Annotated in this window: 50 protein-coding genes and 2 pseudogenes (1 of these 52 only partly in view); 15 read left to right on the top strand and 37 right to left on the bottom strand. The window is 39.5% G+C overall.

Annotation, left to right across the window (positions count from 1 at the left end; all coding sequences use genetic code 11):
- A protein-coding gene (locus AM231_RS00980; RefSeq protein ID WP_054400909.1) for an N-acetylmuramoyl-L-alanine amidase family protein crosses the window boundary here: on the bottom strand, positions 1 to 1,397 show its 5' portion. It extends 7 nt beyond the left edge of the window; 1,397 of the gene's 1,404 nt are visible here — the first part of the coding sequence; its start codon is at positions 1,395 to 1,397; the stop codon falls past the left edge of the window.
- Between the two features lie 386 nt (positions 1,398 to 1,783).
- On the opposite strand from AM231_RS00980, the gene AM231_RS00975 reads away from it, so the two are divergent.
- Positions 1,784 to 2,410 (top strand): hypothetical protein, encoded by a 627-nt coding sequence (locus AM231_RS00975; RefSeq protein ID WP_242615037.1) that lies wholly within the window; start codon positions 1,784 to 1,786, stop codon positions 2,408 to 2,410.
- 149 nt (positions 2,411 to 2,559) lie between these two features.
- Here the strand turns inward: AM231_RS00975 and AM231_RS00970 are convergent, their stop codons facing one another.
- The 7 genes from AM231_RS00970 to AM231_RS00940 all read right to left on the bottom strand — a co-directional run bounded on the left by AM231_RS00970 (position 2,560) and on the right by AM231_RS00940 (position 7,448).
- Positions 2,560 to 3,057, bottom strand: coding sequence for a hypothetical protein (locus tag AM231_RS00970; protein ID WP_054400907.1), 498 nt, complete (start codon positions 3,055 to 3,057; stop codon positions 2,560 to 2,562).
- A 355-nt stretch (positions 3,058 to 3,412) separates the two neighbouring features.
- On the bottom strand, positions 3,413 to 3,748 hold the full coding sequence (locus tag AM231_RS00965; RefSeq protein WP_054400906.1) for a hypothetical protein: 336 nt from the start codon (positions 3,746 to 3,748) through the stop codon (positions 3,413 to 3,415).
- Positions 3,749 to 4,003: 255 nt separating this feature from the next.
- Positions 4,004 to 4,492 (bottom strand): hypothetical protein, encoded by a 489-nt coding sequence (locus tag AM231_RS00960; RefSeq protein ID WP_054400905.1) that lies wholly within the window; start codon positions 4,490 to 4,492, stop codon positions 4,004 to 4,006.
- 61 nt (positions 4,493 to 4,553) lie between these two features.
- On the bottom strand, positions 4,554 to 4,982 hold the full coding sequence (locus AM231_RS00955) for a hypothetical protein (protein WP_054400904.1): 429 nt from the start codon (positions 4,980 to 4,982) through the stop codon (positions 4,554 to 4,556).
- Between the two features lie 196 nt (positions 4,983 to 5,178).
- Positions 5,179 to 5,430, bottom strand: a complete 252-nt coding sequence (locus AM231_RS00950) for a hypothetical protein (RefSeq protein ID WP_054400903.1) — start codon at positions 5,428 to 5,430, stop codon at positions 5,179 to 5,181.
- 11 nt (positions 5,431 to 5,441) lie between these two features.
- Complete coding sequence (locus tag AM231_RS00945) at positions 5,442 to 6,476, bottom strand: WXG100 family type VII secretion target (RefSeq protein WP_423212898.1); 1,035 nt, start codon at positions 6,474 to 6,476, stop codon at positions 5,442 to 5,444.
- Between the two features lie 231 nt (positions 6,477 to 6,707).
- Positions 6,708 to 7,448, bottom strand: a complete 741-nt coding sequence (locus AM231_RS00940) for an SMI1/KNR4 family protein (RefSeq protein WP_054400901.1) — start codon at positions 7,446 to 7,448, stop codon at positions 6,708 to 6,710.
- A gap of 322 nt (positions 7,449 to 7,770) precedes the next feature.
- On the opposite strand from AM231_RS00940, the gene AM231_RS00935 reads away from it, so the two are divergent.
- The 3 genes from AM231_RS00935 to AM231_RS00925 are packed head-to-tail and all read left to right on the top strand — an operon-like array spanning position 7,771 to position 10,387.
- Complete coding sequence (locus AM231_RS00935) at positions 7,771 to 8,550, top strand: ABC transporter permease subunit (protein ID WP_054400900.1); 780 nt, start codon at positions 7,771 to 7,773, stop codon at positions 8,548 to 8,550.
- 15 nt (positions 8,551 to 8,565) lie between these two features.
- Complete coding sequence (locus tag AM231_RS00930) at positions 8,566 to 9,363, top strand: ATP-binding cassette domain-containing protein (RefSeq protein WP_082341519.1); 798 nt, start codon at positions 8,566 to 8,568, stop codon at positions 9,361 to 9,363.
- Between the two features lie 37 nt (positions 9,364 to 9,400).
- Positions 9,401 to 10,387 (top strand): ABC transporter substrate-binding protein, encoded by a 987-nt coding sequence (locus AM231_RS00925; protein WP_054400899.1) that lies wholly within the window; start codon positions 9,401 to 9,403, stop codon positions 10,385 to 10,387.
- 129 nt (positions 10,388 to 10,516) lie between these two features.
- Here the strand turns inward: AM231_RS00925 and AM231_RS00920 are convergent, their stop codons facing one another.
- The 5 genes from AM231_RS00920 to AM231_RS00900 form a co-directional block, all read right to left on the bottom strand.
- Positions 10,517 to 10,768, bottom strand: coding sequence for a hypothetical protein (locus AM231_RS00920; protein WP_054400898.1), 252 nt, complete (start codon positions 10,766 to 10,768; stop codon positions 10,517 to 10,519).
- A gap of 119 nt (positions 10,769 to 10,887) precedes the next feature.
- Positions 10,888 to 11,103 carry a hypothetical protein gene (locus tag AM231_RS00915; protein WP_054400897.1) on the bottom strand — a complete coding sequence of 72 codons (216 nt, stop codon included), beginning with the start codon at positions 11,101 to 11,103 and terminating at the stop codon, positions 10,888 to 10,890.
- Positions 11,103 to 11,699 (bottom strand): hypothetical protein, encoded by a 597-nt coding sequence (locus AM231_RS00910; protein WP_242615036.1) that lies wholly within the window; start codon positions 11,697 to 11,699, stop codon positions 11,103 to 11,105. Before AM231_RS00910 ends, AM231_RS00915 begins: the two co-directional genes overlap by 1 nt.
- Positions 11,657 to 12,841, bottom strand: a complete 1,185-nt coding sequence (locus AM231_RS00905) for a WXG100 family type VII secretion target (RefSeq protein WP_054400895.1) — start codon at positions 12,839 to 12,841, stop codon at positions 11,657 to 11,659. Before AM231_RS00905 ends, AM231_RS00910 begins: the two co-directional genes overlap by 43 nt.
- 170 nt (positions 12,842 to 13,011) lie before the next feature.
- Positions 13,012 to 13,449 (bottom strand): hypothetical protein, encoded by a 438-nt coding sequence (locus tag AM231_RS00900; RefSeq protein WP_054400894.1) that lies wholly within the window; start codon positions 13,447 to 13,449, stop codon positions 13,012 to 13,014.
- 225 nt (positions 13,450 to 13,674) lie between these two features.
- Between AM231_RS00900 and scfA the strand changes: the two genes are divergently transcribed.
- The gene (gene scfA, locus AM231_RS27950) at positions 13,675 to 13,824 is read left to right on the top strand and encodes a six-cysteine ranthipeptide SCIFF (protein WP_082341518.1); all 150 of its coding nucleotides are present in this window, start codon (positions 13,675 to 13,677) and stop codon (positions 13,822 to 13,824) included.
- A 95-nt stretch (positions 13,825 to 13,919) separates the two neighbouring features.
- Positions 13,920 to 15,317, top strand: a complete 1,398-nt coding sequence (gene scfB, locus AM231_RS00895; RefSeq protein WP_054400893.1) for a thioether cross-link-forming SCIFF peptide maturase — start codon at positions 13,920 to 13,922, stop codon at positions 15,315 to 15,317.
- An 84-nt stretch (positions 15,318 to 15,401) separates the two neighbouring features.
- Here the strand turns inward: scfB and AM231_RS28740 are convergent.
- From AM231_RS28740 to AM231_RS00865, 6 genes and pseudogenes are all read right to left on the bottom strand, one after another.
- Positions 15,402 to 15,608, bottom strand: a pseudogene (locus AM231_RS28740) (hypothetical protein); the annotation flags it as partial.
- Between the two features lie 27 nt (positions 15,609 to 15,635).
- On the bottom strand, positions 15,636 to 16,178 hold the full coding sequence (locus AM231_RS00890; protein WP_341271596.1) for a hypothetical protein: 543 nt from the start codon (positions 16,176 to 16,178) through the stop codon (positions 15,636 to 15,638).
- 2,058 nt (positions 16,179 to 18,236) lie between these two features.
- Positions 18,237 to 18,662 carry an Imm7 family immunity protein gene (locus AM231_RS00880; protein ID WP_242615035.1) on the bottom strand — a complete coding sequence of 142 codons (426 nt, stop codon included), beginning with the start codon at positions 18,660 to 18,662 and terminating at the stop codon, positions 18,237 to 18,239.
- A 25-nt stretch (positions 18,663 to 18,687) separates the two neighbouring features.
- On the bottom strand, positions 18,688 to 19,812 hold the full coding sequence (locus AM231_RS00875) for a WXG100 family type VII secretion target (RefSeq protein WP_054400890.1): 1,125 nt from the start codon (positions 19,810 to 19,812) through the stop codon (positions 18,688 to 18,690).
- Between the two features lie 188 nt (positions 19,813 to 20,000).
- Positions 20,001 to 20,465, bottom strand: coding sequence for a hypothetical protein (locus AM231_RS00870; protein ID WP_054400889.1), 465 nt, complete (start codon positions 20,463 to 20,465; stop codon positions 20,001 to 20,003).
- A 108-nt stretch (positions 20,466 to 20,573) separates the two neighbouring features.
- On the bottom strand, positions 20,574 to 21,137 hold the full coding sequence (locus tag AM231_RS00865; protein ID WP_054400888.1) for a hypothetical protein: 564 nt from the start codon (positions 21,135 to 21,137) through the stop codon (positions 20,574 to 20,576).
- Between the two features lie 389 nt (positions 21,138 to 21,526).
- Between AM231_RS00865 and AM231_RS00860 the strand changes: the two genes are divergently transcribed.
- Both AM231_RS00860 and AM231_RS00855 read left to right on the top strand, forming a co-directional pair.
- On the top strand, positions 21,527 to 22,927 hold the full coding sequence (locus tag AM231_RS00860) for a helix-turn-helix domain-containing protein (protein WP_242615034.1): 1,401 nt from the start codon (positions 21,527 to 21,529) through the stop codon (positions 22,925 to 22,927).
- Between the two features lie 471 nt (positions 22,928 to 23,398).
- A partial coding sequence (locus AM231_RS00855; protein WP_242615033.1) for an XRE family transcriptional regulator occupies positions 23,399 to 24,685 on the top strand: 1,287 nt, incomplete at its 5' end.
- Between the two features lie 93 nt (positions 24,686 to 24,778).
- Here the strand turns inward: AM231_RS00855 and AM231_RS00850 are convergent.
- Positions 24,779 to 25,252: a hypothetical protein gene (locus tag AM231_RS00850; RefSeq protein WP_054400886.1), complete on the bottom strand. Its 474-nt coding sequence runs from the start codon at positions 25,250 to 25,252 to the stop codon at positions 24,779 to 24,781.
- Positions 25,253 to 25,416: 164 nt separating this feature from the next.
- Here AM231_RS00850 and AM231_RS00845 point away from each other — a divergent pair, with 164 nt between their 5' ends.
- Positions 25,417 to 25,662, top strand: coding sequence for a helix-turn-helix domain-containing protein (locus AM231_RS00845; RefSeq protein WP_054400885.1), 246 nt, complete (start codon positions 25,417 to 25,419; stop codon positions 25,660 to 25,662).
- 193 nt (positions 25,663 to 25,855) lie between these two features.
- On the opposite strand, the gene AM231_RS00840 is transcribed toward AM231_RS00845, so the two are convergent.
- The 11 genes and pseudogenes from AM231_RS00840 to AM231_RS00795 form a co-directional block, all read right to left on the bottom strand.
- Complete coding sequence (locus tag AM231_RS00840; RefSeq protein WP_054400884.1) at positions 25,856 to 27,535, bottom strand: DNA adenine methylase; 1,680 nt, start codon at positions 27,533 to 27,535, stop codon at positions 25,856 to 25,858.
- A 144-nt stretch (positions 27,536 to 27,679) separates the two neighbouring features.
- Positions 27,680 to 27,949, bottom strand: coding sequence for a hypothetical protein (locus AM231_RS00835; protein ID WP_054400883.1), 270 nt, complete (start codon positions 27,947 to 27,949; stop codon positions 27,680 to 27,682).
- Between the two features lie 92 nt (positions 27,950 to 28,041).
- The gene (locus tag AM231_RS00830) at positions 28,042 to 30,387 is read right to left on the bottom strand and encodes a hypothetical protein (RefSeq protein WP_054400882.1); all 2,346 of its coding nucleotides are present in this window, start codon (positions 30,385 to 30,387) and stop codon (positions 28,042 to 28,044) included.
- Entirely contained in the window at positions 30,384 to 32,963 is a 2,580-nt protein-coding gene (locus AM231_RS00825; RefSeq protein WP_207383520.1) for a sensor histidine kinase, read from the bottom strand. The genes AM231_RS00830 and AM231_RS00825 overlap by 4 nt, the downstream gene beginning before the upstream one ends.
- A 79-nt stretch (positions 32,964 to 33,042) precedes the next feature.
- Positions 33,043 to 33,330: a hypothetical protein gene (locus AM231_RS29390; protein ID WP_054400880.1), complete on the bottom strand. Its 288-nt coding sequence runs from the start codon at positions 33,328 to 33,330 to the stop codon at positions 33,043 to 33,045.
- A gap of 613 nt (positions 33,331 to 33,943) precedes the next feature.
- Positions 33,944 to 34,820 (bottom strand): annotated as a pseudogene (locus AM231_RS00815) (transposase).
- 244 nt (positions 34,821 to 35,064) lie between these two features.
- A complete protein-coding gene (locus AM231_RS00810) occupies positions 35,065 to 37,674 on the bottom strand; it encodes a DEAD/DEAH box helicase (RefSeq protein WP_054400879.1) in 2,610 nt (869 codons plus the stop codon).
- Between the two features lie 546 nt (positions 37,675 to 38,220).
- Entirely contained in the window at positions 38,221 to 38,622 is a 402-nt protein-coding gene (gene mutT, locus AM231_RS00805; protein WP_054400878.1) for an 8-oxo-dGTP diphosphatase MutT, read from the bottom strand.
- An 11-nt stretch (positions 38,623 to 38,633) separates the two neighbouring features.
- Positions 38,634 to 41,786 carry a DEAD/DEAH box helicase gene (locus AM231_RS00800; RefSeq protein WP_054400877.1) on the bottom strand — a complete coding sequence of 1,051 codons (3,153 nt, stop codon included), beginning with the start codon at positions 41,784 to 41,786 and terminating at the stop codon, positions 38,634 to 38,636.
- 57 nt (positions 41,787 to 41,843) lie between these two features.
- Entirely contained in the window at positions 41,844 to 42,038 is a 195-nt protein-coding gene (locus tag AM231_RS29800) for a phospholipase D-like domain-containing protein (RefSeq protein ID WP_242615032.1), read from the bottom strand.
- An 89-nt stretch (positions 42,039 to 42,127) separates the two neighbouring features.
- Complete coding sequence (locus AM231_RS00795) at positions 42,128 to 42,457, bottom strand: nucleoside triphosphate pyrophosphohydrolase (protein WP_054400876.1); 330 nt, start codon at positions 42,455 to 42,457, stop codon at positions 42,128 to 42,130.
- Between the two features lie 382 nt (positions 42,458 to 42,839).
- On the opposite strand from AM231_RS00795, the gene AM231_RS00790 reads away from it, so the two are divergent.
- A complete protein-coding gene (locus AM231_RS00790; protein WP_242615031.1) occupies positions 42,840 to 44,519 on the top strand; it encodes a methyl-accepting chemotaxis protein in 1,680 nt (559 codons plus the stop codon).
- A 339-nt stretch (positions 44,520 to 44,858) separates the two neighbouring features.
- On the opposite strand, the gene AM231_RS00785 is transcribed toward AM231_RS00790, so the two are convergent.
- The 6 genes from AM231_RS00785 to AM231_RS00760 all read right to left on the bottom strand — a co-directional run bounded on the left by AM231_RS00785 (position 44,859) and on the right by AM231_RS00760 (position 51,823).
- Positions 44,859 to 45,869, bottom strand: a complete 1,011-nt coding sequence (locus AM231_RS00785; RefSeq protein ID WP_054400875.1) for a Gfo/Idh/MocA family protein — start codon at positions 45,867 to 45,869, stop codon at positions 44,859 to 44,861.
- A gap of 319 nt (positions 45,870 to 46,188) precedes the next feature.
- Positions 46,189 to 48,516: an ABC transporter permease gene (locus AM231_RS00780; RefSeq protein WP_054400874.1), complete on the bottom strand. Its 2,328-nt coding sequence runs from the start codon at positions 48,514 to 48,516 to the stop codon at positions 46,189 to 46,191.
- The gene (locus tag AM231_RS00775) at positions 48,516 to 49,220 is read right to left on the bottom strand and encodes an ABC transporter ATP-binding protein (protein ID WP_106406077.1); all 705 of its coding nucleotides are present in this window, start codon (positions 49,218 to 49,220) and stop codon (positions 48,516 to 48,518) included. Before AM231_RS00775 ends, AM231_RS00780 begins: the two co-directional genes overlap by 1 nt.
- Before the next feature lie 307 nt (positions 49,221 to 49,527).
- Entirely contained in the window at positions 49,528 to 50,295 is a 768-nt protein-coding gene (locus tag AM231_RS00770; RefSeq protein WP_054400873.1) for a superoxide dismutase family protein, read from the bottom strand.
- A gap of 201 nt (positions 50,296 to 50,496) precedes the next feature.
- A complete protein-coding gene (locus AM231_RS00765; protein WP_054400872.1) occupies positions 50,497 to 50,943 on the bottom strand; it encodes a YhfM domain-containing protein in 447 nt (148 codons plus the stop codon).
- 25 nt (positions 50,944 to 50,968) lie between these two features.
- Positions 50,969 to 51,823 carry a P-loop NTPase family protein gene (locus AM231_RS00760; protein ID WP_054400871.1) on the bottom strand — a complete coding sequence of 285 codons (855 nt, stop codon included), beginning with the start codon at positions 51,821 to 51,823 and terminating at the stop codon, positions 50,969 to 50,971.
- 214 nt (positions 51,824 to 52,037) lie between these two features.
- Here AM231_RS00760 and AM231_RS28935 point away from each other — a divergent pair, with 214 nt between their 5' ends.
- From AM231_RS28935 to AM231_RS27945, 5 genes are all read left to right on the top strand, one after another.
- Positions 52,038 to 52,190, top strand: coding sequence for a hypothetical protein (locus tag AM231_RS28935; RefSeq protein WP_165593359.1), 153 nt, complete (start codon positions 52,038 to 52,040; stop codon positions 52,188 to 52,190).
- Between the two features lie 293 nt (positions 52,191 to 52,483).
- Positions 52,484 to 53,323: a PRD domain-containing protein gene (locus AM231_RS00755; RefSeq protein WP_054400870.1), complete on the top strand. Its 840-nt coding sequence runs from the start codon at positions 52,484 to 52,486 to the stop codon at positions 53,321 to 53,323.
- 121 nt (positions 53,324 to 53,444) lie between these two features.
- Complete coding sequence (locus AM231_RS00750; RefSeq protein ID WP_207383519.1) at positions 53,445 to 54,896, top strand: glycoside hydrolase family 1 protein; 1,452 nt, start codon at positions 53,445 to 53,447, stop codon at positions 54,894 to 54,896.
- Between the two features lie 21 nt (positions 54,897 to 54,917).
- Positions 54,918 to 56,840, top strand: a complete 1,923-nt coding sequence (locus AM231_RS00745; RefSeq protein WP_054400869.1) for a beta-glucoside-specific PTS transporter subunit IIABC — start codon at positions 54,918 to 54,920, stop codon at positions 56,838 to 56,840.
- A 206-nt stretch (positions 56,841 to 57,046) separates the two neighbouring features.
- Complete coding sequence (locus tag AM231_RS27945) at positions 57,047 to 57,283, top strand: MFS transporter (RefSeq protein ID WP_207383621.1); 237 nt, start codon at positions 57,047 to 57,049, stop codon at positions 57,281 to 57,283.
- The last annotated feature ends 388 nt before the right edge of the window (positions 57,284 to 57,671 follow it).

The following is a 57,671-nucleotide window of genomic DNA, read 5'->3' as shown; positions in this document are numbered from 1 at the left end:
CTGTCCTCTAACTTCAGATATTCTTTTATTCCATCAACAATGGCTTGTGCCGCTTTAATTTGATTGGTTTCTGACATCATAGCCTCTTCATCCGACTTGTTACTTAAGAATCCAACTTCTAAGAGAGCCGCAGCCATTTCGGTTTCTCGGATGACCTGGTAGTTACCGTTCTTAACCCCACGATCTGCAAGCCCCATGGCCTTGATCAATCTTTTATGAATGAGGTTTGCTAGTTCTTTACTACTTTCACGTTGATAATAATACGTTTCAGTTCCCGTTATTTGGGGGGCAGCGGTTACGCTGTTACCGTGTATAGATACAAACACATCTGCCTTTAGATCATTAGCAAGTTTCACTCGTTCCGATCGTGTAGGGTAGATATCCGTTTCACGAGTCATAATCACTTCTATACCAGATTCTTTTTGCAAGAGAGCCTGTACTTTAAGACCTAAAGCAAGAGCAAAAATCTTCTCAGGTTTTTTGGTGAAACTTATTGTACCTGGATCACTTCCTCCATGTCCCGGATCAATAACGACTATTTTTTTGCCACTGCTGACAGGAGTTGCAGGTGTAGGATCGTTTACCATACTCAGATCAAGGATGAAATTGCCGGCGATGGTCTGTTGCTCATAATTAACCGAACTAACATTATTTAATTCAATCACGATTCGAACTTGAGCAGGGTCATTTTTGAAAAGAGAATAGCGTATATCGGTAATATTGGGAGAGCCACTAGTATCCAACCTTCCCATGGTTCCGCCAGAGAGTGCTTGTCCCATATTTCCCAAGTTGGTAGATGGGAAATCCACGACGATTCGTTCAGGGTTTTGAAGTGTTGTTATGACAGGAGTAACTTCATGGTCTAATGAAACGATAAGCTGGTTATTCGCATAGTTTATATCATGAACTATATTAGTGGTTGCTTCTATCTCACTCCCATTAGAGGGCTCTGATGGAAGGGATGTATTGCTAGATAAAGTAACAATCTTGTCTTTGTTATTCCAGCCAACGCTCAGACCCATTTCTTCACTAACAAAACGTAAGGGGACGACAACCGTATTCTTAATCATTTGAGGAGCAATGTTAAGCATCACGGTGTTGTTTTCAACTAGTGCCTCTTCTTTACCAACGGTCAATGATATTGCATTAGAACCTTGTTGAATATGCACATTTTGTGTTTTTTGGTCCCAGTTCACATTGAACTCTAAATTCTCAGCGACTACTCGAATTGGAATCATAATGTTGTTTCGTACATTAACGACTTCTACAGAATTAGGTAACACTAGCTCCTGGCCATCTAAAATAATTTTTGTTTGATTTGTAGCTGCTTGAGTATGCATGGGAATTAGAAAGAGTAACAATGCACTAAACAGTAGCATAATTATAAATTTCTTCATTTTACACCTCGGTATTAATTTATGTATTACTAAACTTCTAACTGAAAGACAAGGTTACAATACGATTTTCATCTATGAAAAGGTTTCACAGGAAAATACCCTATTACTTGAACTAATCAAATCAAATGACAATTGAACTGATGCTATGAGATTAAAAGGTATCAAGTTAATGGGGAACCTCCTGTGACCCGCAAAGTCAGTCCCAAAAGTTGGAATCCCTCCATTCACCATTAAAAACGCTATAACTTACGCAAAAGTTGCAAAGGAATTAATTTTCATACTAATATATTCTAAAAATACGACAACATATCGCCAAGCTTTAATATGAATCACCTTTAATTCATTGCTTGATGCACAAAAATAACAGATTTCTCATAGCCATATTCATGGCCTTCGCCACCCTATTAGCGGGCTGCAGCCCCTTCGTCAAACAAACGGTCCCGCAGGATACGAACCCCGAGTCTATTATAAGCGCAATCTATGATTTGGAAGGTATCAAATTTGTTGGATCAGTGAACACGGAACCTTTGACAGAAATCTCTGAGATCGAAGAAAATATCAGTATCCACCACCAATACGCTTTCTTGGTGAAAGGAGCCGTTAATCGGGATAATCAAACCGTTCCGGATCGGCTGTATGTCGTTTCTGCGGTCGAGAATACTAGAAAAGATCAGGAAATCAGCATCCAGTACATCGACGGCTCCATCAATGGAGAAATCGCCAAGAACAATCCGCGGCATCTTCCCATTAACGTGAAAGTATGCCCAGATGACTCCAAGTCTCCTTGCGGAGCTGATGATTCGAAGACTTATAAAGCTGATGCGGTTGTTTTTTCGTTGGACCATTTCCCCGCATTTCAGTCGGATGGCAATGTCGTTGATATTAGCGTTAAATATGCATTAGGTAAGAATAAAAAAGAGCTGCGCGAGCAGTATCTAAGTGATTCGGGGCTACAGCAGTATACTGATAAGGCTAACGTTTCTTTGAAGCTTCCGGACACATTCGTAAAATGACAAGAAACATTAGCGTTAGCTGATGGCTGAACATCATTTCATACAGCAACGGGAAATAACAATCAAAGCCGCGAAATATCGCGGCTTTTCATTATGTATCAGGCATATAAATGATGGATTCATTCTACACTGGGTAGCTCCACCGTACGCTACATAATACTTAGTTTTTCTTCAAAAGATTCTTTGAACCATTCGTAATTATCATGGATACGTTTCTTGTCGGCATCGCTTAATTCCAAATATCTTTCTAAAATCGCATTGAGAAATTCAGAAGAAAGTGACTCTCCGAATGGTTGTAAACTATCGGTTGATAAATTATCCATTATGGCCCCTATCAATGCTGTAGATGCATTTGTTAATTTCTTGGTAATAATCTCTTTTGCTACTTCATGGTCACCTTCATAAAGCAAATTAAACGCAACAGCTTGAAGAAATTCATCTCCTAAGTCTTCTTCAAGTATTTTAAGGCAATAAGGTACTGCGGCTTCCTTTTCTCTTATTGAAAGTTCTGTTAATGCAGTAGTTACTTCATCTAAATTATCTAATTTAGTTATGATTGTAATAAGTTCAGCATTATTCATACTTGCAATATATGTCTCGTAATTTTCCGATCTATCCAACGCATTTGCTAATTCCTTATTGTCCATATTTCACCTCATACTATTAATTTTTGATTGGAATTAACTTAATAGTTGATAAGTAAGGTTTGCCATCAACTATACTCCATGTTGTTAGAACTTTGACCCTTCCATTTGGACCTTCTAATACGCTCGGGAAATCCAATCTATTTTCTGGCGTAATATTCTTTCCAATATCTAAGAGATGTTTTGCAATGGACTGGTTATTATCGGGTGTAGTCCTGTTAAACTAATTACCAGCCGCCTTGACTTTGGTTGTTTGTGGTAATCGGTATAGTAGTAGGCCAACCCGCAACACCTGTAACCACATGAAATTGTTGTTATACTCCCATGTGGAGTATTAGTTCTATTCGATTTACAATTATTAAGATTCTTTTTCTAGAACATGTTTGAATTTCATAATTTCTATAACAATCTCATTATTTACATTCTGAAGAGAAAGATCTAATATTTCCTCGAAATCTGTTTTCCTTTCTGAATTAACTAACCATTCATCTAAATCGACATCTTTTAATCCAGGAGGCAACTCTTCGAAATCACCCCACCATTTATTCATAGCATTTAGTAACCAACCATATTTGCTGGGATTCTCCGATACTTTATTATTAATCGCGATAAAAATGGATCTTAAAGCCCCTCCTAATAGTGCATCTTGAATATACTGCGTTTTGTTTTGATAGCGTATTGCACTATGAGCCATTGTTAATCACCCTGAGTTTCATTCATAATTTGTTCGTATGCTGCCCGAGCTTGTTTAATAGACCGCATTTGGTTGTTTTCATTTATCTGGTCTACTGCCTGTTCCCGTTTTGTCATTCATATCGTCCTCCTTAGATATTAGGCATATAAAAAAGCTCATTTCTACTAGTTAAAGTTAAAAGAGCTTTTGAAAGTTTATAAGTTTGTTCGTTAAGTATTATAGTGTTTTGTTTTCAAATTGGATCTGTAACCATCATTAGTTAGCTTTAGGATCCTTATAGCACCAATCTGGATCATACGGCAATGATTTTAACTTTTCCATATCCACCCAGTTATAAACCCAATCAAAGTCTGTAACCCAAAAGTAATCATCAGGATTCAATCTAAGGTATTCATATATAAAATTTAAAACTAACTTTTGAACACCATAAATGTCTTCAATATGACCAACTTGGCATAATGATAGATTGGAATCTAGTTCTAAATCTTCGTGGTAGTAAAACTCAATATTGGGGTTGTTAATTGCGTGAACAGAAAAAATAAATGATTGCTCGCTTTTCTCTGCAAATGAATTGTTACTAATATTCAATGTAGTATAAGAAAATCCCCCCATATCTGAATAGTTCTTATTATTATGAAAATAAAGAGAAGCATTAGCATGAAAGGCTGAGACTATTGTATCGGCTAACAATTTCTCAGGTGAATATTTCCCCTTTTGAGTCAAAATGACTGCCGTGGTGCCCATTTTATTTTAACTGCCTCCTTAAAAATCAATCATGGTCGTATCTTGACTCCATTGCGTATAACTAATTCAAGAAATCTTCATCTATATTATCAAGAAAGTCATGAAATATTCCTCTTGATACTACTCCAGTTTTAGGTATAACTTCCTTTACTTTATCTATAATGAAACGGTTTTCACGTATTATTCGTTTATTTTCTTCACTGGTAAAACTCCTTAAAGAGTCAATACAGACTTCAAATAAATCAGCATCCTCAACACTCGCTAAAGTTAGTAAAATTTTTAACTCTACCAAATTGGAGCCATCACCTAAACAATAAGCCAATCTTTTTTGCCAACCTAGAGATTTTGTCAATAGGTCATCTGAAAACTTATTCCAATCTTCTTGTTTAAACATTTTAATTAATTTTTCAGCCGTTAAACAACCTACGTCATACCAGTAATTATCTGCATCTTGAAAATCTGTTAAAAGTGTATCCAGTTCCTTATACATTTTAATACCTCCTTCTTTTATTTAATACCTGGAGTCGGCTTTGTTCCTGCTGGGTATTATCCAAGAACTGAGAGAAGGTATTACGTGGTTAGATGTGTTTTGGATTGAAGGATGGATTCATTGTGGAACTGGGTAGTTCCACAAGAAGTAAGCCTTGAAAGGCAAATAGCTACCAATCAAGGCTAGGGAGTAATGATTATGACTCAAATGTAGCTTTATCTGGAAAAACTCCCCCTTCTTTATACAAACATCTAGCCAATCTTTGAGCCGCCCTGTCAAAATAAAATTTTGAATCGTGGGTTGAGTTTAAAACAGGTTCAATTTCACTAATAGTTTCGTTCTTTTTGTTGAGTTCAATCTTCCCCATAATTTGCTCGTTCGGTCCAAAGTGATAAACAACTTTCTCATCATCCTCAAGATCTTTCAGCAATAGTACAAATGACGCCATAACGTTACCTCCTAAGGTTTCCATACTCTCCCTGATTTTTCGGCAGCAGAATGTGCTTTTTCGTAGTCTGTCTTAAAAATACCTTCAAATTTCGATTCAAAAATTTCGTGATTAAGTAGGTCAACATCCTTCTGGGTATGTGAGCCATTCTGTAATCTTTGCCATGCTTGAGCAATTTCATAATCAGGGTCGAATGTTCCATACCCACTTGATTTTTCATGTTCTTTTATAAATATATGTTCCTTAATCCGTTGAATACGCCACTCCGGTATGCCAGTATTCTTTGCAATGGTACTAACATCTAACGTAGAACTTCTAATTGAGTCATACATTTTAATAGCTTCTTCTTCTTGATGAAGCCATTCTTTCAGTGATAATTCTCTGCCGCCAGTCTGAACAGCATCTCCCGCCCCATCAGCTTTCGGCGTTCCCCCTCCATCTCCACCATGCTTCAATCCATCATTACCTTTTCTAACTTCATACTTAACCCTTGGACTCAATATATCTTTCGGTTTCATAAGAGGTACTGTTGCACTCGTTGCAATTCCTGCTGCTCCTATAATACTAGCTACATGTTCTGTAGACCAAGCCTTTGTAGGAAAAATGGCTTCTCTAATAGTTCCATGCACTCCAAAGGTCATGCCATCGGCGAAGTCATTCGGGGAATCAAACAGCTTATCAGCTCGTTCCACATAACCTTGGTAAGCGCCTTTGGGTATACCAGCTGTCCAGTAATCCAAAAAGCCCCACACCGAAGAATACCGTTTATCATATCTCTCATTGGAAGCATCCATTATTCCGTTTCCTATTTCTTTCAAGCTACCCCAGGCCTTTTCAAGCCAAGTCTTTGGCTCCTCTGTTCTGCCTACCAGAGCAAGAGGCAATAGCTCTTCATCTACTAATATAAATCGATAAGCAATTCGTTTTAATTCATCACTAATTGAATTCATATATTCAATCGTCAAGTTCATTTCGCTGCGGGCTCTATGAAAGTCTTCAAAAAAACGCTGCCGCGTCGTTCCCTCCCACATCAGCATGGTATTCATCTGATGGTCAAGAGAGCTTATCATCCATCCCATTTGTATGGACTGTAAACGGAACTTCTCAGCGACTTGAATCAGCAACTCGGGTGGAACCTGGATTTTGGGCATGTATATCACTCCATTATTTGCTAAACAGATTATACCCAAATACAAATAACTGGAAAACATTCCAAGGTCCTGAATTTGTTGATCTTAGTCATAATTGATGTAGACAAACAACCACAGCGACTATCCTTATACTCCCAAATTCGTTCGAAAGGCAGGCAAGTTTCTCGTCTTTTTCATCTCGCTCAGCATCTGTTCCATACTTCCCAGCTGAAAAGACGTCAAATATACTGCCAACAGGTCATCTGTTTCCTCTTCGTATACGCTGAGCACGCTGAGCTCGAACACGATCAGCACATCGTCCTTTACATAGATCTTCCATGCATTCAGCTCTGACCCTTCTTCTATCTCATGCTCCCGCTCCAAATGCATACTGCTGCAGTAATCGGACAAGTCCCACATGCTTTCATCGAAAATGGCCCAATACGGCAGCCGATCCTCGACGCCTAACTGAACGAGTGCCTTACCAGCGAGAAATCGCTCAAGTGACCGATTTTCCAGTTGCCAGTCGGGTGAGCTCCACGCGCAGAGATTAACCGGTGGATCCTCCTTCTCCAGATCCTGAAGGCGAATCCCGCAATAGATTACAGATTCCTCCACTTGATAGAAGACCAGGAACGCTTTGTCTCTCGTAAAAAACGTTTCATCGGGAATGAACACGTCCTCTAGCAGGAGCGGTTCATATTGGTTATTGCACCCCTGCGTAATATACGGGGAACGTCCTAGATTCTTATAATACTGTCGCAGTGGAGCCGGCAACGGAAATCCTAGATTGTATTCCTTCGCCTGGATGTCCACCTCCGGAATGCTATGGGCTTCTTTATGATACTCCCCTAATATACGGAGAAGTCCTTCAATATTCGCTTCCATTTATGTAAGTCAACCTCCTCGGAATGCGTCTTCGATTCAAATCTATTTCTCTAAATATACTGCAGATGCGGGGATGGTGCCCAGGAACAAGGCATATCGGCAGCTCATTTAAGAGCAGTATCGAGAACCTTCGTTAATACCGGTTGACGAAACGATAGTCGAGAAGTATAATCTTATCCGTCTTAACTTATAGGAATTATTTTACATTAAAGGATGTCGGTCCTTCATATGGAGGTCACAACCACAGCAGATGATCTACTGGAGGAGTTGTGGCCTTTTCTCGTTGATTATTCTATCTATGAAAGCGAGGTGAGTTAATGTCATGAGAAAGCTTCTCTCCACCCCGATAATTGAAAAATGCATGCCCTGGGTTCTCCCCGTCCTATTAATCCTGGGGTGGTCCATATTATCCAACACAAACGTCATATCCAGGAAAATCCTGCCCCTCCCTCAAGACGTCTTATTATCATTCAGGGATCTGCTGTTATCAGGAGAGTTAATCGAACATATTTCCATCAGCTTTCAAAGAGCGTTCACCGGTTTCTTAATCGGCGGGGGAATCGGTTTTATACTGGGCTTTATCAACGGCTTATCCTCTATCGCTGAGAAATTCCTGGATACAACAATTCAGATGGTACGCAATGTTCCTCATCTAGCGATGATTCCCTTAGTCGTTCTATGGTTTGGCATCGGTGAAGAGTCAAAAATATTTCTAGTTGCAATCGGCGTACTATTTCCCGTCTACATCAACACCCTGCACGGCATCCGCTCCGTGGACAGCGGCTTGATTGAGATGGGGAAGGTATACGGGCTTCGCCCCGCTTCACTCTTATGGAGAGTCATTCTGCCTGGCGCACTTCCTTCTATTTTAGTCGGGTTGCGATACGCGTTAGGCATCATGTGGTTGACGTTAATCGTTTCCGAAACGATTGCTACGAATTCGGGCATCGGCTTTCTGGCCATGAACGCAAGAGAATACATGCAAACCGATATCATCCTGCTTACCATTGTCCTTTATGCCTTATTGGGAAAGCTGGCCGATTCTATCGCTAAGTTCCTGGAGAAGCGGTTACTGCAATGGAACCCGATTTATCACAAATAAGCTCTCTGAAAGGATGTGCCAACCCTGAATCCCTCTACCCATGGTGTTCATCTTCGTATAACCAAATTACATAAAAGCTTTGGCGACCAGCAAGTACTTCAAGGCATTGAGCTAGAAGCAAGGCCAGGAGAGTTTATTGCCATCATCGGGCGAAGCGGCTGCGGAAAAAGCACGCTTTTGCGCATGATCGCCGGATTGGAAGCTCCTACGTCGGGAGACATATGGATCAATGACCTTCAGGTCCATCATATCCATTCTGAAGCTCGGATCATGTTTCAAGACGCCAGACTGCTGCCCTGGAGTAAGGTCATCGATAATGTAGCAATCGGTCTTGGTAAAGAAGATCGTTATAAAGCCGAAGCCGCTTTAGAGCAAGTCGGGCTGGGCGCCCGGGCCAATGAATGGCCATCTGTGCTGTCCGGGGGTCAGAAACAACGGGTCTCCTTAGCCAGAGCGCTAGCCAGCCATCCAAAATTATTGCTGCTCGATGAACCTTTAGGAGCACTCGACGCATTGACCCGCATTGAAATGCAGCAATTAATCGAATCCCTGTGGCAGCAGCAGCAATTTACAACCGTGTTAATAACCCACGATGTCGAAGAGGCCGTCATCCTTGCCGATCGCGTGATACTCATTGAAGAAGGCCGGATCGCTATGGATGCAGCTGTCCCTTTCTCGCGCCCCCGCCAACGGGGAAATGCCGAAGTGGCAGCATTCATCGATAACATCCTAAAAAGAGTCATGGGCATAACCGAGATGGAAAGCCGAGTTGTAAGCAAGGATCTCCCCTCCCCCTTAAAGAAAGGATCCTAGGCTTCTTACATAAAATCCGAGCAAAAGGAAGTGTCTTATGCGAAAGATAAGCTTACATGTACTATTAGTAATTTTGGTAGTTACGTTGTCCGCTTGTGGTAAAGAAGGCAAAGCGAAACAAGCCAATACTGAGGATGAGACCGTAACCGTTCGTCTTGGCATACTGCGCAGTGCCCAACCCTTAAGTTTATCCGAAGAAGGCGGGCCTCTCTATACAAGGCTGGAATCAGCCGGAGCGACCATTGAAAAAACCGGTGGTTTTGCAGCCACATCTCCCGCGGTCGAAGCGTTAAACGCCAATTCGATCGATATTACGGTCGGATCGATTACGGCAGCCATCAGCGCCCTTGTGGGAGGCACCTCGGAGTTTAGCATTTTTACCAAGCAGGAAGGCGATCATCGTAATCAAGGTATTGTCGCCAAGCCAGAAGCTGGCATATCGGGTCCTTCGGATCTTCGAGGCAAAAAGATTGCCGTCAACCGCGGCGGTACGGGCGAATACCTGCTATATAAAGCGCTGGAGAAAGGTGGACTAGACGCGAGTGAGGTCGACATTGTCTATCTTCCGCCAACGGAAGCGGGACCAGCTTTTGAAAGTGGACAAGTTGACGCGTGGGCGACATGGGGTTCATTTACAGCCAATGCGATCATCGATTTCGGCGCAGAGCTGGTCATTTCCGCTAATGACGTGGAATCCGGTAATGATACAGTATTCATTGTGCGAAATGGCTTTCTGAAGGAACATCCTGAACTCGTGTATGAAGTTTTCGAAGGCTTGAATGAAGAGTCGGTGCTCCTATCGAAAGACCTTGATCACACCGTCCAACTAATTCAAGATATTCAAGGCGTCCCCGAACCCATTGCTCGTGAACAATTAGAGAGCTCCTTCTTCCCGCTGGACCCGATTAACGAAACCGTACGCCAACGTTGGCAAGAAATCGCCGATTTTATGTTTGAGAAAGGAATCATTCCGAACGAAGTTGATGTCCTATCCAACACGGTGGATGTGAGGACGTTGAAGTGAAACTGCGAGGGTGAGCTAAGTGGATTCAAGAGCGTGGACGAACAGTAAAATTGCAGTCATGCAGCAATTCGAGGACGCGAGGTCTATTGGGGACTTGGTGTCCTTTTTTTTTAGCTATAATAGTACCTGCTAAGATTCAATAGTTGTCCTTTCAACGAAGTTACTATTTTCTCTTATGACCATTCTAGCAAGTCTTGTACCCGCTCTTCTGAAAAAGAAATCATCAGGATAACGATTAGAGTCAATGGGAGAGAGTTGATGTATAACATTATTTATCTTATCGTATTCAATTTTCCCCATTGTTTCTTCATTCGGCCCATAACAGTATACAACTCTATTCTCGTCCTCATAATCCTTCAGCATTATTATAAAAACTGCCATTAAATATCACTCCGTCTTTTCACTCGGCACTAGGTAGCCTCACCAAAAAAACCTTGATAGGCCACGAAGCCAATCAAGGTTTCATAATATGGGTCGCAGTCCCATAAATAAGCAGCGTTCTACCTTTTGTGCTTTTCAACAAATTGATTTATGCCAGCAAATACTATATCTCTAATTACCTCTGTATAATTATTGTATCCGCCCTCTTTTTCAATGATTATATCTAACATGGTTTTTAATTTGCCATCTATCATAATCGTTATTCCTTCGACTTGTTCACCAGTTTTATCATTCTCGAACTTTTCAGACAGTATGCTTATTTTATTATCACTCATTACTTTCCTCCATTATTCTCAAAATTTAATAGATCTAGTCCATTTTCATCGTACCAGTATTTTTCTTTCCAATCTATCTTGGACAAAAAATCCTCATATCTTCCGATCCAATTTTCGGGTAAAAAATCTTCATAGGAAGCTGATTCTGGATACAATGAGTATAATTCTCTTTTATCGACATTCACATATAATGACGGCAAAAAACTATAATATGCTTCCTCTTTTGATTTAGTGAGAAGATTTAATTTAAGTAACTTTCTAAGTTCGTCGGTTGAAACAGAATACTTATTTATTCTTCTAGTAAATTCTCTAAATGAATACTCATCTAAAACTTCTATACCTTTCCTTTCATCAACTTCCTCTATATTGTTTCCAATATTTTTTAGTCCAATTTCTTTAAATTTCTTAATATACGTATCTGTTAGCTTTTTCCTATCCAGAAACCATAAATCTTTCGGAGAAACATACCATTTGAAGAAATTGTCGATTAATAATCCTACGATAATATTGTTTAACGATTTAGGTTCTAATAACATATTGCCCAATTCCTTTTTTATTTTTTTATTCGTGCATTTGTAGCATGTTCTTCTATCCATTCAACCCAAGGTGCTGGAACTTCAAATGAATTACCTGGTTTTGTTGGGTCTACTAGTTTTGGGGCTGTTCCACCTTGGTTTAATGGATTTGTTTGGTAGTCAAGTTGAGGTATTGTGTTTTCTTTTAAGAAATCATCAAACCACATTGGTACGTCAAATTCTACAATATCAGCATTTCCGCCTCTTCGCATATTATTAAAATAGTTTGAATGCTCGCCATTATCTATACTTATATTTAGATCAGTGTCCTTGTCAGGTATTGTTACTGTGCCATCTTCATTTACTTGTACACGTGGTTGGCTTGACTTAGTACCCTCTCCGCCTTGAACTCGTCTATATGTTACTACATCTCCACCCGTTCCCCCAGCCTCTAACTTACCACCATCCGCACCCAAATCATGTTTGAGAAATGGCGGCTTCTTCACCCCTATCCGATTAAGAGCCACGCCGCCAAAGATCATAGCCGCTTGCTGACCCAGATAGTTCGAGGCTCCCATCTCATTCATTCGCTCTTTTTCAGCCTGAACCCTCTCGTCAAACTTATCGCGGGTATCACCGACGTCGAAGGCCATTCTGGCACCCCAGATCGTCGTATCCACCACTTCCTCAGCTGTACCTATCGTAGCATCATATGCTATTTGCTTGCTCGTTCCGATCGGGTCTTCGACCAAAGAACTGGCCGTATCTTTAATCGCCCCCCACATCTCGGAAGCCCCGACTTGAATCCCCTTACCGAAAGCTTTTCCTTCTTCACCAAGCTCTCTAATCTGATCTCCAAAGGTCTTCATTTCGATAGCTCTACCAACGTGGACTTCACTCATCCCACTGAAACTTGTAATCTGGGGAGCTGCGCATCTGGGATCTAAATTCCCCTGTTCATTGTCTACCTGCATAAATTTATAGGCGATTCTCTTTAATTCCTGACTGGTCACCTGCATATGCTCGATCGTTAATTTCATATCGCGGTACGCCTGCTGGAAATCATAATAAAACCGCGAGCATGTAGTTCCGTCCCAACACGAAGCCAGCATCTGGATCTGTTGGTTCAACGTACTTTGATTCGCTTCCAATTGCTCAGAAGCCTTGTCGAATTGATCTGACACTGCCAGCAGCACCTCAGGGGGTACAAGGATCTTAGACATAAGTCAACCTCTTCGTCATTTTGATAGCAGCTATTTTACTACAATTCAAATAAATGGAAAAGTATCCAGAGTCCTTCTTTATAAGCAGCTTGGCTCAGTCTAAAGTACCTATTGGGTATACAAAATAAGCCCCTTCCTGCTCTTGGTCATCGAAAGGAGCATTTGACAGCTTATGAATTATTTTTAGCCCAATATCCTTCAATTTCATTTATTGCGTTTATTGCATCTGCTCTAACACTCCTATTCTCATGATCCAAATACTTGGTCAGATAGCATAAGTAATCCTTTTTAAATGTGAAACCTAATATTGTTAATGCAGAATGCAAACATTCTTCAGGCAGGCTATCTAGATTGTAAGCTAAAATATCAAAGTTAATCCCATCAATATTTTTATAGGTTGCTGCGGTAAGTATTGTGTTGAATATTTCCTCCTTTACATCTAATTTGTCTTCTTTAAAACCGCAATCAAGCAAAGCTATAATTAATTCTCTAAAATCATCCATTGAATTGTTATATGATTCAAACACATCGCGAAGATAGCTTAAAACTTCTATTTTCCCCTCAATATCTGAACCAGAGAGTATAGCCCTTAATTCTTCTACCTTCAAATTATTAACCTCACTTTTTTAAGGAGTAAATGGGGGTTTCACTGGCAATTAACTCATCATAATATAAAGAGAATGCTCTTATGAAATATGTATCGTTTATACTGAACTTTGAACAAAGTTGCCCTTGTAACTAATCTAGTGTGATCTATTTGATTGAAGTACTTCCGAAGTTATTGCTACCATGTTCATTGTTGAACTAATGAAATGGCAGAGGAGTTATTCATGATGAAAAGAATCGTAACACTGAGTACCCGCAAACTGATCGATACCGCAAAATACGGTGGGTGCGGCGCATGCCAGACATCTTGTCAGTCTGCTTGTAAGACTTCATGCGGTGTTGCAAACCAACGCTGCGAGAACCCAATGAACAAATAGGATTCGTAAATTCTCACCGCCCACTGCGTTAGTAGATGGGCGTTTATTTTTTAACCGTTTCTACTTGCACGTTAAAAGGAGCTTGATTAACAAGGATGATTCATCAATATCAACTGAATGGATATAACATCGTACTCGACACCTACAGCGGTTCGGTGCATGTTGTTGACGACCTAGCATACAAAATCATTGAACTTTATGAACATATTTCTCCGAAAGAGATCTTGACACTCATGCAGGAGCAACATAAACACGATTCGGACATTACCGAGCATGACATTCGAGAAACCATCGCTGCTATTATGGAGCTTGTAGAGGATGGACAGCTCTTTACCAAGGATGAATATGAGAACCTCTCCATGGATTTAAAGAATCGAAAAACGTATGTCAAAGCGCTTTGCCTCAATGTCGCGCATACCTGCAACCTCTCCTGCGACTATTGCTTTGCCAGTCAGGGAAAATATAACGGCGATCGGGCCATCATGAGCTTTGAGGTTGGACAACGGGCGATCGATTTCCTTCTCGAAAATTCGGGCCATCACCGGAACCTTGACATTGACTTTTTCGGCGGCGAACCGCTGATGGCTTGGAAAACCGTCAAGCAGATTGTAGCTTATGCTAGAAGCAAGGAACAGGAACATAAGAAGAATTTTCGCTTCACCTTCACAACGAATGGTATGCTGCTAAGCGACGAGATCACTGAGTTTTTAAACAAGGAAATGTACAACGTCGTATTAAGTCTGGATGGAAGAAAAGAAGTTCATGATCGGCTCCGTACAACCGCTAACGGAAAAGGCAGCTATGAGCATATTGTACCGAAATTTCAGGAATTCGTTCAAAAGCGTGGAGACCAGGAATATTATGTGCGAGGGACCTACACTGGTAACAACGTGGATTTCACGAACGATATTTTTCATATCGCAGACCTTGGCTTTGATAAAATTTCGATGGAACCGGTTATCTGTGATCCACGAGAGACTTATGCATTAACCGATGATGATCTCCCGGAAATTTATAACCAGTACGAAATCCTTGCCACAGAAATGATTAAACGCGGGGAACAAGACAAAGGTTTTACCTTCTATCATTACATGCTGGACCTCTCTGAAGGCCCTTGCATTCAGAAAAGAATTACCGGCTGTGGTTCAGGAACGGAATATCTTGCTGTCACGCCTTGGGGAGAGCTCTTCCCTTGCCACCAGTTCGTCGGAGATGAAGAGTACAGCATGGGGAACATCTGGGATGGTATCACAAAACCTGAGCTGCAATGCCAACTTAAGCAGAGTAACTGCTACTCGAAGCCGGAATGCAAGGATTGCTGGGCCAAGCTCTACTGCAGCGGCGGCTGCCCTGCTAATTCCCTGCACGCGACAGGTTCCATTAACGGCACCTACGACTTCAGCTGTGATGTGTTCCGCAAGAGAGTGGAATGCTCCATGATGGTGAAGGTTGCTGAGTCAATGAGAGAGATGGAAAGTGATGCTCAAAGTTAGAATCATTATAGGGGTTTAACATCTACTAAATACGATAGATTGCAAACTGAACTGAAAAAGCATAGTGACAACGATCATATAGACTTAGATGAAGATCACCCGTAAAGGGTGGTCTTTCTTTTTGTTTTGAACTTTGATAATTCCTGATAAATATGTGGGAATCATAGTAAATAAAAGCCCATAGGAACCTGGCGCCAATATTCCCACCTGTCTTAATACGTTAACTGGATTATGTTTTCCTGCAGGACTATGATTATGGACACCTACCATCCAAACTTGAAAATCACCATCGGCACTGGATAGCCGCCAATAATATCGTCAGCTTTGTATCTTCTCCAGAAAAGCTTCAAATACTTTTTTTGACGCATCCCCTGAATTGGGGATTAACTCATAAATCCTCTTTAGAATTGAAGGATTTTTTAAAATTAGTTTTTTACTTTCAGTATTAGCAAAACTTCTTAGTGAATCAATACATATTCCGAATAACTCTTCATCATCGGTACTTAGTAATTTCAACAACATATTCAATTCATCCATGCTAGATTCATCATGCAAACAATATGCTAATTTTCTTTTCCACTCTATTGGCTTATTTAGTACTTCGCTTGATAATTCTTCCCAATCCCGTAGAGAGAATTTTAACAGCAACTCCTGTGCAATTGAAAAACCTTCATCATACCAATAATCATCTGAGAAATATCCTGAAAGATAGTCATCTAATTCTTTAATCATTAAAAATCTCCTTTTGATCAAATCTCCTTCCCAATCTTCATTCATAAATCCCTTCAAAAAATCGAAATGATTGCCGCTTAAATTATTGTTTAGGAACCAGCTTGTATCTCCTTCTTTAACCATCATCATACTATAAAGCTATTGACCCACGTATATTTATACATTAACTTACTTATATAAGTCATTTACCCAAATATGGAACGGAGATTTGGAGGCGGATATCTTTGGTACCTATAGACAGAACGGTTAGTACGGAGCTATTGCGTTACTTGGAGAAAACTCAGCATTTNTTTCCTCTTTTGCAAATATATCGGGAATCAATTCGGGAACCCTCAGTCGCTTCATCACTGGGAACCAGCCCCTTTCCGTTTCAAGTCTTGATTTAATTACTAAAGCTATGAATCTGGAAGAAGGATTTTTTTATTCTATATATATTAATGAAGAATCAACACCGAACTGGAGACGACTTGGACCGTATATTAGACGATGCGCCGAGCTTGGGAAACTCCACTGTATCGATCAAGCTGTTGGATTGATAGTCGAGAACCCAACTTATTTATCCCTACTCTTTGATAGCGCTGAAGTGCTATTTCACAATGGAAATCGGGAAGCTGCTCTGATCATATACAAAAAAATTGCCGAAAGTGAAAAACACCAGCATGCCGAACGATTAGCTTTGTGTCAATACCGGATATTTACTTGCTCTCTAAACTCGGACCAGGAACATAATCTGAACTGTACCATACAATTTGAACCTTATGTCAAGCGACTACCTGAAAGTGTACAATTAGATGCTATAAAAGACTTAACCAATACGTTGGTGTCCTTACGTAAAGGGAATAGAGTGAAGTACTATGCTCAGGAAATGGGACGCATCTCCAGAATGCTGTACGCACAAAAACATAATAAAAAAAAGCCACATAGGAAGCCTATAGAACCAGCCAAACCGTTGTTTGGATATATTTTATACTCCGATTTGATGTTAGGCTCCATAGCTGCGGAAAACGATGATTATGATCAAGCACTTTATTATGTATCCTGTTATGAGGATCAGAGCTGGATTGTAGAATCAGATGAAGCCTCGGAACGTACCAAAGAGCAATTCCGTGTATGGGCTAGATGCAACCGTTATCTATACGAACTAATGAAAGGTAACATAGACTTACTTGAACCATACATCGAGTATATCTCCACGAGGGAGAACGAAATATTGAGAGCTTTATTTGGTATTATCCAAGCAGCTAATATGTATCATTTTGAAATTGATGAATATCTCGAAAAATTTGAGTATATGATCAAGGACTATCTCAAACAACGAGAACCGGTTGGCACTTATAAAAAGAAAGTAATTGATGACCGCTTTGCTAAATTCCTTACCGATGTTGGTATGTATTATATACGGAAGGGTAACATTCAAAAAGGATCAAAATATATACTGGATAGTTTAGAATTCTCATACACCATCAATTTTGAAATTAACATTGTAAGATGCTGTACAACCATGGAGCATATTCAATCTATGCTAAATCATGATGATCTGCAAAGATATGCTGCAATACAAAATCAATTAAAAGTTAGTGGTGCTCTTATTCATCCTTAGCTTTTATATACATCTATTCGCGAAGGATAGGAATTGTTTGAATATCAATGACTTCATGTTCATTTCATCAGGGAACATCAGTTGTATGTCATCTAGTAAAATTCTTGAAACTAGGCTCCTCATCTCCTGCTTTATATATCATATTTTATTTAATGGGAGGAATAATTGGTAATGGACAAGTTTCGAATTATTGTGTCTGTTCTACTGGTGCTGATTGTCATATTTCTAGGCCTTATCTATTTTGAAATAAAGCATAGCAACGAATTGCAAAATTTAATTATCGAGTATTTATACAATCATAATTCATAATTCAATTAGACATTGAAAGAGGCTTACTTTGTCTTTGACTCTCTTATGTACAAGTAAGCTTAACTTTTCCTCTATTATCTGTATTTATTTTGCTATGTCATCCGGCTTCTTCGTTGGTTGTCTGAACGCAAAAAAAGGCTCATTCCAACTCATAAAACAAGTGTGGAAAGAGCTTAAAGTTTATCAAGTATTAAATTATTGACTGTTTGGTTTGGTTTGTTGGTTGCATTGTACGATCTTATTGCAGAGATTGTAAACCCATAAGACCACTGACTGTATTAATCCTCGTAATCATCTTCAATTTTAGGTATAAATGGAGACAAGAAGGGATCATTACGCTCCATTACTTCTCCTCGAATTAATGTGTGTACCTTGAACTCATTGAAAAAATCCTCATCATCACTATCTCTTACATATAAAAGTCCATAGGAACCTGGCGCCAATATTCCCACCTGTTTTAATACGTTAACTGGATTATGTTTTCCTACAGGCCTATGATTATTGACACCTGCCATCCAAACTTGAAAGTCACCATTTACCGCTCCTCTTAAATCCAAAATACCCGAAGTCCATTCTAACTCATCGAAATACTTCTGAATCTCTTGAATAATTAACGAGTACTTTTCGTCATCATCCTCAAATGAGGAGCTTTCTCTGATAGTTGCCCATCCGTGATATTCATACATTTCTATCCGTCCTCTCATGGTTTTAAGGGTTTAGTATCAATAATTATCTCCACTTCGTATCTTTCAGCATACTCTTTGAGTTGCCTAAGTACTCTATCATCGGGTGCACCTTCAAAATGAAAATAAGCTTTCCTGCCAGTTTCAATAGCCCTTCTATTGTAGCTTTTGCCTGTTTTCTGAACTGCTTATCTAAACTTTTTAATGGAGGCTTGGTTTGTGCAATATATTGATCGCTAACTGTATCAAATTCTCGTCCATAAGGATCATTACCAAATTTCACCCTGGATTCTCCACCTATTTTTTTGGCTAGCATATCCGCAGCTTCATCTTTCTTGGGTACCTTCATCAATTCACCTGAATACTTTTCACTCGCTCTTGGCGTCCCCTCAGCAGCTTTCCCCTTACCGCCTTCTCCTCCCGAATGATGCTTGAAGTTAGGCATCTTCTTGACACCAACTCGATTCAGCGCAACCCCGCCGAGAATCATCGCTGCTTGCTGACCCAGATAGGCCGATTTCCCCATCTCATTCATTCGCTCTTGTTCGGTCTGAATCCTCTCGCCAAACTTCTCGCGGGTATCACCGACGTCGAAGGCCATTCTGGCACCCCAGATCGTCGTATCCACAACTTCCTCAGCTGTCCCTATCGTAGCATCGTATGCCATCTGCTTGCTCGTTCCGATCGGGTCTTCTACCAAAGAGCTGGCCGTATCTTTAACCGTACTCCACATCTCGGAGGCACCAACTTGAACTCCCTTACCAAAAGGCTTTGCTTTCTCACCGAGTTCTCTAACCTGGTCTCCGAGGCTATTCATTTCGATGGCTTTACCAACGTGGACTTCACTCATCCCACCGAAATTTGTAATCTGGGGAGCTGCGCATCTGGGATCTAAATTTCCCTGTTCATTGTCTACCTGCATAAATTTATAGGCGATTCTCTTTAATTCCTGACTGGTTACCTGCATATGCTCGATCGTTAATTTCATATCGCGGTACGCCTTCTGGAAATCATAATAAAAGCGCGAGCATGTAGTACCGTCCCAACACGAAGCCAGCATCTGGATCTGTTGGTTCAACATACTTTGATTCGCTTCCAATTGCTCAGAAGCCTTGTCGAATTGATCTGACACTGCCAGCAGCACCTCAGGGGGTACAAGGATCTTAGACATAAGTCAACCTCTTCGTCATTTTGATAGCAGCTATTTTACTACAATTCAAATAAATGGAAAATGATCCAAGGTCCTTCTTTATAGGCAGCTTGGCTCAGTCTAAAGTGCCTACCCAATATACAAAAAAAGCTCATTCCTACTCATAGTTCAAGTGGGAAGGAGAGTCTTTGACAGCTTATGAATTGTTTTTAATTTGATAATTCCTGATAAATATGTGGGAATCGTAGTAAATTAATATTGTTTGATAGATACTTTTTCTGGTGTTCATCCAGCCTTGTACTTATAATTACAGTGTCATTTTCTTTTCTGAATATTTGATCTGTGCCATTTTCCACAAACACCATATCAGGATTAAAATCCATCAAAATATTGCCGAATATATTAAACAACACCTCTGTTCCTTCTTCGAATGTGTTTTCAAATAACTGGATTCCAATCTCCGCATTAATCTCCATTCCGTATTCTTTCCTTAAAAAATCAAGACTAATTATATCTTCTGTTTCAATATCAAGTGTGAAGTATCTACAGCTAAGGCGAGAAAAGTTCTGGTAGTCAGTTACTACATCCTCAACCGCTTCACAAACTATATTATAAATTTTTCTTTTTAGTATATCTTGATCGAAATTTATAACTAAGAATAATGCACAGTCCATATCGTTCCTCCCCTCCATATATTCTTGTGATCCTTCCATCCTTCACGAGAATAATTCTTTAAGTCTATTTAAAAACCCCTAGAATTAGCATATATATATCATGAAAGTTTATATCGCAGGCGTACCTATGAATGTTTCCAGTTCATCTGGACTTTCTATAGTGAAAAGTAGTCGAGCTGTGTGATCGTTAATAGGAAGATACGCTTCCACGTTTATGCGCCCCTCCATATTTATTAAGAGAACCCGTCCGGAATTGATACTATGTTTTTCTAAAAAGTCTACTACTTTCTGAGGATTAATGATATCTTCTGGATCTTCACCTGTTTCATAAACGATAATCTTACCACTTTGATACTCCGTTATATTTTCGTTAAGTATAGCTAATTCGTCATTCACTCGGACTCGCTCAATTTCTGTGTCTGAAATATAAGGAAATAGAATTTCTGAAGTATCTGGTAATTCTTCGATTAGCGCGTAGTAATAATAGCGACCATGGACTGCACGGACACCACTAAGTTCTTTTGAAAAAAGGTACTCATTAGACCGATACAATTCAAACTCAAAATCTGAAGTTGAAGGATCATATATTAACTCAAGAGGCCCCGTCTTTTTATCGTAAGCAGGAAAAACATAATCTTGATTACCAAGGTTTGATATTACCTCTTTATCCACTCTAGATAAAACGAATCTAAGTCGACTGCCTTTGCTCCTTTTTGAGAGTTACAAGCGGATAATACAAGAAACAAACAAACGATAACGGCAACGTATCGCCAAGCTTTAATATTATTCACCTTCAATTCTATTAATTTTGACCATAAAATTTATTAAAGTTCTCTACATATTAAAATGAAGATAGTTGTATCTACTCCGCGTCTCTAATGTAATATCATTAAATGTATCTCCCTAATATGTGCTCTTAAATGAAACTCTTTGGGCTTCCTCTCGTTATAATTCCGCAAAATGAAAACCATTCCCAGCAAATTTATTTGACCAATGGTGTATTTATGCATTAGATTAATATTATAAACTATTTTCCTGAATATGGAATATGGATCTGGAGGGTGATACCATTGGCTCCTACAGACATCTCAATCAGCACTGAACTCGTTAAATACATAGAAAAAGAAAATTTAAGCATCTCTTCTTTTGCGAACCGTGCAGGAATTAATTCCGGGACGCTCAGCCGTTTCATTAACGGTCAACAACCATTATCCGTTTCTGGCCTTGATTTATTAACGGAAGCGATGAACCTTGAAGAAGGTTACTTTTATACTGCCTACGCTAACGAGTCGTCCCTCAACTGGAGGCGACTTGGTCCTTTTATTATGAGATGTGCTGAACTCGGTAAACTCGAGTGTATTACTCAAATTGTAGATATGATGGTGGATGTCCAGGCTTATGCCCCCCAACTATTTGACAGTGCAGAAGTGTTATACCATAAAGGTAACCTGGCAGCAGCATTGATCATCTACAAGAAAGTAGCAGAAGGTGAGAAATATCAGAATTCTGAACGTTTGGGTTGGTGCCAATATCGCATCTTTACCTGTTCATTAAACTCCGACCAAGAGAATAACTTAAACTGCACCATTCAGTTTGAGGCCTATGTTCAAAGGCTTCCGGAAGCCGTACAGTTGGATGCTCTAGAAGACCTAACCAATACTCTACATTCCCTGCAAAAATGGGATAAAGCTAAACACTATGCACGGGAAATGGGGAGAATTTCGAGATTTCTTTATACCGTACATAATCATAGAAAAACTAAAAGTAAGAAGAACAATATATCTCCTAAAAAATCTTTATTCGGTTATATCCTTTACTCTGATTTGATACTAGGCTCAATTGCAGCAGAAAAATCTAATTTTAATGAAGCTTTATTTTATGTTTCCTGTTATGAAAATCAATCATGGATTGTGGAGTCAGATGAAGTTTCTGAGAATATCAAGAATAAATTTAAGAGATGGGCTAAAGGTAATCGGTATCTATATCAATTAATGAATGGTAACTTTCAAGTAATCGACGAGTATATTGAGTATATTTCTTCTATAGATAATGCGATATTAAAAGCGCTATTTAAAATAGTCCACGCCGCTAACATTTATAGCTGGAACATTGATAAGTATCTCGAACAATATGAGAAGAATATTACAAAGTATTATAAAGAATGTATTGATGGAAAGTTTAATAAAAATATGCTAGATGATCAATTCTCTACTTTACTCCTTGATATCGGAATTTATTATATAAACCAAAGAAAATTCCGCTATGGATCAAAATTCATCTTGGATAGTTTAAGCTTCTCATATAAAATCAATAATACAGATAATATAGTTAAATGTTGTTCTGCAATTGAGCATATACGACATGAGATCGACCCTTTAGATTTACTAAGATACTCCCAATTTATGAAGGAGGTATATGATCAGAATGAAAAAAAAGCTGACTGTAATCACCTGTATTCTTAGTTTAGCAACTGTCCTCATACTTGCACCTGGTTATATTTTTACCAGTCCTCCGAAGTCAGAGACCTCCCCTCCTCCCATCATATCTACAAATAGCCATGGCGCGGGTGAAGGAGGCTGGTAATATCTGAATTACATCCTTGAAGGAGGTGGCTCTTATGCTGCCTCCTTTGTCATTATCTTGTTTGCGCCAATTTCTCCGCACGCTCCTTCCGAATCTTCATTCATAAATCCCTTCAAAAAATCGAAATGAATGTCGCTTAAATTATTCCCTGGGAATCAGCTTGTATCTCCTTCTTTAACCGTCATCATAATATAAAGCTATTGACCCATCTATATTTATACATTAACTTACTTATATAAGTCATTTACCCAAATATGGAACGGAGATTTGGAGGCGGATATCTTTGGTACCTACAGACAGAACAATTAGTACGGAGCTATTGCGTTACTTGGAGAAGGCTCAGCATTTCNTCGGGAATCAATTCGGGAACTCTCAGCCGCTTCATCACTGGGAACCAGCCCCTTTCCGTTTCAAGTCTTGATTTAATTACTAAAGCTATGAATCTGGAAGAAGGATTGTTTTATCCTCTATATATAAATGAAGAATCAACACCGAACTGGAGACGACTTGGACCGTTTATTAGACGATGCGCCGAGCTAGGGAAACTCCACTGTATCGATGAAGCTGTTGGATTGATCGTCGATAACCCAACTTATTCATCCCTACTCTTTGATAGCGCTGAAGCACTATTTCACAAGGGCAATCGGGAAGCTGCTCTGATCATATACAAAAAAATTGCGGAAAGTGAAAAACACCAGCATTCCGAACGATTGGCTTTGTGTCAATACCGGATATTTACATGCTCCCTAAACTCGGATCAGGAACATAATCTGAACTGTACCATACAATTTGAAACTTATGTCAAACGGCTACCTGAAGGGGTCCAATTAGATGCTATAGAAGACTTAACCAATACGTTGGTGTCCTTACGTAAATGGAATAGAGCAAAGTACTATGCTGAAGAAATGGGACGCATCTCTAGAATGCTATATGCACAAAAACATAATAAAAAAAAGCCACATAGGAAGCCTATAGAGCCATCCAGTGCGCTATTTGGGTATATTTTATACTCCGATTTGCTGTTAAGCTCCATAGCTGCGGAAAACGGTGATTATGATCAAGCACTTTATTATTTATCCTGTTATGAGGATCAGAGCTGGATTGTAGAATCCGATGAATCCTCCGAACATATCAAAGAGAAATTCCGCGTATGGGCTAGATGTAACCGTTATCTATACGAACTCATGAAAGGTAACATAGACGTACTTGAATCATACATTGAGTATATCTCCTCGAGGGAGAACGAAATACTAAGAGCTTTATTTTATATTATCCAAGCAGCCAACATGTATCATTTTGAAATTGATGAATATCTCGAAAGATTCGAGTTTATGATCAAGGACTATTTCAAGCGAGAATCGGTTGGCACTTATAAAGAGAAAGTACTTGATGACGGCTTTGCTAAATTCCTTACCGATGTCGGCATGTATTATATTCGGAAGGGTAACATTCAAAAAGGAGCAAAATATATACTGGATAGTTTAGAATTCTCATACACCATCAATTTTGAAATTAACATCGTAAGATGCTGCACAACCATGGAGCATATTCAATCTATGCTAAGCCATGATGATCTGCAAAGATATGCTGCAATACAAAATCAATTAAAAGTTAGTGGTGCTCTTATTCATCCTTAACTTTATAAACATCTATACGCAAGTTGACTGATCTGATATCAGTGAATTAGATATAATAATAGATCTTGCTCATATATTCCCCATAAATATAGCTTAATTCTCAAGAATAGAGTGATAGGTTTCATAAGGTAATTCTAATCGGCTGGATATCCGAATAAGGAGTTCATCTCCTCTTTTGATCAAGTTCATTAGATGTACAGGTTGCATCTTGCTAATAAGAGAATTTTCCTGTGTTAAGAAGGATAGGGATTGTATGAATATCAACGACTCCATGTTCATTTCATCAGAGAACATCAGTAATATGTCATCAAGTAAAATTCTTGAAACAGGACGCCTTTTCTCCCGCTTTATATATAAAGCATTTAGCATCGATTCTAGGGCCCTATTGCATAACAATAAACTGACGTGAAGCAAGTTCTTTTCGAAAAAGTACAGGGATAGTTTCATATATTCTTGAGAGTAGCCAATAAGAAGAGGAATCGCATCTTGATGAAGGCAACTCGACTCTTTCCAATGAGAAGGTAGTTCCACAATTCGATTGGTATCACCTGTTACCGTCGATTTCATGATTTCTTTCACTCCCTTTCACTAAGAGCATACTCTAGTATCCGCATCAATATTTTCCAGTATATGTATCATATCATTTTAATAGTTTTGTAGGCAATAGCCTACGGAAATACCCTTATAGAACCGCATAAGATGAATCTAACTATCTATTAAGGGGTTATAACGTGGCTAATCATAATGATAAATCCATAGAGTTACTAGCCTTCGGCAGAGCTCTTCGAACTATTCGTAAAGAAAAAAAGCTCACTCAAGATGAGCTGAGCCTCTATTCTCGTGTCGATCGTTCTTACATTAGTGAGCTAGAGAACGGCGAAAAAGCGCCTACTTTGCTAACGATTACTGCATTAGCAAGGGCGCTTCATGTTAAGGCTTCGGCTTTGATTGAGGGGTATGAGAGGGAGCTGGAGTAAGAGGTTTTCTCGTTTTTTTGAATTGGATGTATACAATTACCCGTAATAATATATAGTAATGAGCAGTGAAGATGCTCCTAACATCATCACTGCAATCAACTAAGTAACTTTTAAAGCGCCGGGTTGTAACGGCCTATTTCCAGTCCCCTTTAACAAGGTATACCAAGAAAATAAGAGGTTACACCTGTTTATTCTACTCAACGTGTGTTTTCGGCTTTCTTACAATAACTATATGTTCCTCCATCATAGTCTTTATTTCATTTTTACGTGTTACTGTCGAATTGATATGATGGGGTAGTCTTTTAAAAGAATATTGTCTATGCAAAGTAATAACTTTATCGTATCCAAGAGATACAAACCAATCATTTAATACTTCTGCCATATCTACAGTAATAGAACCTAAAACTGTTCTATGACCTACTATCCAAGCTTGTACTCCTCCATCTTCTAAGATCCTATCAGTCTGCTCTACAACTATATACAATTCTTTGAAGAAATGCAGCACTGACTTGACTCTGCGAGGCAAAGCAATTACTTTTCTATGAAGTGTATCTTTAACATATGAGAGCTTACTAACTAATACGTAAATCAATTCGGGACTAAGATCATCCTCAGTTAATTTATTCATAAACACTTCAGTTAACTCTCTTGCTTTTACTTTAATGTCTTTGTTTGATAATTCTCCTGCTTTATTGAGCATCCTATAGTAATCCAAACGAATTCTCTCTTTAGTTAGCTCATATAGCTCTTTATTATTTATTAATACACTGATATCAAAATTCTTTTCATTTATATTCTTCATGATATTATTTAATTCATAGATTAAAGCCTTAAATTGTCTAGCATCTTGTTTACATACTCTTCTCATTTCATAAAATAAATTCCGTAGGGTTTTAGAGGAACGAATTACATGTCTCAAAGAAGTATTACAGGCTGACTTTTTTCCACCTAACAAATACTCGTCCACATTATCAGTTGTAGTGGTGATACCCAAATAGTGAGATAATAAATCTTTAGACCATTGTAGCGATAATCTTGAGAATTGTCCGTATGCTACAGTACTTTGAGAATCACCATACGGTGGTGATGTAAGTATCGCATCAATTTTCTTACCACTGAGATGCGACAAATCCTTTGCATTCTTCATCTGAATGTCAGTGATTGTTTTACTCTTAGATATCTTGTTGGTTTCGACTAGCAAACTTAATAAATTCTCTATTTTATCTTTAAAAACTAGCAGAGAGTCAATATTAAACTTATCAATATCACCAGGTGACATTCGATATAATTTAAATTCACTATTTCGCGTTAATGAACTCTCACGTATAGTTGAACTGAATGCAGTTAGTAAAATTAATGCAAAAGTTTCTCTGTACTTTTGTAAGCATCCTTGTAAGAAGATATTTATCTCTTGCTTTATAAAAGATAACTCTTTTATATTCTGAGGCTTAAACCAATATTCAATATTATCAAATTTAGATAGCTCAACTAAACTTGCAGTTATATATTTTTGATTGATTGAATCAGTAAAGGCTTTTAATGACTTTTCAATAAATGACGTGTTATTTACAGTCAGCGACTTTGTTCTAGTTAATAAAATTGATAACGGGTTCAGATCAGATCCATAAAAGTCTAACCCTAGAAATTTACATTCCAACGCAACAGTTCCACTACCAACAAATGGGTCCAAAACCTTTGTGATTGAGTATTCTTCTTTTAATTTCTTTAGTAAAGAAACCACCATTTCAGGAACAGCCTTAGCAGGATAAGAATGGATATTTCCGTTAGACGAAAAGAAAGATGCAAAGTTATTTTCTCCAGTATAATTAAGATCTAGTCCCTTCCACCATTCTTTTTCAACACTAGCTACCACGTCCAACACCTCCAAACTAAATCCAGGATTAAGCCGCGCATTAAGAGAATGCGCGGCTCAAATATATTATACTACTAAAATAAGCTAAATCAATGTTTGTCCCTTTACAAAAGGTTATTCTTTCATGATCTTACACAAGGAAGTTTAGCATATCAGGTTATCATTAGGAAAATAAGTCTCACTTAACTCCCAATACCTGCTTTTATCATGTTTTTTAAGAATGCCTTTGTTTCTAAGCTCAGTCGCCTGCCATCTATAAACATATTGCCAAGTATAAAATAAATCTCCAGAACTCCTAAGTTCTTTTTCATAATTACTCCATATATATTTACTTACCTCTAACACAGTCGCTTTCCCATCATTTTGTTTAATACATTCAATAATGAAATTACTAAGATCGTGTTTGGTTAGCATTATTAGTCACCTCATTTATTCTAGATGTTACATGTATGGTTCAATAATATTGAAAATTATGTTATGTCATAATTAATATACACTCCAACAACTCACACTTTGGTTATTAATGATTCTATTGTATCTATCTCCTCATAAAACTCCATCACAAGCTCGTAATTAAAATCCGCAATTTTTTCTATAGCAGCCATAATTGTTAGGAGCTTTTTACCATCGTGTTCAAAACTATAAATGCCATTAATAAAGTCTGTTTTCTTAAAACTAATTGACTCATTTAATTCAATAACCAAACCTTTTTTACCTTTATAAAATTTCTTGAAACTAGTATTACTCCAGAGTGTTTCAGATTGTTCCGAAATTAGTTTCATAAATCTTTTGGCGTGTAGTGATATTAAATCTGTAGGTATTCTTAAACTATTCTTCTGTAATTTACAAAAATGCTCGTTATCCTTAACCCTGATTGGTAAAAAACTAGAATCTAATACTATGCTGCTCCCATTTGTATCATACTTTAATTGATTATCTTCAGTAGCTGGAGCCACTTTCTTTACTACCATTAAGATCTCATTTAAAATATCCTTTTTATCCCCAGTATGTCTTACAAAAATATTACCTTCTGGTAAAGGTAATGGATTTAACTTTTCAGTAGAAAAAAACTCCGTTGGATCATCTACATTTATGTAATATTTCATCACCTTATATTGTTTAGCATAATCTCCAGGTAATCCAATTCGTGAACTAACAGTGAAATGTTCAAATGATAAACTATTAGTAACCAGCTCATCTAGTCTACATATACGCTGGACATCGTAATAAATATAATCTGATTCATCATGGAAATTATTTATAGTAATAAACCCTTCCCAGATTTCTTTCTCTTTTCTATGATACACTTCAACTAGATCCGCAACATCTGCACCGCCTCTATCCGCTAGAGTACTTAAAGTTTCCTTTAATAAGTTTTTATCTTTATAAATTCGAGTAATTCTCTTTTTAACCTTATGCAATCTATTTCTTAATCCAATTGAGTAATGCCGTTCTTTCTCTACCTCCATGTCATCTGTGTTATTTATAATTAATTTTGCACATCCATCATCATTCAATGAACACAAATCCAAAATATCCAGATCAACTTGCAACTCATCTTTTAGATCTATATAACTAGTCTCACCTGTCTTAAAATATTCCAGCGGGAAAACATTTCCGTGATTAGGTTTTTCTGTGCTTATCTTAAGGAGTAGCCCATTCTTGATTTTCCGGTCACCTTTGGCACGTAGAGTAATGTCACAAGGCTGAGATATTAATATATACTCTTCATTATTAATCGAAAAAATATCACCAAAGCTTACAGGATAATAGTGATCGTTTATCCAATAGTTATATTTCTCTTTTTTCCTTATTTCATTAACTTCGCTTAGATTTTGGATTTCTTGCTGTGGAAATAACACTGCCATATTTTCGTAGTCAGAAATTAATTTTACTAAATCCTCATAGGTTCGAGTTATCTTATCATTTAAGTTGTGCTTAGTCAGGACTAATAGCACTCTGGTTAGGGTATCTACAATAGAAACACCTTCATCATTACTAAAATTTAAAAATATGTTGCTGAATGTTGATTGTTCAATATTTTTAAAATGATTACCCGCAAGTTCTATACCTTGTTTTAAAGCATCCGTTAAAAAGTTTGTAACTCTATAAGTATAATTCCTTTTTAAACCCAAATTAATAGCATTAGCAAAGTCTAGATCACTGTTTTTATCTATTAATCCCTTATTCATTTTCCAATACATATTTTTACTTTCAGATAAATCAGACACTTTTTCTAAAAAAACATTAAATTGCTCCTCATTTTCAATATCCTCTGTATTTTGAGTAGCTAGAATGGCAATATTCCATTTACACTCCTCACTATGAAACTCCTTGAGTAAATTAAATCCTTCATTTTCAGCACCTTGTTTTCCAAAATCTCTATCAATTAACCAAAGCACTTTATTATTTTCATCCGGACTCCATAAGTTACTTATTTCTGTTTTCAGAAATTTTTTCGCTTCATCAACTGACTCAATTGTTTTATAATCAATAATAATTTTACTTTTTTTTAATTCATCAAAAAATTCTATTAAAGTATCTTTCTGCGTAATTAATTCTTGTGAAACTATTTCTTTCATTAACATCGTGATTTCGATAGGTTCTAGTACTTCTATCCAATCTTTAATTTGCTTTCTTTTTAATTCTTCAGGCAAATATCCAACAGTATCAATATCAAATTCATTTTTGCCAATAGTCTGAATATATGTAGTGAAATCCTCTGTTCTTTCTACTATTTCATCAATTAATTCACTTATCTGTACGGCTTCAGTACTTGAGCCATAACAATCATCTACACTTACGATATATTTAATATCACTTGCATCAAATAACTTACCGATTATTTTCATAGATATCCTCTCTGTTCATCTGTCTTTAAGCATTGTGAAAAGTCCAGTTCAAGCTTATATAAATTGTTAAACTGGTTTCTTTCCCTAACTAGTCTAATCTTGCTTTTATGAGATTGTAGTAACTTTCTTACTATATATAATCCTAAGCCGCGTCCATTTTTTTTATTTGATATAAACGGATCGAAAATATGATTTTCAATACTTGAATCAATTCCAATGCCGTTATCCCAAACGTGGACAATACCACTATCTTTAACTTCAATGTTATAGATACAGGTACTGATTCTCTTTAATTTCATTGCATGCTGCAACCAGTGTTCTGAATTAAGATATAAATTATCCATTATCTGGTAAAACATTCCTGGACTAATATATAAGTTAACGTCACTTTCTATTTTCGCAACTGTTTCTATATTTAATCTTTTAGCTCGCTCAGCGTAAAAGTCTATATGTTCATTAATAAGGTAACTTATTTTAACTTCCTTTTTCACTGTTCTTACACTTCTGAACCCTGGTGATAAATGACTCACTTGTTTTCTGATAGAATCTGAAGAGTATTTAACATAATTGAAATATCTTTCGATTTTCTTATCTGGTTCGTATTTATTCTTAAAGTATTCAGTAACCTCCTCAGTATTTTTCTTTGTATTGCTTACTAAAGTATTAAGCTCATGAGTCAATGTTTCTGCCACAATTCCTAAACCTGCTAACTCAGAAATATCCTCCATTTTTTCTATCAATTGCTCATACTCATATTCAATAACTTTAATCTGATCCTTTAATAGAGTTAATTCCTTTATAAAATTATTAGCTTCTATCAGATTCTGATTAGTAGAAATAATACTTGATTGTAGTTGATGCAAATATTCTGTTAAAAGGGATTTTTCTGATGGTGCAATACTAATATTTTTAATTTCATTTTCTACAGACTTTAATATTTTCTTTGTACTCTGGACTTTTTCCTGACTCTCTTCTATTCTTATCGACATATTATCAATTTTTTCGGTTGCTTGTCTTGCTTTAGCAACAGCTACCTCATGAGACATGATAAATGAATCTGTATCTTGAGAATCTGAAGACACCTGACTGATGTAGTCATTAAAAGACTTTTTTAATTGCTCTCTGTTCCTATTTATTCTTTTGATAGCAAATTTGATAATTAACTCAAAATTATGATAATACTCATCTGCAATGAAACCTTCTCTGTTTGTCTTCTCCCTAAGATTGTAACTTTCTTTACCTGGTAATTGGATATATCCAATTACAGTATCATTTTTTAAGTGTGTAAATTTACCTTTTGTTGCTGCTCCAGCACTCAAAGAAAGCCAGTCATTTTCAGCGTATCCATATGGAAGTATAGAGAAATCATCTCTAAATACCTTTATCCCTTTATTATTAGCTATATAGCTCCTAAATTTATTAACTTCATCCAAAAATTCGAAATTTAGTTTTTCTATTTGATTCTTTATTAAAGTATGATCTAATGAGTATGAATAGATTTCAGCTTCAAGACTCCCAGGGTGTTTAATCATGTTGTTAATTGCATCCACTTTTAAATCACCAATATTTTCCAGGCTGATTGACTGTTCAAACTTTATATAAAAAGCATTATTATCATTTAAATAACTACAATCCTGTAATTCTTTCTGCTTTAAAAAAAGGAATTCTTTAAGATAATCATTACTTATCGTATGATCATTATTCTTCCTTTCAAAGAAGTCTGCTTTATAATATCCTTCTATTGTTAAACAATCAGCTTTTAAACTGAATTTGTAACTTGAAATCGCTGCTTCCAATGCCTCGTCAGAAATCTTATTAAAATTCAACTCTGTCTGACCAACTTTTGCATATAAAATAAAGGAATTGTTCTTCGTCTTAAAAGGTGAAACAATTTGAGATAGTTCTTTTTCTAATTTCTGAATGTTGTTAGTATTAGTCCATAATTCAGGATTAATTAAGTCTTTAATAAAGATATCCGTATATCCCTTTTCTATTTCACTCAAAGGAACTTCTTTCTCTGAAATTTTCACCGGAACATTATCGATTGTAGTGTTTTTTCTGAAATGTCCCCACGGGATATATACAGTATATTCCTTGAGTTCTCCTGTTTTTTTTGTAGTTAGTAGCATATAATTCCCTAATTTTTGTACAGAAAGTCGCCCTAACCCCTTGTCTCCTAAAGGCATTCTTTCAAACTTCTTTGTTACTTTTTTGTCTTTTTTCATTTTCTTCTTAATTGAGTTAGATATGGTTAACCAGCCATTAATAATATCATCTTTATTCATGCCATGTCCGGCGTCTCTAATCGAAATTAACCCTTTAACTTCTTTTGTGGTCGTGTTTCCATTTAATTCTTCAGTTATTGTCTCATAAAAGTATGGATCAACTACTAGATTGACATAAGGTGAATCAGCATCATATGAATTCTTAACTAACTCAGAGATAGCAGTAACTTCATCTGATATTAATTCTTCACCTAGTTTATATATTAAAGAAGCGTGGACCCTAAAGCCCACTTTATTTAAATCAATAGATTCTATATCTGGTTCTTCATAATAATAATCAAATAGATTCATTTGCCTAATATCCATATTCTTCACCCAACCTCATCTTAATACTTAATCTTATTAATTTGCTATATAATCTTAATATCCTCTATGTATCTTCTAACTTTAACCATAATTTATGTGTCCTTTTCTTAATCGTATCATTCTGATAACGCTTCAACTTTTCAATACTCAAACCCTCGCAGCGATTAAGTACTTTTCGATCCCCAAGACCACCCTTATGAATCAATCCTTCCATTAGCTGCTTGATATTATCCTCAATTACCTTAAACGAAGCCTGCTGCGCTGGACGAAGAATCAGAGTCGAGATCGACCAATTGTCAGGTCTAGCGACTTCTAGTATGTATACTGTACTTACTGCACCCGTAATCTGCAAAGGATCTCAAATATTATTCAGACCGCTTCTCGTATAAGTGAGCAGTATGTATGTAACGAGGGACTTACTTTATATCAGAAGTATTCCCGAAAAGATTTCTGCAAACTATAATTGGCATAAGGACGAATGCTCCACCATGTACGGATAACAAAACAAAGCATCATACCTGTCCACTCTTAGTAACCTATCAAAACATGAAGGGGTAGAAAGCACTAATCGGAGGGTACCGAGTTTTATATCTGTGGAAAACACATCCCTATCAAGATAGTGCCGTCCATGCATCAAAGCTCGATAAAAATGGTGAATCCCATCTCTGTTGTGAATATGAGCCTGATATTGGAACATTCGATAGAGAGCAAGCTTAATAAGTATTTAACAGAATCATAATTACTGTTTGATCTCTTTAGCTGCTAGAAATTAATGTGCTGGTAAAGATTCTAAACCTACCTAAGTCAATCAATGAACACTTGTATTTAGATTTAATACAACAACAAATATTGATGTCTTAAATAAGTCATCAATCGTGAAGAAACCCTGTACTTTTTTTCCAAAGTACGGGTTCCTCAATTTCAAGTGGTTATTTCAAAAGTATAATGGAGAGATTACCCGGTTTCTACAGGCGATCCAGGTGGATCGCCATCTTCTTCATGTTCTGCACAGCTGCTATCATCAGGGCCTGTTCCCTGACGTAAAGCGGCAATAGCGCGAAACCCATGGATCTCTCTGGCATCTGCGAAGCTTCGCTCAATTGTTTCTTTTCGTTTTCGGTAGAGATATTTCCCGGATCGACTCAACCGGTTGCCCCGCACCCACTCTTTGCTGTCCTCCCAAACATGAGGGTTACTACCTTTCGGTGGTTGCCACACCTTGCGCATTCGTTTAATAACGGGCAGTTCTTGCAATGCTGTGGATCAGAAGCGTACTGCCGGTATCCCTCGCGGTTGGTCGTCTTGTACGGTAATTCATGCTTCGCCGGACACACATAAACATAACGCTGTGCATCATATGTGAACTTCCATTTGGAGAATAAACCTTGGGTCGGGTGAAAATCTTCGGTAAGCAATAACGGCAAAAATGCTTCGGCTTTGCAGTCCTTTGCAGATGGGTGAAGTTAAATACCCGGAGTCCAGAGCAACGGCTTCGACTTTAAAGCCAAATCGTTGTTGTTGACGATCCAAACGAGATAAATACGGTACAGAATGAATCATGGACATTACCAGCAGTAAGCGGGATTGCTCTGAATCTCACCTTCGAGTTAACGCTTGGAACGGATGCCATAAAAATAACCGAGAAGAATCATCTTAAATAACACGACAAGGTCGATAGCAGGCCGCCCATTATTAACAGAAAAGCGGACGAACCTTTTCGTCGATGAAAGAGAAACCGATATACTTGTCCACTTTACGGAGCAGATGATCTTGAGGGACCAATTCTTCAATCGAAACAAATTCATAAGCCTGCTGGTTTTCTCGGTTCGAATTGCAACATATTTAACACCCTCCGAACCAGTTTATTCACTAGTATTAACGCGGTGTCGTATTAAATTAAATGTACAAGAAAATAGCTGTCGTGACTTTCTCGACAATTTGAACACTTTCTCATTTTAGTTATAAAAAGACAAGGTTTTATGTGTTTTGTGTTTTTCTGACTTTAATACTTTTCTCAATCATGTAATTGATAACTTTATCAGTTTGTACCATGACTACAGGGTTTCTCGACAATCTGATTCTATTTTCAATTAACAACATCAAGTTCATCTAAACATATTGACTTCATGTACTCTTCTATGTCCCGATACGTAAGCTTCTCCGAGCTCAAAGTATTACTTATATGTTCTTTAGTAAACAAATCAAAACCATCACTCTTTACTAGTACTGCCCTAATATTTCGAAGGACTGATGCTGTTTTTATCGCAAGCTCATGTAATGATTCGCAATTAATATGGTATAGTTCTCTCGAATGTGGAAGAGCGTCCTTACGGATTTTACTCTTATAACTGATTAAACAAACATCGATATTAGAATCCTCAGTTGCATTACAGTTTTCTAGTATCCACTTTTTATGGCCACTTGCTTGTCTACACGCCTCAATGTAGATGGGGTCTTTCTCATTTTCTTCTGTTTTTGCCTCAAAACCCAAGTATCTATTCCTTAACGACCAAATACCATCCGGTGTTCCATCACCACTTGGTTTTTCTATATCGAATCCTAAGTACTGCCCAAGTAATGCTAAGCCTTGTTCAAATTTATTGGCATCATTATTATTAATTAATTCAAGAAATTGTTTCATATTTTTTTCAAATTTTTGCCCCTGTAGACCTAATCCACTAAGAACTTCATCAATGTTTTCAACTTGCATTGACAAATAAGGGTCTACCTTCGGTACATCTTTATCAGCAGGAATGTGGTGAACTAAATCCGATAGCCATGAAACTGCATTTGTACTTCTTAGTGCAGTAGAATAGTATTGCTTGTCTAAATTCGAATCAATCGGAAGAGCACTCTTTGCAAGGTATGCAACATTTCCCGCCAAGTAATTCCACCATGCCCGATAACCATCTAGCTCCCTACCACCGCTTAAGTTTTCAATTACAGATTTCACCTTCTCAAGAGCTCGATTCAACTCTTTCTTCCATAGTGCATAAACAAAATCGACCTCGTTCTCTACACTCAATACTAACTTTTTAACCTCCGGCTTAGGCTTCTTTTCGTACTCTTCACGTATCTCAGTAATTGCATCATTAATTGAGCCGTAGTATTCCTCATCCGTAATAAAGTCATTCATAAAGTCAACCATTTCATCGACAGTTTCGATCTTCTCGGAATTTTCCAAACCAAACTCTACTTCCGCTTGAATCTCGGGATGGAAACCAATTCGATTCTCCACTTTTGCACAAAATTTCATAAGATTTGAATCTATCATAAGGACGTTGGCAAAATCGTCACTTGAACGAGTACAACGGCCGAGGGCTTGAGTGATTCTTGTCTTGACCAGTTCATTCAATACAGAATTAGCATTTAATCTGTTCCACATAAATGCTTCTTGTAAATTTGTTGCCTCAGGCATGCCGAAAACAATTTGTAACCGACAGATATCACCTGATAAATCAATCCCATCATACCTGTTAGTCAATATGAGCACAGCTTTTTTCTTCGAAATGAAGGCATCCAAGCTATCCTCAATATCACTTGACTGAAGAATAGTGAACTTTGGCAAGAATTTCTCAACCTTAGATTTGAATAATTGAGCGGCTCTATTATCTGGACATAGTACTAGGGCTCTCCCTTGGTTCCTAATTGCTTTCAATGCAACTTGAATTGACTCATCTTGATTAAAGACCCTATTGGGAAACAAAATTAACCTACGTCCATTACTATACTTATCCCAGCCTTTTGGAATTGGTATCTTGTTAATCTTGCTGACTCCAGTTATTCTCTCAAGTTCGCCACCATCGCCGAGTGTTGCTGACATATAAATTCTATGTTTTGCCTTGCTAAAAGCCGAGTGTGTTTGAGTAGGCGAAATAAGTGGTCTGATATTAATTTCTCCCCATGAAAAGAACATCTGGCATGCTTCTAGATGTTCATTAATCATTGACCATGCATACTTAGCGTTTCCACAATCGGCAATGTTTGCTTCAATTAACTCAATCAACTGGGGTAACTTTTCCAAATACCTTGGATATGGAATAAGGTCATAAATTGGCTTGTAAAATTCATTATCATCATTCATTATTCTGTTATAATGGTAATCATTAATATCATCTCTAAACAATTTAATAATGCTTTCAAAAACTTCCCTATTCTCCTTCCTCTTTATCTCGGTTGTCCAGAGTGAGGAGATATAGTTTTCAGCTGAATGTGCATCATCAAATATAATTGTATGAGCATCATTCAGCTTCGGATTTGTATTATAAACTGCGCTGTATGTCGTAATAGCGATGGCTTTGTTTGTTACATAATCACCGTATTCATCATCAGGATAGCTACTTTGTGAACCAATTAGCAAACTAGCAGGTAAACCATATTCTTTTGCCTTGGCATATACTTGACTAGCTAATTGTCGAGTAGGACACAAATACAGGACCTGTTCTTGCTTACATCTCCTACGATACTCTGCAATAAGTAATGCAATCAGAGTTTTACCTGTGCCAGTGGGCAATTCAATTGCTATATCCTGTTTTGCATTAAAATTATTATAATATTCTCGTAGAATGTCTGCTTGTTGAGACCATAGGCCCTTCACATTAGGTATCTGCAACTCTCTAAAAATTGATTCAGGATCTTTCTCAACAACTTTACCTACTTTTGGTTTAACGAACTCAAATCTCTTCCTCTCTGTCAAAACAAACTCCCCTTCCTGATCGCCTACAAATTGTGATAATATTCAACTTAACTTCATTTTATTCGCTCTCAATTGAAAAGTATGTCGAAACATGTAGTTTGAAATACCTAAACAGCACGCCCCTCCATAATGCGCACTCAAAAAATTACGCTATAGTTATACGACTATTATCCTACCCAACCAACCCTATCAATCCTGTGTCAAACATCATAGCAACAAACGGGCTCCTAGCTTTCTTAGGCTTAGAGTATACAAATACTCAATCTCTCAAAAAGGAAATTTAAAGAGCACAAATTTAGGTGAGACTCCATCAAACAACCAAGATAGTACTTAAAAACGTAGCTGAATCCAAAAGGAGCGTTCCTGACTTCGACAAAACCTCCCGAAGAAAGCACCGGATATTAAAGCAATTTTCGTGCCGCAATTGAGGTTTCGAAACTGCATTTAAGGCTGGTAAGTTGAAAAGCTCCTCGTCATACGGATTGCCCGGATCTTTAATCAGCTGCACGACCATCCCCGGCTTCTCGAAATTAAAAAGCCCATGGATTAATCCATGGACTCTGCTGAATATCCTATTAACATCTTTACGAATTTAATATCAGCCGGAGCAAATTCATACTCTCCAAGCTCTGTTGGATATACCCACATATATTCGTCGTGATCAACTAACATTATTTCTCCACTCACAAATTTAGCCTTATGGGCATACAAGCGAATATGTGTCGATCCATAATAATGGTCATGTTCACCATACGACTCATACGGTTGAATTTGAATATTCATTTCTTCTTGCAGTTCTCTCTTTATACAATCTTCAACCGATTCATTATGCTCGATTTTGCCACCGGGGAACTCCCATAAGCCTTCTTGTGACTTTCCCTTCTTACGTTTGGCTATTAAGATTTGACCGACTTCATTTTCAATGATGGCCGCTGCTACCGCGAGCATCGATTCACCCCCTACCCAATAGCTTTATTTGCTGCCGGTACTAATTCCGGAGGCATCTCTTCTTTCAACCTCCAAATAATACTCATTGGTTTATTGCCTTCATGCTTCACATACTCGGCTTCTCCTAAGAACACAAAGGGCGAAGTGTAATTATTCTCCTCTTTGTATTCACGGACAAATAATGCAATTCTGTTCTCCGTCTGTCTATGATGGATATATCGCTTAGCCGTATTCGTTTCTTCCGAAATACGACTTTGTGTTTGCCAGTGAAACAGGTGTTCATTCATGGCGTAATCTTCATACAAAGTAGAAGGAGAAAAGTCCTTGTCGGATTTATTTAGCGTAATAAAGAAAATATCCGTTTTCTTATCCTCGAAATATTTCACACCCTCGCGAAAGGCTGGGGCCTTCTCTTCATTCCAAAAACCAAAAGCCGCCAAAATTTGGTCCGTCGAATATGTGCAATGTAAGTCTAATGGACATACAAATGGGAACTCATTCTTTTTATCTACAAAGTTAATGTGTTCGTAATTATGCTTTAATATTTCAACGATCTCATCCCTAAATTCTTTACAGAAAACAATAGACTGAATAGCCTGGTTAATGTCCAGAAACCCTTGTTTCTTCGGTTCTGATCGGTAGAAGGTATAATAAAACATATTTAACATCAGTCGTTCTTCTTCTGTATGTGCGGATTTCCCAGGATCCTCAAGATAGTCGATTAAAAAACTTAGGAGTCTCCGGGAGTTTATGCTTAATAAAGCTGGAATACGTTTTGTCAGATACTCCATATTCTCGAATTCGAATGGTTTAATCAAACCCGCCTCAGCCATCAATCCTCGTAGTGTCCGTTTCCCGTTACGTCCACCGTATAACTCGTAAAGACTCATTACGTGATAACGAGTAAAATGATCTAGTGTCAGGCTTAATCCAGTATCTTCTGTAAAGTGTTTTAGCTTCTCAATAAGACTTCTCTTATTGATTGTGGTTTGCTTAATATTTCTCAGTATGTATTCCTGAGCTTGCCTCTCAAGCTGAATAAAGCTTCCACGTGGCAGGCTCGAGAAACCATTCTCGACATAATGCTGTATAGAATGCTTTGTTTTACCAAGCAATGCTCTAAACTTCTCCTGGAAATTATATTCTTTATGGGCTTGCCCAATAAAATCAAGAACCGTTAAACATTCTTTTCCTTCTGCCAAACGAAGTCCACGGCCAAGTTGTTGTAAGAATACGGTCAAGCTCTCTGTGGGACGAAGGAATAAAACCGTGTTAATCTCCGGTATATCTACCCCTTCATTATAAAGATCAACAACGAAGATCACTTTGATTTCCCCTGAAATTAATCGTCTCTTCGCAAAGTTCCGCTCATCGTTGCTTGACTTTCCATGCAAGGCAATAGCTGCTGTCCCCGATTCATTGAAAACTTTAGCCATATAGTGTGCATGAGCAACACTCACGCAAAAACCGAGGCTCTTGACTTCATCCAAATCGGTAACATATTGCTTTAGACTATTTAAAACTTGGCTTGCCCGAATTTTATTATGGGAATATAAATTTTCAAGCTCATTTAGATCGTATCCTCGCCTTGACCATTTGACCTGGGACAAGTCAACACTATCCGTCACACCGAAGTAATGAAAGGGACAGAGCAATTTTCGGTCAATTGCATCTGTTAGGCGAATCTCTGCCGCAATCGTATCATTAAAGTACTGCAAAATATCTTTTCCATCCATTCGCTCAGGCGTAGCTGTCAAACCTAATAAAATTTGTGGCTGATAATATGCCAATAGCTTTTGATACGAAGGTGCCGCAGCATGATGAAACTCATCAACAATAATGTAATCATAAAAATCCCGAGTGGTTTTTTCAGTAAGTTTTAGACAATTGAAGCTTTGGATACTAATAAATAGATGATCAATCGAATCGGCCTGATTACTCCCTACGTGAAGTTCTCCAAAGTTCAGGTCCTTCAGTATAAAACGGAAGGTGTCCAAACTTTGCTTTAAAATTTCCTCACGATGGGCCACGAAGAGTAATCTCGCCTTTTGATTTCGGTTGGTAAACCGTTTGTAGTCGAAAGCGGAAACAACCGTTTTTCCGACTCCCGTAGCTGCTACTAGTAGATTTCTCGTTCTTCCATATATCACTCTCTGAGCCTCGAGCTTCTCAAGGATTTCCTTCTGGTAATCGTAAGGCGTAAGGGTAAATGGGAAGGTTAACTGATTACGCTCATGTTCTTTCTTTTTGCCCAATGCCTGCTTGAGGAGCAATTGATGCTCCTGATCCGCAAAGGAAAAACTTTTAAATTCACGATCGTTCCAATAACTCTCAAAAGTTGCCTCTATTTTCCGTAGGACGTCATAAGAGTCCTTCTCCGTAACCTTCAAGTTCCATTCTAAACCACTCGTAAGGGCTGGATTCGAAAGATTAGATGACCCGACGTAAGCTGTAGTAAACCCAGTGTCTCTTTTAAACAAATATGCCTTCGCATGTAACCGTGTTCGCTCTGTATCGTATGAGATTTTGATTTCTGTGTTCGGGAGTTTACTTAATTCTGTCACAGCCTTGTAATCCGTCGCTTCCATGTAGGTCGTTGTTATGACTCGTAAATGGCCCCCATTTGCCGTGAACTCCTCTAACTGCTCCATTAGGAAGCGTAGCCCGCTCCATTTAATGAAAGAAACCAGCAGATCAACCTTATCCGAGGTAATAATCTCTGCTCTAAGCTCACTCATCATATTAGGTTCAGAATGGGAACCCGTAAACAATGAACTTTGAGACAAAGGTGTTGTAGGACGATGAACCTTTGTCTCCTTGATGCCCCGAATATGATTTAGTTTGGAATAGACGTGGGTTAAAACCTCACCCTGTTCATCAAGCTGCCACTCCCTTAATTCTTCATTGTCCAGAGTGTTACGTAGAGTGGCAATAATTTCATTACAGGCACGTACCTGTAAAAGGAGTGCTTCATCATCATTGCTACTTTCCCGAATGATTTTCAAAGCTCTTCGAATCACTGTAGCTAAGTAATTCGAGAGCACCTTGCGTGCTTCCTCCGGATCTAATGGCTCAATCCCAATTTCGTATAAGGAACTATCCAAAGTCAATAATTGTCTTCTAGTAAGATTATTTATTATCTGCTCGTAAAGTCCCTGTTTCATATAGCAGCAACTCCTTAATTATTTGAGCAAGCGATTTAATATTTGAAAACCCCCTCATCACTGAAGGGGTCCCTGCTTCTGCTCTTTACGTTCCCATAGCCTTGCCTCCAGCCGAGGATCAATATCACGTAATGCCTGCAGACCTTCCGGCTGCGTAACAAATAAATAATCCCCGGCGAGAACCTTTACCTCGGCTCCTCGTTCGATCGCATCTTTCAAATGGAGTGCCAATAAACGCACTCCTGACTGCATCACGAAGGAAGTCATAATATAGATTCCAGAAACGTTTCTGCATCCCGGTGATTAAATCGTCTGCTAAGTTTTCTGTAATTAGTTTGACATTAAGCGTTGTCGTCGACATCGATTAGATACACCCGTTCTTGGAATCCGCCTCGAGCTTCTACCTTTTTCTCTCTCAAGGCTTCAAGCTCTTCCCATGTTGCTCCATGTACAACCGTCAACGCCCGGATAACCTCAAGCATATCTGCAAGCTCTTCCAACGATTCCTTAGAACTTTCAGCGGCAAAGTACTCTTCCGACTCTTCTTTAAGCTTTATGATCAATTCTTTCTTATACTCTTCCTCATCCAAGATCCGTGTGCGAAATTCTTTGCCTGTAGATTCAATGACTTGGGGAATAAGATCCCGAACTAACTTATTGTGAACTGGCAAAGATTCTCATCCTTTACATGGTTAATTATGTAATCCAATTGTATCATAACGCAAAATCGTTCAAAGATTCTTTTAGACCTCCGATATTACATTTAGGAGATATCCGATTTCTCGATAGGGTTTATTTATCGGGATACCCCATTATCTTTTATTTTGTTAACCTTTATTTTTTCAGGATCGTATTGATCGCCTTCTGCAGTACTTTCAACTTCCGCATGGATAACATCATAGGAATCACACTCAATACTCCTAGTTCAATTAGCCCTTATATGTGACTTTTGATACATTCAGGTCTTTACACTAAGACGATAGTAAATGTATGATTCTAGGAGGTTCTAACAAATATTTATGACATAAGAGGGGCGACATGATGAGGTTGACGTTGAGTAAGAAATTATTTTTGGGGGTTCTGGCAGTCATTTTGATCCTCGCTGTTACAGTTGCTATCAGCTATACGAGAATCACGGCTGTGAATACGGTCTATGGTAATTTAATTGATGATAAGGCGCGGAAACTCATTATGATCCAGGAGTTGGCGATGGCCATAAAGCAAGAGAAGTTAGCACTTCGTGGTTATTTAATTCTCGGCAACGAGGAATCGTTGCAGGAAATATCCGATTCTCACGACAACTATTTGAAGCTAAGTAAGAATCTCGGGGACATCATCGTTTTGCCAAAAGCAAAGGAGCTGCTCAGTGAGCTAAACGAGATCGAAGAACAATTCTATCAGCTGGCCGGCGAAGAAGCGGAATTTAAGAAGCAAGGAAATACCGAGGCGTATATAAACTTGGTGAAAGGCGAAGGACATAAGATTACCGAAGAATTCGATCAAAAGACGGAGGAGTTTACTTCTTATCAGCAAAATATCCTGGATAAAGGACATGAGGATACGCTGGCTACCGTTCAATCGATCAAGACTTGGGTGCTAATACTGGGTATTTTCGCCACTTTATTAGGTATAGCCATTGCGGTTTATTTGGGACGTTTGATTAGCAAACCTATTGTAACTATTTCGGAGGCTGCCAAGAAAATTGCATCCGGTGACCTGACGATACCGAAGCTCAAGGTGAAAAATAAAGATGAGATCGGCGAGTTAGCAGCTTCCTTTAATCAGATGTCCGGGAACCTGCAGGATTTGATCCATCAGATCAATCTAAATGCCGAACAAGTGGCAGCAACGGCAGAAGAATTGACGGCCAGCTCTGAGCAGACCTCACTCGCGGCTGAACAGATCGCTGCTTCCATGCAAGAAGTAGCAACAGGCGTCGATAATCAGTTTAAGACGATCGGCGAGTCCTCCCATTCGATTAATGAAATGTCCATGGGTACTCGCGAAATCGCCCAAAATACAAAGAGTGCATCCGCTGCAGCAGTCGAGGCTCATGAAAAGGCAGCGGAAGGGGCTCACGCCATTCAAACGGTAGCAGAGCAGATGCAATCCATCCAACATACCTTTGGTGAATTAGATGAAGAGATAAGACGGCTGGGCAATCGTTCGAATGAAATTGGCCAAATAGTAGAAGTGATCAAGGAGATCGCCGCCCAAACGAATCTACTAGCATTAAATGCATCGATCGAAGCGGCTAGAGCAGGGGAATATGGACAGGGATTTGCTGTCGTGGCATCAGAGGTCCATAAATTAGCCGAACAGTCGGCCTTATCCGCACAGCAAGTATCGACCTTAATTAATTCGATCCAGAGCGAAACGAGCCAAACGATTCATTCCATGCAAGTCGCAAGTAAAAAGGTTGCAGCAGGAATCGGTGTAGTAAACACAGCAGGGCAGTCTTTTGAACATATTCAAGAATCGGTTCATGCTGTTACAGCTCAAATCCAGGAAGTATCCTCAGCAGTACAACAAATGTCTGCAGGAACGGAACAGATGGCTCACTCCATGCAGTATATTACAGAAGTATCGGAGAACACTGCGGCTGGTACGCAGGAAGTAGCTGCCTCTGCAGAAGAACAACAAGCAACCATGAAGGAAATTTCCATCGCCGCTCATTCTTTATCCGATATGGCTGAGCAGCACCGGACAACCTTGGAGAAATTTACTGTTTAGTCCATTTAGTAAGAACAGCGGCCTTCGCGGTTGAAGGACTAGGAAGAACCGGCCTGAGGTACCTACTACTATGACTATGGAGTCAACAAGGTAGTACTCGGTCTCGTGGAGCTTGCATCCGATGTTTTTCACCTAGCCGTTTGCTTTAATGTACATAACTTTGCAAAATAAAAGGCCGTAGACTTTACCATCTACGGCCTGTTCAGTATTAAACCTAACACTCTACTCCACACAATTAATGGCATTCATGCGTGCGAGCTTCATAAGATCGGACGCAGACCATCCGATTCTCCCTCGGTTTTTTTGCCGAGATCCACTCATCGGGACACTAAATAAATCCTACTGCTTATCCCCCATCAATTGAGGCCTTAAATCCGTAAAGCCCACACCCGGCTTACGTAAGGCCTCTAAAATAACCTGCGCGTTATACCCGTCATAGAAATCATAAATGATACCAGAATCACCATTTAGAATCTGAATGATCTGCTTCAGGATCGGCAGCGGGCTGACAACATCGTCCACAGGTACAGGTTGCGGGTCGGTATCTTTGCCGCTTCGATACAGGTTGCGCCAGTTCTCCAATGCCAAGGTTCCTTCCTCACCGTGGACCACCAGGGAGACACGCTCCTCCCCTTCCCGCTTGTCGGTACCCGATAGGTGGATCTCGATTCCGTTATGTAATCGGAGGACGGCCTGGACACGGCTTTCAGACTGATGCGAATCTGTCGGAAACTCGATCTCACTCTTCACATGCGTAATTGGCCCGAACACCTGCTGGATCATCTGGATCCAATGAATGCCGACTTCAAGCAGATATCCACCCTGCTGTCTTGATGTGATCCATGGATTCTGCTGCCAGGCTCTTGGCCACTGGGGAAACTCCAGGTACAGGTCCATTCTTTGAATCCCGCAGATCGCTTGCTCCTCAACTAATTCCTTCAGCTTCAGAACAGCCGGGTCAAGCGGAAGCGAGAAGTGAACCGCATTGAGCACATTCGCCTTCTCAGCCAGCTCAACCAAACTCCGTGCTTCAGTTAAGCTGTTAGCTAACGGCTTCTCGCAGAAAACGTGAATACCTTTCTCAAAAGCAATCCGGGCCACGTCATAATGCAAGGATGGCGGAACTGCGATATATACTAGATCAAGTGCTACCTCATCCAGCAGCTGGCGATAGTCGGTGTACAGCTGTGGACGAATCCCAGCCTCTGTGACTTCCCGTTGCATACTGGATTCATCATTGTCGCAAACAGCGACCAACTCGATCTTCTCTGCAAATTGGGGCAGTAAGCGGTGTATCATATGCCGACCCATATGCCCTAAGCCGATGACGGCCATTGTTAGTTTGTTCATCTTGTTCTCCTATTCCATACGCGATTGAATTTTTCCATTGAATGCCACGTCCCCTATTATAGTTCAAGGTGCTGCCTCCGTACACTCAGATCACCGTAAAAGGGAAACCAAAAAGGCTGCACGGATGGGCAGCCTTGGAACTTGTCATCATCGCGGGTCGAGCACGCTCCTGCGCCAACTCGAACAGCAGGATACTTAGCGATCACCTCTTGATGTACCGCATGTTCAGCAGATTCTCCTTGAACGGCACCACCAGCATCTGCATCGTGAACAGATACTCCATCAGATGAGCACTCGGTACTACTTGTGAGAATTCAATTCACTCTACTCCCTTCAACGACTCTATCATATGAATCTGCGTCACTTTTTTCCGCAGCATGAGATTGGAGAGAAGAGTCAGGAAGAACGCCAGAACAACCGAGGCCAGCATAATCACAAGGTTTAATTGATCCGGAATTTGCTGATGCGTACTCGAGAGCGCCTTGATGATGATGGAATAGACATAACCACTGATCGGCAGAGCGACAATGACCGCAAAAGCGGTTAACAGCATGTTTTCAGAGAAGATCAGCCGGTTGATTTTACGTTTGGGATAGCCTAATACCTTCAGGGTGGCAAGCTCACGATTCCTTTCATAGATATTGATGGAAGAGATCGTGTAGATGGCACCGAAGGACAGAATAACGGCACAGACGATGAACATGATGAAGATAAAGCTGTTTTGTTTCAGCATATACTGCGCTGATTTCTTGAGATCAGTCTTGTCTGCAATGGCCTCCACCTGCGGGTCTTGTTCAAAGAAGCTGCGAACTTCCGCTAGATCTGCAGCGCTATGGACGCTCACTAACAGCGAAGAAGGATTATAGTCGATACCCAAACTCTTCATATAATCCGGTGTGCTGTAGAAAGACGGATTCGAATACTGCGTGGATATATCCAGAACCTTCATATCGACGGTGGTTTGATTATACTCCGGTGCGGTGAATTGAAGCTGGATCGTATCCCCTTCAGATATATGGTACTGATCCGCGTAAGATTTAGGTACCAGCACGCCATGATCCTCTAAAGATAGCCGATTGCCTTTTTCATCATAAAAATGAATCAGCTCATTCTCCTTCTCTGTAACTACAAGCGTAGCATTTTCTTTGCTTTCCCCTTGGATGAGTTCCACAGGGTAGGTGGACAACTCATAACGTTCTGCAATGCCTGAGGGCAGTGCTGCCGTATCCGGGGATGTTCCCATCGCATAATCGATTCGTAAATCATACGTATTTACCTCTTCAATCTGGCCAGCTACCTTGAGCAGTGCCGTCTGCGTGCCAAAAGCCGTGATCAACAAAACCGTACTGACCACAACACCAACAGAGCTCGCAAGTGCTTTTTGTTTATTTAAGAATATATTTCTTAGAATGATCTTGTAGCTGTAAGGCAGCCGACTCCACATCCCCGGAACTCTCTCGATAAGCAGCTTCTTCATCTTCTTGGGCGGTTTCGGACGCATCGCCTGGGCAGCTCGTTCTTGTAAAATCGCTCTACCACTTAAATAGCAGGACAGCATGCCAAAAGCACTGGAGCATATCATCGGAGGAAGGAGCGTTAATAATGAAAGGGAGAATGTCAGGTCAGGCAAGGAGTAGGATCTTCCAATTGACGTTGTAATGAGTGGAATGAACAGGGCAGCAGCTATGGCAAAGCCTAGGATGGAGCCGAGGACACCTGCCAGCACAGGGTAGCCCATATAATGAAGCATGATGCTTCTTTTTTTTACCCCTAATGCCTTCATAATGCCCACTTGATTTCGCTGGGAATCGATAATCCGCGACATGATCAGAAACAGGATCACCGCTTCAATCAAAAAGAGAACGATCGGGATCACCCTGCTCATCAGCTTATTATTATGTATCGTTTGCTGGGTCTGAGAATAGTTGAAGGTCCGCTCTTTGCTAACCTGACTTAGATAAGGGAGTGACTGAGAATGTGCCTCAATGGCTTGGCCTAACTTGTCAATGTCGTAACCATCCTGGGCATCAATCATGACCTCATTGTAGAACAGGCCGCCTGCGATTTCAGGTATGGTCTCCTCGGAGATATAAGCTATTCCATAAGCTTGATGGTCCTGGGTTTCGTTCTTCTTGGCATGCTCCACATTCTCATTCAAGCCGCTGATCGTGAACGTCATGTCTTTGTCATTCACACGGAGGGTGATCGAATCACCGACATTGTAATGATGCGCCCCGGCGTAGTGAGAATCCAGCAAGATCTCATTCGGCTCGGCTGGCATCCTGCCCTCTATCACCCTGGATGTGTTGATGGCATTAGGTACGGGGATCGAGTGCACCGTGACTGTAGCTTTATAATCTTCAAAAGCCTGTGCTGCCTGGACGGTATAACGCCCTTCGATATGCTGGATGCCTTCAAGCTCTCGTAAATCAGCCACATCCTCAGCGGAAATTTGGCTGTAATAGACGTTCAAGTCACTTAAATTATGTTCTTGAAAATACCCCTTCGTATAGGAGCTAAGATTGTCGCTCAAGGTGACCAGCCCCGTGTAGAAAAAAGCTCCCACCGCGATGACCAAAACAATGGCTATGAATTGTCCGATCGACTGCTTCATATCCCTTAATAATTTCATCGATAAATTCTTCATTACCACTCGATCCCTTCAACGCTTTGTTTGTGGTCATTGAGCGTGATGCTCTCGATCTTTCCGCTCTTAACGCGAATCACTTTATCCGCCATCGGCGCGATGGCCGAGTTATGAGTGACCAAGACGACGCATGTCTTCGTTTCCTTATTCAAATCTTGCAGAAGCTTTAAGACCGACTTCCCTGTCACATAATCCAAAGCACCGGTCGGCTCGTCGCAGAGGAGAAGTGCGGGATTCTTGGCAACCGCTCTCGCGATGGCAACTCTTTGCTGTTCCCCGCCAGAGAGCTGGGAAGGGAAGTTCTTCATGCGATCCGTTAGTCCAACCTTATGTAAAATATCTCGTGCATCCAGATGGTCCTTACATACCTCTGTCGCAAATTCCACGTTCTCCAGCGCATTCAAATTCGGAATCAGGTTATAGAATTGAAATACGAAGCCAACCTGCTCGCCGCGGTATTCGGTTAATCTCTTCTCGCTCCATCCCGTAATCTCTTGTTCTCCAACAAACACTTGTCCCGTAGTAGCCGTATCCATCCCGCCGAGAATATTCAAAATCGTGCTTTTTCCCGCCCCGCTTGCTCCAAGAATCACGACGAATTCCCCTTCTGATATGGAGAAGTCAACGCCCGCAAGGGCTTGAATCTTCACTTCGCCGATTTGATAGGTCTTGGTTACCTTTTTGAATTCGATTAACGTTGTCACTGCGTACATCTCCCCGTATTGAAATTTCCGGAAATAGGCCCCCCCCCCCGCCATTCCCAGTCTCTGGTCAAGAAACATCGTTGCTCCCCGATAGTTACACTCTATATCCATCATATCCCACTACTCGGAGACCGCTTCCTGCAGCCGATGTATTTCCGTATCAGTCTCAGGAAGGAAGTTATGGTCTTAGTTGCCGCTTCTCGCGCTAGGCATCATGAACACAAAAAGAGCCATATAGGTGAACAACACCTACATGACTCTTATGTTCTCATCTGAAAATGTCACACGAGACTCTTCTAACCAGCTATTACCTTGTCACTGATTCCGGTATATTTCCACCGGCCACGCGATCCCCGGAATTTCCTGCTGGGTCGGTTACTTCATCATCTTCGCCGACATGGATGATCAGTGAGCGTCCGAGCACGGAATTAGGCTGGTTCTTCTCAAGCGTTCCATGCTGGATGATGAACTCCCCTTCTCCAGTTCCGTCTGCGCCTACGACCAGATTCGGCATATCACCGACATGGCTTCCCTGCGGATTCTTAAGCCCATGGTGCTTGTGGGTCGGATTAAAGTGGGCACCCGCAGATTTAAAATCACCATTCTGGATCGCATTCTCATGCACATGGAATCCATGCTTGCCTGGAGTAAGCCCGGATACGGATATTGTCACTTTGACCCCATCATTGACCTGCTTTAAGGTAGCAGTACCAACAGGCTCTCCTGCTGCATTGTTCAGCTTCACCACTGGAAGCTCGGACACTTCCAGCTCGGTAACCTGCTCCCCATACACCGGCTGATCCACAGGGTTCGAAACCATGCGAACCGCATCATTGTTGACGGCGTTATGAATCGTGGAATCCAAAGCCGCCTTCCCTTGGTCCGCTGCGTGTGAGCCTTCAGCGGTGGAGTGATCATTGCTGTTTACATAGCCAGTTAAGGTAGTAGCCGTATGTCTAATCGCTTCAAAGGTTCCGGTAGGATTCACAGCGGCGAACACAATTCCTATGGTTAGCAGGATTCCGCCCAGGAATACTCCGGCCTTCTGTACTAATTTATAGGTTCTCTTCTTCACTTCATCGCCTCCTGATGATGATATACATTCATCTCCTAATCCCCTGATTTTATACGTCTTATCCGTAAAAATTCACGAGATTTAGGCTTATTGGCGATAGTCATCGTTCCCAAGATCGTTATACTTATTTAACATACGAAAATGCACAAAGTACCATCTCTAGCTGCGGGATGATAAAAGAGTTATGATCCTATAACGGACTTAATCCCCCTCCTGCAAAATGAGTTCTCTCATCCGATCGGTATACTTGGCCGATGTCACATAAACGGCTTCGTGGCCCCCGTCATCCCCTGACATATAACTGAACACACTTTCCTGTCCCTCACCTCCCAGCCACAGCTTGATCGCGTGAAAGGGAAATCCTTGTGGATAGACAACCGTTACATCGTAATCCGGGTCGTCTCGTTTGGCATCATCCCGCTGCTTGTGGGCGTTACGGATCGCATCCTCAAATACACGGATATCTTTTGCATCTTTGAAGGATACCAATGTCTCCCCATTCATATCATCCCATGCTTCAAATGCCGAGATACGGATTTCCGTGACCTGTTCATTCAGAAGCTGCATCGTCTCATAACCAGGTTCCTTCCCGCAGCCTGTTAGTAGAGCTGTCATATAGAGCATCATGATCGTTAATAAAGGCTTCATTATACCTTCCTCCTTACCATTAGTGTTATTCTGGGATGACCCCATGAAGTTTTAGCTTGTCTATCAGTTTGGTTCTGGACGCCTCTTGATCATATTGGGAGTTATCAATCCGCAGCTTATTCAGTGCGAGTCTGTCCAAGATCCGGTACTCCAGCTTGCGCCGGGCTTCCAATACTTGCAGAGTCCCTTCAACGCCTTCGAGGCGATGATGTTTGCCATACCCCTGCCCGGTGTAGTAATCCGTGAACCCTGTGGCCCAATCTTTCGGACGTTCCCGAACAGCCTTGCGGAATGCGTATTCCAGATCGTTCTGATCAACGTAGAATAATAGAGGATTCAGCGGTTGGATCGCCTTTTCCAGCCCCAGCACATAGTCCGTCACTTGGATTTCCGGTGCATCATACTTTACCATGCCGACGGTCATCGGATTCTGAATGAAGCAGCACTCAAAAATCGTAACGGCAGCCTTCTGCAGCGCCTGCTCTGCAAACGCCTGCCACCGCTCAGTAATAAGCTTCCTGTTAAGATCCAGTGGGAGCTCGTAAATATCATGTTGGGATAGCGAGTGATATAGCTCCTCAGGAAAAGAGGCCCCATATTCGTTCTTCAGCTTCTGATAGGGCAAGAGATACAAGTTCTCTTTTTGGGTAGCCCGTTCACTCAATATTTCTTTGAAAGGACCTGCGGCTTGCAGCAGGCGTCCGAGTTCTTCCTCCGTTATACACGCCGTACCTTCATAATCTGCCGGATGGTCCAGATCCCCTTCCATGACAAGCCGAGTCTCGATACTTCGTTCCGTGAGAATATCATGAATCATACGGGCGGTCGTCGATTTGCCAAACCCCGGCAAGCCTTCGACCATGATTAATTTTGTGTTCATTCCAAATCACCTTCAATTCTCTCAGTAAAAAATGATCGCAGTTTCACTGTATTCTGTGGGTGCCAGCTGATCTCCTCTTCTACATGCCAAAAAAGACCGTAGACATTTTGCGCCTACAGCCTTCACATATGAGGTACCCCTATCTTCTTGGTTACTAGAACTTTGAGCACTTACCTAAAGTGAATATACTACAGAACCTATTGGAATATCCTTCTTGTCTATAGGGGATCGAGTCCAACTCCGTGAAGCTGCTGAACATGTGCTGAGCGAAGACTCCTTCAAGATGGCAGCCATACAGATGAAGGAGTCTCTACGATCTTCCGGTGGATATCATCAGGCGGTGGACGAGATTTTCGACTTTAATTAAAAGCATACTATGATTTAAAAAGAGGGAAATGAGCAGAAAGAGACTATCTATCTGATGAAATTTTCAGGTTCAAATAAGGTAATAATTAACCACTTTGTGGAGGATTGACTTACCCTTTTTTATTGTTTATAGTTAGAGTGTAAAATTTAAATAATTGGATTGTTACTGGTAAAGCAGGCAATACCTTAAAACAGATAATATAGAATTTTTTTCTATATGATTGTTTTTTGGATTGTGTGCTTTTTCTGATTTTATTCGTTTTTTTGTATCATGTATGAACGGGGGTGATGGTTATGAGGGTTGCTAAAAAATTTAATAACAATATCATTATGTCGCTTAACGAAAACAAACAAGAAGTTATTTTGATTGGCTGTGGTCTTGGTTTTGGAGTGAGCAAAGGGGATCCAATTAATAAAAGTAAAATTGAAAAGACTTTTGTGCTAGATAAGAACTACAATCGGGAAGCAGCTTTTGATTTATTAGCTGAAATCCCTAAAGAACATCTTGATTTAATTAAAAATATTATTGAACTTGCTGAGAGTTTGCTTGAGGTTCAGTTAAATGATTATATATATTTGTCACTTTCAGATCATTTATTGTACGCATTTAAGCGCCATGAAGCAGGAATGGATATCAGTAATCCTTTATTGAATGAGATTAAAGCCGTTTACCCTAAGGAATATGAGGCAGCATTGCGAGCTTTAGAACTGATTTTCGAGGCAACAGGAACCAGGTTGGCAAAGGATGAAGCCGGTTTTATTACCTTGCACTTTGTAAATGCTCAACAAGGACAGGTTACAATTAATGAAACCATGAAGATTCCTAAAATGATCAAAGAAATATTGCGAATTGTAGAATCTCATTTTTCTACTCAATTGGAAGCGTCGTCAATTTTTTATGATCGGTTTATTACTCACTTGAAATACTTCATTAAACGAAGTATTGATGCTCAGAATGAGGAAGATAATCCCCAAACTCTCAGCATGTTGAAGTCTTTGAGGAAGAATACGCCTCAGGTATATGAATGTGTTGAGAAGGTTTCTGAGTACATGCGAGAGTCACAAGGCATAACAATTGGTGATGAAGAAAAATTTTATTTATTCGTGTATATTTACAAATTAACAACAAAATAATAACAAATGGATTGTTACTGCGATGCAGGCGATACCTGAGATGACATAGAGATTTTCTCTATGCTGTTTTAGGTATCTTTTTTTATATCAATATTTTCATTTATGAGAGGAGAAAGACAGTATGAACAACATGAAAGGTTTTCCAAAAGATTTCTTATGGGGAGGGGCCATCGCGGCCAATCAGATTGAAGGAGCTTGGGATGAAGATGGGAAAAGTATCGGTTTGTCAGATTTGTTTATATATAAACCTGAAGCGGATATCTCTAAACTTCACACGGCGAATATGACTCAAGCTGAAGTTGAATTTGCGGTCAATGATAAAGAAGGATACTATCCGAAAAGACATGGTATCGACTTTTATCATACGTATAAAGAAGATTTAAAATTGCTAAAAGAAATGGGATTTAAAACACTGCGCTTTTCAATAAACTGGGCTCGGATTTTTCCTAGTGTAGAAGACTATACTCCTAATGAAAGAGGACTGGAATTTTACGATAACTTTATTGATGAGATTATCAAAAATGGCATGGAACCTATCGCAACCATTTTACATTACGAAATCCCCCTGTATATAACAGAGAAATATCAAGGTTGGAAAAATAAATCCGTCATTGATCTGTATGAAAAGTATGGACAAACTCTGTTAGAACGTTATCATGATAAAGTTAAATATTGGATTGCGATCAATCAAATTAACTTACTTCATATTGAACCATTCTTGTCTATAGGGACATGCATTGATACTGTTGACAATTTTGAAGAAGCTAAATACCAAGGCGTTCACAATCAAATCGTGGGAAGTGCCCTGTTGAAGCAGTTTGCCAAAAATCAGGGGTATGATGTCCAAATTGGCACGATGCTGGCTGACTTAACGGCTTATCCGGAAAATGCACATCCTGATAATGTACTATTGGCGATGAAACATAATCGTCTGAATTATTTTTATACAGATGTTCAGTTTAGAGGGGCATATCCAGGATATATCAAAAGATTTTTTGATGAAAGTGAAATTGATATTAAGGTTACTGCAGAGGAAGAAGCATTGCTGAAAGATAACACACTTGATTTCTTGGCGGTTTCTTACTATTTTTCACAAATGGTATCTATGGAGTTGAACAAGGAACAGCATGTCTCCTATTCCTACAGTTCAGCCAAGAAAAATCCGTTCCTTGAGGTGAGTCCATGGGGATGGGCTATTGATTCCAAAGGAATGTATAATTGCTTATCTCAATACTGGGATCGTTATCAAAAACCGATCTTAATTGCGGAAAATGGCTTAGGTATGTATGACAAATTAGAAAATGAAACTGTAAATGATGACTACAGAATTGAGTATATTAAAGATCATTTAATCCAATTAAGAGAGTGTATTAGAGATGGAATTGAAATTATGGGTTTTTGTGCTTGGGGACCAATAGATTTAGTGAGTGCTTCAACGCAGGAAATGGAAAAACGTTATGGATTTGTTTATGTGGACAAGGATAACTTAGGCCATGGAACTGGGAAGCGTTATAGAAAGAAATCCTTCTATTGGTATAAAGAAATTATTGAGACAAATGGAGAAAATTTATAAAAAGAGGGGGGCACGAAGAAGATGGACTATAAGAAGCTAGCAAAGGATATTATCCCCTTGGTCGGTGGCAAAGATAATATTAAAATGATCTGGAACTGTTTCACAAGATTACGCTTTAATTTAGTTGATGACACAATACCTCAAATCGAGGAATTGAAAAAATTAGATGGTGTTATTGATATTCAAGTTACGTCCTCGCAATTTCAAATTATTATAGGAAATAACGTTGAGATTGTAGCTGATGAAATTAATCGACTCATTGGTCATGATAAACAACAATCCACCGAACAACCAACAGCATCTGAAAAATCAACACCTAAAAAAGGCGTGAAAAATAGAGTTAATGGGATCTTTGAAACCATATCAGCGATCTTCTCGCCTATATTACCGGCTATTATTGGCGCTGGTATGATGAAGGTTGTACTGGCACTGATTACGCTTACTAAGGTAATGCCAGAAACAAACGGTGTTTTCCAAGTATTTACGATGATCTCAGATTCAGCTTTTTACTTCTTACCATTCTTATTAGCGGTGTCTTCTGCGAGAAAATTCAATGTCAACGAGTTTATAGCATTGTGCCTGGCAGGAGTTCTACTGTATCCGACTTTAATAAATGGTGCGGCTGATGGATTGGAACCAATGAAATTCTGGATCTTTGATTTGCCATATTTAAGCTACAGTTCGTCTGTCATTCCCATTATTTTAGGTGTATCGTTAATGAGCTATATTTATAAAGGCGTCAACAAGATAATGCCTCCTATGCTCAAAGCAATTCTTACTTCCCTTGTAGTATTAGTAATTACAGTACCGATTGTGTTAATTGTGATAGCGCCGTTAGGCTTTTACATTGGTGAGTATTTATCAAAAGGTTTGATTTGGTTATTCTCAACGGTAGGTCCTTTGGCTGGTTTTCTACTTGCTGGATTCAATCCGTTTATCGTGATGACAGGAATGCACTATGCCTTTATGCCAGCCGCCATTCAAAGTTTGGCTACAAATGGATTTGATAATTTTTGGTTGCCGTTTGCGTTAATCAGTAATATGGCTCAAGCTGGAGCTATTTTTGCAGTGTTTGTAAAATCAAAGTCCCCTGAGCAACGTTCGATTACCATGTCGACGGGCTTGTCAGCATTCTTTGGGATTACGGAGCCGGGTATGTACGGGGTTACTATGAAACTAAAGAAGCCGTTATATGCAGCTATGTTAGGAAGTGCTATTGGTGGTTGTGTTGCGGTGTTACTAAGTGTAAAAACATTTTCATTTGTACCTCCTAGCATTTTTGCATTACCTACTTATATTGCTCCAAATGGGAGTATGTCTGGGCTTTGGGCCATTCTAGTGGGCATCATCCTAAGCTTTATTTTAAGCTTCATTTTTACAATGTTCTTAAAATTTGAATCTAATTCAGAAAACAACAAAAGTGAACAAAAGAAAGAAATTGAACAGGAAAAGAACACGAAGTTGAATGTTGATTTGAATGAGGAAGAAGTGGTTGTTAGTCCGTTAGCTGGGAAGGTTATACCTATGAGTCAGGTGCCCGATACGGCATTTTCAGAAGAACATATGGGTAAAGGGGTCGCTATTGAGCCTGATGAAGGGATCTTAAGGGCGCCTGTAGATGGAGAAATTGCTGTTATCTTTCGGACAAAACATGCTATCGTAATAACCACAGCTCACGGAGCAGAAGTATTAATGCATATTGGTATTAACACTGTGCAACTGAAAGGTGAGCATTTTGAATCCCTTGTACAGGTGGGGGATAAAGTGAAAAAAGGTCAGCCGATAGTAAAATTTGATGTTGACGCTATAAGAGCAAAGGGTTACGCTACTGTAACACCAACCATCGTCACAAATTATAGTGAATTTCCTGAATTCGAAATGGCCAAAACGAACGAAACGATTAAAATCGGTGAACCGATTATGACCATAAAAGGAGCTATTTGATACTACGCGTATCATTAACTTAACTAAGAATCTCCCTTTTAATTGGGGAGATTCTTTTTTAGTTGTTCATGTTCAATCAGAAGAACTAATCTAGCAACAACGAGGTTGATGTGTTCCATTTAGGAGGTAAGCTTAATCACGAAAATCGTTTTGACATATAGCCCCGACCTCGGTTTGCTGATCACATACCCTTCAGACGTTAACATGTGGTAAGCCGTTTCGATCGGCGTTTTGCTTATTATTACCATGAGTTCTTATCCGGTATGCGCGAAGATGCAACCGTATATGCGCTATATTCCATGGCAAGAAAAATCGGTCAAGCTATTGACGGAGGGATCGGCGGTTTCGCCATCGCAGCCGTCGGATACAACTCGGAATCGAGAAGCAGACAGATGCGACGCTGCATGGTATCTTCTCTCTGGGAACCTTGGTGCCTGCCCTGATCTATCTTGCGGTATTCCTTATCCTGGTGTTCTTCTATCCGCTTAACAAACAGCGTACCAACCAGCTGGCTGCTGATTTATCAGCAAGAAGAAATCCGCGTTAATATCTAAGAGAGGTCTAGTATAGGCCACATTTATAAAAAAGCCTTGCAAGCTGGCGCCGATAAAGGATCGGTTGCCAGCTTGTTTTGTTGGCGGCCTTCGCTAAAGCTTCAAAGTCCGTCACATTCCCGCGCTTCTCCTGCGTATCAGCTAACTTTTCATATGGATATAAATGCAAAAAGGGCTATCCCAAATCATTATCAACGACTTTGATATGCTCCCCATACGGTAGACAGGTGAAATAATAAAACCTGTTACTGTAGGGGGGCTTTTTTAATGGTTAAAA

The organism is Paenibacillus solani (assembly GCF_001277345.1).
Classification (GTDB): Bacteria; Bacillota; Bacilli; order Paenibacillales; family Paenibacillaceae; genus Paenibacillus_AQ; species Paenibacillus_AQ solani.
This window is presented reverse-complemented; position numbering and strand designations above follow the sequence as displayed.

What these genes read in the sequence shown, in the direction of transcription:
- AM231_RS00975 (WP_242615037.1), top strand. Translation starts at nt 1,784, where the DNA reads ATGGCCTTCGCCACCCTATTAGCGGGCTGCAGCCCCTTCGTCAAACAA.
- AM231_RS00970 (WP_054400907.1), bottom strand. Translation starts at nt 3,057, where the DNA reads ATGGACAATAAGGAATTAGCAAATGCGTTGGATAGATCGGAAAATTAC.
- AM231_RS00965 (WP_054400906.1), bottom strand. Translation starts at nt 3,748, where the DNA reads ATGGCTCATAGTGCAATACGCTATCAAAACAAAACGCAGTATATTCAA.
- AM231_RS00960 (WP_054400905.1), bottom strand. Translation starts at nt 4,492, where the DNA reads ATGGGCACCACGGCAGTCATTTTGACTCAAAAGGGGAAATATTCACCT.
- AM231_RS00955 (WP_054400904.1), bottom strand. Translation starts at nt 4,982, where the DNA reads ATGTATAAGGAACTGGATACACTTTTAACAGATTTTCAAGATGCAGAT.
- AM231_RS00950 (WP_054400903.1), bottom strand. Translation starts at nt 5,430, where the DNA reads ATGGCGTCATTTGTACTATTGCTGAAAGATCTTGAGGATGATGAGAAA.
- AM231_RS00945 (WP_423212898.1), bottom strand. Translation starts at nt 6,476, where the DNA reads ATGAATACCATGCTGATGTGGGAGGGAACGACGCGGCAGCGTTTTTTT.
- AM231_RS00940 (WP_054400901.1), bottom strand. Translation starts at nt 7,448, where the DNA reads ATGGAAGCGAATATTGAAGGACTTCTCCGTATATTAGGGGAGTATCAT.
- AM231_RS00935 (WP_054400900.1), top strand. Translation starts at nt 7,771, where the DNA reads ATGAGAAAGCTTCTCTCCACCCCGATAATTGAAAAATGCATGCCCTGG.
- AM231_RS00925 (WP_054400899.1), top strand. Translation starts at nt 9,401, where the DNA reads ATGCGAAAGATAAGCTTACATGTACTATTAGTAATTTTGGTAGTTACG.
- AM231_RS00920 (WP_054400898.1), bottom strand. Translation starts at nt 10,768, where the DNA reads ATGGCAGTTTTTATAATAATGCTGAAGGATTATGAGGACGAGAATAGA.
- AM231_RS00915 (WP_054400897.1), bottom strand. Translation starts at nt 11,103, where the DNA reads ATGAGTGATAATAAAATAAGCATACTGTCTGAAAAGTTCGAGAATGAT.
- AM231_RS00910 (WP_242615036.1), bottom strand. Translation starts at nt 11,699, where the DNA reads ATGGATAGAAGAACATGCTACAAATGCACGAATAAAAAAATAAAAAAG.
- AM231_RS00905 (WP_054400895.1), bottom strand. Translation starts at nt 12,841, where the DNA reads ATGTCTAAGATCCTTGTACCCCCTGAGGTGCTGCTGGCAGTGTCAGAT.
- scfA (WP_082341518.1), top strand. Translation starts at nt 13,675, where the DNA reads ATGAAAAGAATCGTAACACTGAGTACCCGCAAACTGATCGATACCGCA.
- scfB (WP_054400893.1), top strand. Translation starts at nt 13,920, where the DNA reads ATGATTCATCAATATCAACTGAATGGATATAACATCGTACTCGACACC.
- AM231_RS00890 (WP_341271596.1), bottom strand. Translation starts at nt 16,178, where the DNA reads ATGATGATGGTTAAAGAAGGAGATACAAGCTGGTTCCTAAACAATAAT.
- AM231_RS00880 (WP_242615035.1), bottom strand. Translation starts at nt 18,662, where the DNA reads ATGAGAGGACGGATAGAAATGTATGAATATCACGGATGGGCAACTATC.
- AM231_RS00875 (WP_054400890.1), bottom strand. Translation starts at nt 19,812, where the DNA reads ATGTCTAAGATCCTTGTACCCCCTGAGGTGCTGCTGGCAGTGTCAGAT.
- AM231_RS00870 (WP_054400889.1), bottom strand. Translation starts at nt 20,465, where the DNA reads ATGGACTGTGCATTATTCTTAGTTATAAATTTCGATCAAGATATACTA.
- AM231_RS00850 (WP_054400886.1), bottom strand. Translation starts at nt 25,252, where the DNA reads ATGAAATCGACGGTAACAGGTGATACCAATCGAATTGTGGAACTACCT.
- AM231_RS00835 (WP_054400883.1), bottom strand. Translation starts at nt 27,949, where the DNA reads ATGCTAACCAAACACGATCTTAGTAATTTCATTATTGAATGTATTAAA.
- AM231_RS00830 (WP_054400882.1), bottom strand. Translation starts at nt 30,387, where the DNA reads ATGAAAATAATCGGTAAGTTATTTGATGCAAGTGATATTAAATATATC.
- AM231_RS00825 (WP_207383520.1), bottom strand. Translation starts at nt 32,963, where the DNA reads ATGAATCTATTTGATTATTATTATGAAGAACCAGATATAGAATCTATT.
- mutT (WP_054400878.1), bottom strand. Translation starts at nt 38,622, where the DNA reads ATGCTCGCGGTAGCAGCGGCCATCATTGAAAATGAAGTCGGTCAAATC.
- AM231_RS00800 (WP_054400877.1), bottom strand. Translation starts at nt 41,786, where the DNA reads ATGAAACAGGGACTTTACGAGCAGATAATAAATAATCTTACTAGAAGA.
- AM231_RS29800 (WP_242615032.1), bottom strand. Translation starts at nt 42,038, where the DNA reads ATGCAGTCAGGAGTGCGTTTATTGGCACTCCATTTGAAAGATGCGATC.
- AM231_RS00785 (WP_054400875.1), bottom strand. Translation starts at nt 45,869, where the DNA reads ATGAACAAACTAACAATGGCCGTCATCGGCTTAGGGCATATGGGTCGG.
- AM231_RS00780 (WP_054400874.1), bottom strand. Translation starts at nt 48,516, where the DNA reads ATGAAGAATTTATCGATGAAATTATTAAGGGATATGAAGCAGTCGATC.
- AM231_RS00765 (WP_054400872.1), bottom strand. Translation starts at nt 50,943, where the DNA reads ATGAAGCCTTTATTAACGATCATGATGCTCTATATGACAGCTCTACTA.
- AM231_RS00760 (WP_054400871.1), bottom strand. Translation starts at nt 51,823, where the DNA reads ATGAACACAAAATTAATCATGGTCGAAGGCTTGCCGGGGTTTGGCAAA.
- AM231_RS00755 (WP_054400870.1), top strand. Translation starts at nt 52,484, where the DNA reads ATGAGGGTTGCTAAAAAATTTAATAACAATATCATTATGTCGCTTAAC.
- AM231_RS00750 (WP_207383519.1), top strand. Translation starts at nt 53,445, where the DNA reads ATGAACAACATGAAAGGTTTTCCAAAAGATTTCTTATGGGGAGGGGCC.
- AM231_RS00745 (WP_054400869.1), top strand. Translation starts at nt 54,918, where the DNA reads ATGGACTATAAGAAGCTAGCAAAGGATATTATCCCCTTGGTCGGTGGC.